Origin of the sequence: Moryella indoligenes, from assembly GCF_030812885.1 — a bacterium.
Classification (GTDB): Bacteria; Bacillota; Clostridia; order Lachnospirales; family Lachnospiraceae; genus Moryella; species Moryella indoligenes.
In genome coordinates, this window is record NZ_JAUSTO010000014.1 from 1 (window position 1) to 52,526 (window position 52,526).

At 52.7% G+C, this 52,526-nt stretch carries 39 protein-coding genes; 6 read left to right on the forward strand and 33 right to left on the reverse strand.

The genetic code is table 11. From position 1 onward, the window contains the following. Nucleotides 1–103: 103 nt before the first annotated feature. Nucleotides 104–790, reverse strand: coding sequence for a GntR family transcriptional regulator (locus J2S20_RS09520; protein ID WP_307255202.1), 687 nt, complete (start codon nt 788–790; stop codon nt 104–106). A 230-nt stretch (nt 791–1,020) separates the two neighbouring features. Here J2S20_RS09520 and J2S20_RS09525 point away from each other — a divergent pair, with 230 nt between their 5' ends. From J2S20_RS09525 to J2S20_RS09535, 3 genes are all read left to right on the forward strand, one after another. Then, complete coding sequence (locus J2S20_RS09525; RefSeq protein ID WP_106611462.1) at nt 1,021–1,983, forward strand: bifunctional 4-hydroxy-2-oxoglutarate aldolase/2-dehydro-3-deoxy-phosphogluconate aldolase; 963 nt, start codon at nt 1,021–1,023, stop codon at nt 1,981–1,983. A gap of 176 nt (nt 1,984–2,159) precedes the next feature. Further along, entirely contained in the window at nt 2,160–3,152 is a 993-nt protein-coding gene (locus J2S20_RS09530) for a sugar kinase (protein WP_307255203.1), read from the forward strand. A 69-nt stretch (nt 3,153–3,221) separates the two neighbouring features. Next, a complete protein-coding gene (locus J2S20_RS09535; protein WP_307255204.1) occupies nt 3,222–5,984 on the forward strand; it encodes a translation factor GTPase family protein in 2,763 nt (920 codons plus the stop codon). A 121-nt stretch (nt 5,985–6,105) separates the two neighbouring features. On the opposite strand, the gene J2S20_RS09540 is transcribed toward J2S20_RS09535, so the two are convergent. The 21 genes from J2S20_RS09540 to J2S20_RS09640 all read right to left on the reverse strand — a co-directional run bounded on the left by J2S20_RS09540 (nt 6,106) and on the right by J2S20_RS09640 (nt 32,646). Then, nucleotides 6,106–8,478, reverse strand: a complete 2,373-nt coding sequence (locus J2S20_RS09540; RefSeq protein WP_307255224.1) for a xanthine dehydrogenase family protein molybdopterin-binding subunit — start codon at nt 8,476–8,478, stop codon at nt 6,106–6,108. A gap of 19 nt (nt 8,479–8,497) precedes the next feature. Beyond that, nucleotides 8,498–8,968: a (2Fe-2S)-binding protein gene (locus J2S20_RS09545; protein ID WP_106611459.1), complete on the reverse strand. Its 471-nt coding sequence runs from the start codon at nt 8,966–8,968 to the stop codon at nt 8,498–8,500. Next, nucleotides 8,965–9,855 (reverse strand): FAD binding domain-containing protein, encoded by an 891-nt coding sequence (locus J2S20_RS09550; protein ID WP_307255205.1) that lies wholly within the window; start codon nt 9,853–9,855, stop codon nt 8,965–8,967. The genes J2S20_RS09545 and J2S20_RS09550 overlap by 4 nt, the downstream gene beginning before the upstream one ends. 191 nt (nt 9,856–10,046) lie before the next feature. Next, on the reverse strand, nt 10,047–11,297 hold the full coding sequence (locus J2S20_RS09555; RefSeq protein WP_106611457.1) for a VgrG-related protein: 1,251 nt from the start codon (nt 11,295–11,297) through the stop codon (nt 10,047–10,049). 15 nt (nt 11,298–11,312) lie between these two features. After that, nucleotides 11,313–12,077 (reverse strand): hypothetical protein, encoded by a 765-nt coding sequence (locus J2S20_RS09560; protein ID WP_307255206.1) that lies wholly within the window; start codon nt 12,075–12,077, stop codon nt 11,313–11,315. A gap of 29 nt (nt 12,078–12,106) precedes the next feature. Further along, the gene (locus tag J2S20_RS09565) at nt 12,107–16,012 is read right to left on the reverse strand and encodes a hypothetical protein (RefSeq protein WP_307255207.1); all 3,906 of its coding nucleotides are present in this window, start codon (nt 16,010–16,012) and stop codon (nt 12,107–12,109) included. Nucleotides 16,013–16,083: 71 nt separating this feature from the next. Then, nucleotides 16,084–16,428 (reverse strand): Mbov_0395 family pilin-like conjugal transfer protein, encoded by a 345-nt coding sequence (locus J2S20_RS09570; protein WP_106611454.1) that lies wholly within the window; start codon nt 16,426–16,428, stop codon nt 16,084–16,086. A 29-nt stretch (nt 16,429–16,457) separates the two neighbouring features. Beyond that, nucleotides 16,458–17,705: a hypothetical protein gene (locus J2S20_RS09575; RefSeq protein WP_307255208.1), complete on the reverse strand. Its 1,248-nt coding sequence runs from the start codon at nt 17,703–17,705 to the stop codon at nt 16,458–16,460. Continuing rightward, complete coding sequence (locus tag J2S20_RS09580; RefSeq protein WP_307255209.1) at nt 17,705–17,989, reverse strand: hypothetical protein; 285 nt, start codon at nt 17,987–17,989, stop codon at nt 17,705–17,707. The genes J2S20_RS09575 and J2S20_RS09580 overlap by 1 nt, the downstream gene beginning before the upstream one ends. Further along, a complete protein-coding gene (locus tag J2S20_RS09585) occupies nt 17,986–18,762 on the reverse strand; it encodes a transporter substrate-binding domain-containing protein (RefSeq protein ID WP_307255210.1) in 777 nt (258 codons plus the stop codon). Before J2S20_RS09585 ends, J2S20_RS09580 begins: the two co-directional genes overlap by 4 nt. Before the next feature lie 10 nt (nt 18,763–18,772). Further along, nucleotides 18,773–21,493 carry a VirB4 family type IV secretion system protein gene (locus tag J2S20_RS09590; protein WP_307255211.1) on the reverse strand — a complete coding sequence of 907 codons (2,721 nt, stop codon included), beginning with the start codon at nt 21,491–21,493 and terminating at the stop codon, nt 18,773–18,775. Then, nucleotides 21,490–23,049, reverse strand: a complete 1,560-nt coding sequence (locus J2S20_RS09595; RefSeq protein WP_307255212.1) for an Mbov_0396 family ICE element transmembrane protein — start codon at nt 23,047–23,049, stop codon at nt 21,490–21,492. Before J2S20_RS09595 ends, J2S20_RS09590 begins: the two co-directional genes overlap by 4 nt. 11 nt (nt 23,050–23,060) lie before the next feature. Continuing rightward, the gene (locus J2S20_RS09600; RefSeq protein WP_307255213.1) at nt 23,061–24,218 is read right to left on the reverse strand and encodes an Mbov_0396 family ICE element transmembrane protein; all 1,158 of its coding nucleotides are present in this window, start codon (nt 24,216–24,218) and stop codon (nt 23,061–23,063) included. Nucleotides 24,219–24,243: 25 nt separating this feature from the next. After that, nucleotides 24,244–26,004, reverse strand: a complete 1,761-nt coding sequence (locus tag J2S20_RS09605; RefSeq protein ID WP_307255214.1) for a hypothetical protein — start codon at nt 26,002–26,004, stop codon at nt 24,244–24,246. Beyond that, nucleotides 25,994–28,090, reverse strand: a complete 2,097-nt coding sequence (locus J2S20_RS09610) for a type IV secretory system conjugative DNA transfer family protein (protein ID WP_307255215.1) — start codon at nt 28,088–28,090, stop codon at nt 25,994–25,996. The genes J2S20_RS09605 and J2S20_RS09610 overlap by 11 nt, the downstream gene beginning before the upstream one ends. Before the next feature lie 17 nt (nt 28,091–28,107). After that, nucleotides 28,108–28,992, reverse strand: coding sequence for a CPBP family intramembrane glutamic endopeptidase (locus J2S20_RS09615; RefSeq protein ID WP_307255216.1), 885 nt, complete (start codon nt 28,990–28,992; stop codon nt 28,108–28,110). A gap of 9 nt (nt 28,993–29,001) precedes the next feature. Next, nucleotides 29,002–29,286: an STAS domain-containing protein gene (locus tag J2S20_RS09620; RefSeq protein ID WP_170065346.1), complete on the reverse strand. Its 285-nt coding sequence runs from the start codon at nt 29,284–29,286 to the stop codon at nt 29,002–29,004. A gap of 206 nt (nt 29,287–29,492) precedes the next feature. Next, nucleotides 29,493–30,776, reverse strand: a complete 1,284-nt coding sequence (locus J2S20_RS09625) for a sensor histidine kinase (protein WP_307255217.1) — start codon at nt 30,774–30,776, stop codon at nt 29,493–29,495. Next, nucleotides 30,777–31,454 carry a hypothetical protein gene (locus tag J2S20_RS09630; protein ID WP_307255218.1) on the reverse strand — a complete coding sequence of 226 codons (678 nt, stop codon included), beginning with the start codon at nt 31,452–31,454 and terminating at the stop codon, nt 30,777–30,779. Further along, nucleotides 31,455–31,829 (reverse strand): ferritin family protein, encoded by a 375-nt coding sequence (locus tag J2S20_RS09635; RefSeq protein ID WP_106611443.1) that lies wholly within the window; start codon nt 31,827–31,829, stop codon nt 31,455–31,457. A gap of 16 nt (nt 31,830–31,845) precedes the next feature. After that, nucleotides 31,846–32,646, reverse strand: a complete 801-nt coding sequence (locus J2S20_RS09640) for a response regulator (RefSeq protein ID WP_106611442.1) — start codon at nt 32,644–32,646, stop codon at nt 31,846–31,848. Nucleotides 32,647–32,855: 209 nt separating this feature from the next. Here J2S20_RS09640 and J2S20_RS09645 point away from each other — a divergent pair, with 209 nt between their 5' ends. Together J2S20_RS09645 and J2S20_RS09650 are read left to right on the forward strand one after the other, a co-directional pair. Next, on the forward strand, nt 32,856–33,491 hold the full coding sequence (locus J2S20_RS09645; protein WP_106611441.1) for a hypothetical protein: 636 nt from the start codon (nt 32,856–32,858) through the stop codon (nt 33,489–33,491). A gap of 127 nt (nt 33,492–33,618) precedes the next feature. Beyond that, nucleotides 33,619–37,812: a hypothetical protein gene (locus J2S20_RS09650; protein ID WP_307255219.1), complete on the forward strand. Its 4,194-nt coding sequence runs from the start codon at nt 33,619–33,621 to the stop codon at nt 37,810–37,812. A 74-nt stretch (nt 37,813–37,886) separates the two neighbouring features. Here J2S20_RS09650 and J2S20_RS09655 read toward each other — a convergent pair whose 3' ends face one another. The 11 genes from J2S20_RS09655 to J2S20_RS09705 form a co-directional block, all read right to left on the reverse strand. Next, nucleotides 37,887–40,811, reverse strand: coding sequence for a putative Ig domain-containing protein (locus J2S20_RS09655; protein ID WP_307255220.1), 2,925 nt, complete (start codon nt 40,809–40,811; stop codon nt 37,887–37,889). 141 nt (nt 40,812–40,952) lie between these two features. Continuing rightward, nucleotides 40,953–41,348: a YSIRK-type signal peptide-containing protein gene (locus J2S20_RS09660; RefSeq protein WP_307255221.1), complete on the reverse strand. Its 396-nt coding sequence runs from the start codon at nt 41,346–41,348 to the stop codon at nt 40,953–40,955. 335 nt (nt 41,349–41,683) lie between these two features. Beyond that, nucleotides 41,684–42,826 (reverse strand): (R)-2-hydroxyglutaryl-CoA dehydratase subunit beta, encoded by a 1,143-nt coding sequence (gene hgdB, locus J2S20_RS09665; RefSeq protein WP_307255222.1) that lies wholly within the window; start codon nt 42,824–42,826, stop codon nt 41,684–41,686. Nucleotides 42,827–42,828: 2 nt separating this feature from the next. Beyond that, nucleotides 42,829–44,292 (reverse strand): (R)-2-hydroxyglutaryl-CoA dehydratase subunit alpha, encoded by a 1,464-nt coding sequence (gene hgdA, locus J2S20_RS09670; protein WP_106611437.1) that lies wholly within the window; start codon nt 44,290–44,292, stop codon nt 42,829–42,831. 96 nt (nt 44,293–44,388) lie between these two features. Further along, complete coding sequence (gene hgdC / locus J2S20_RS09675) at nt 44,389–45,180, reverse strand: (R)-2-hydroxyglutaryl-CoA dehydratase activase HgdC (RefSeq protein WP_106611436.1); 792 nt, start codon at nt 45,178–45,180, stop codon at nt 44,389–44,391. A gap of 107 nt (nt 45,181–45,287) precedes the next feature. Next, entirely contained in the window at nt 45,288–47,099 is a 1,812-nt protein-coding gene (locus tag J2S20_RS09680; protein WP_106611435.1) for an acyl-CoA carboxylase subunit beta, read from the reverse strand. 84 nt (nt 47,100–47,183) lie between these two features. Beyond that, nucleotides 47,184–47,978, reverse strand: a complete 795-nt coding sequence (gene gctB / locus J2S20_RS09685) for a glutaconate CoA-transferase subunit B (RefSeq protein WP_106611434.1) — start codon at nt 47,976–47,978, stop codon at nt 47,184–47,186. A gap of 16 nt (nt 47,979–47,994) precedes the next feature. Further along, the gene (gene gctA, locus J2S20_RS09690) at nt 47,995–49,026 is read right to left on the reverse strand and encodes a glutaconate CoA-transferase subunit A (RefSeq protein ID WP_106611433.1); all 1,032 of its coding nucleotides are present in this window, start codon (nt 49,024–49,026) and stop codon (nt 47,995–47,997) included. Between the two features lie 90 nt (nt 49,027–49,116). After that, on the reverse strand, nt 49,117–50,268 hold the full coding sequence (locus tag J2S20_RS09695; RefSeq protein ID WP_106611432.1) for a sodium ion-translocating decarboxylase subunit beta: 1,152 nt from the start codon (nt 50,266–50,268) through the stop codon (nt 49,117–49,119). Nucleotides 50,269–50,285: 17 nt separating this feature from the next. Continuing rightward, nucleotides 50,286–50,762: an acetyl-CoA carboxylase biotin carboxyl carrier protein gene (locus tag J2S20_RS09700; protein WP_307255223.1), complete on the reverse strand. Its 477-nt coding sequence runs from the start codon at nt 50,760–50,762 to the stop codon at nt 50,286–50,288. 28 nt (nt 50,763–50,790) lie between these two features. Further along, the gene (locus J2S20_RS09705) at nt 50,791–51,075 is read right to left on the reverse strand and encodes an OadG family protein (RefSeq protein ID WP_170065345.1); all 285 of its coding nucleotides are present in this window, start codon (nt 51,073–51,075) and stop codon (nt 50,791–50,793) included. 285 nt (nt 51,076–51,360) lie between these two features. Between J2S20_RS09705 and J2S20_RS09710 the strand changes: the two genes are divergently transcribed. Continuing rightward, nucleotides 51,361–52,251 carry an AraC family transcriptional regulator gene (locus J2S20_RS09710; RefSeq protein WP_106611429.1) on the forward strand — a complete coding sequence of 297 codons (891 nt, stop codon included), beginning with the start codon at nt 51,361–51,363 and terminating at the stop codon, nt 52,249–52,251. The last annotated feature ends 275 nt before the right edge of the window (nt 52,252–52,526 follow it).

Below are 52,526 nucleotides of genomic sequence, written 5' to 3' on the forward strand. Positions count from 1 at the left end.
GCCCTCATTCCTTCGGGCGCTTTTTTGCTCATCCCTGTTGCCCTGCGAGATAGGCTTGCAGTCCTCCGTGCAAGCACGGGGTCTGCGCCTGCCTCGCAGGAGCTTATGCACTGAAGTAGTCCGGGAATCTCTCGCGGACTTTATGCTCTGCCACACGGAAGCGGCTCAGGTGAAGCTGCATCAGCTCCCGCGCTCTGCCGGCATCTCCCGCGGCCACCGCCTCCACAATATCTTCATGGTCCTGAATCACATTTTTGATATTCACATCTTCCAGTGTCAGATTCCGCACACGGTCGAAATGGATCGACAGACTGCCTATCATTGTATAAACCTGCGGCTTTCTGGCAATCTCAAAAAGCTTCGCATGAAAGCTGTCATCCAGACTCAGAAAGCGCTCACTGGTCACTCCCATATTTTCGTAGCTCCGCTGCCGCGCTACATTTTCCCGCAATGCCGCGAGATCCTCCGGGCTGGCAAGCCCGCAGCAAAGCTCCGCCACCGCGCACTCCAGGACATTCCGCATGAAGCGGGCCTCCTCAACAAGCTCGTAGTCGATACGCGCGATCGCACTGCCCTTCTGTGGCCATATCTCCACAATCTTCACCTTGGAAAGCTCAATCAGCGCCTCCCGCACCGGAGTTCTGCTGAGCCCCAGCTGCGCTGCCAGCTCATTTTCACTGACCATGCTTCCCGGCTTCAGCTCCAGCCCGATAATATTTTCTCTCAGAGTTCTGAGAGCGTAGTCTCTCCCTGTCTCGCGTACATAGCGCTCCGGTATTGAAAGTGTCATTTCCTCTCCCGTCTGGTCTTTCCTATTGTTGTTTTCATTCTAACATTGCTGTTTTTTTCAGTCACTGGTATACAAGCACAAAAAACGGCTCTGCTTTTCAGCTATATTTTCTTATTTTTCTATCTTGCCTTCTAGTATACCAGTGCTAGAATAATGGTAAGCGCTTTCAATTCAATTGCTATTCTCAATTCAATCAAATGAAGTAAGGACTTAGGAAAAGGAGACTCCATATGAATGACATCATCAAACAGCTCTATCAGATCGGTATCGTACCTGTCGTCGCAATTGATGACCCGAAGAAAGCGGTTCCGCTCGCCAAGGCACTGGTAAAGGGCGGACTTCCAACAGCTGAAATTACCTTCCGCACTGCTGCGGCAGAGGAGGCGATCAGGGCAATTGTCGCCGAGGTTCCGGAAATGCTGGTCGGCGCAGGCACTGTGCTCACCAGAGAGCAGGCAGATCGCGCAATTGCTGCCGGTGCACGTTTTATCGTGAGCCCGGGATTTAATCCGGAAATCACAAAATATGTCCTCTCCAAGGGCGTCGCCATGTGTCCGGGTACCGCAACCGCCGGTGAGATGGAACAGGCAATGGCACTCGGTCTGGACGCGGTGAAATTCTTCCCCGCAGAGCAGAATGGCGGCGTGGAGAAGCTGAAAGCCCTGGCCGGCCCCTACAGAAATCTCATGTGGATGCCCACAGGCGGTGTCAACACCAAGAACATGCTGAACTACCTGAGCTTTGACCAGATCTTTGCCTGCGGCGGCACCTGGATGGTCAAGAAGGATATGATCGAAAATGAACAGTGGGACAAGATCACCGCAATCTGCCAGGACGCAGTAAAGACCATGCTCGACTTAAAAATCAAGCATCTCGGCATCAACTGTGAGAACGCCGAAGAGGCAGAGCGCACTGCAAAGCTCCTCTGCGCAGCCTTCGGCTTTGCCTGCAATGATACAGATGTCTCCATCTTTACCGATACCGCACTCGAAGTCATGAAGTTCAAGGGACGCGGAACGAACGGTCATGTGGCGATCGCCTGCAGCAATGTGGATCGCGCGGAGTATCACCTCGGACTTCAGGGTGTCAGCTTCGATGAATCCAGCAGAAAAACAGATGCCAAGGGTCGTACCACCTTCCTCTATCTTCAGGATGAAATCGGCGGCTTTGCCTTCCATCTGACCAGAAATTAATTTTCTGGGCTCACTTTCACCCGCATCGGAGCTCTCTCCGCTGCGGTTACCATTCCTCCACAGAAGGCAGGTCGAAAGACCTGCCTTCTGCATACCAACGCTCCCGCACATTTGCGGAGATGAAAGGAAGCTATATGAGACACGACTCCGAAAAAAGAGCTTTTGATCTGCTTACCATGGGCGAAATCATGCTGCGCCTCTCTCCTCCGCGGCACACACGTCTCTCAGACAGCGAAATTTTTGAAAAGCACGCCGGTGGGGCAGAACTGAACGTGGCAGCCGGCGTATCACAGCTCGGGCTTCGCAGCGCAATTCTGACCAAGCTGCCCGACACAGCACTCGGCTCCTATTTAAAAAACCGAATCCGCTTCATGGGCGTCTCCGATGACTACCTGATCTATGACCACAGCCCGGAAGCCCGGCTCGGCCTCTACTATTACGAGGGAGGCGCCTACCCCCGAAAGCCTTCTGTCATCTATGACAGACAAAACAGCTCTATCAATCGCCTCTCTGTCGAAGAGCTTCCGGAGGACATATGGACCGCAGCACGAATGTTTCATACCACAGGCATTACCCTGGCTCTCTCTCCTGCACTGCGGCGCATCACACTTGATGCTGTGCGGCGCTTTCATGCACATGGCACCTTCATCTCCTTCGATGTGAATTACCGCGCAAATCTCTGGTCTGAAGAAGAAGCCCGGGAAACCATACGCGAGATTCTGCCTCTGGTCGACGTTCTCTTTATCTCCGAGGAGACCAGCCGCCGCATGTTCCAAAAAACCGGTGAGCTGAAAGACATCATGAAATCCTTTGCGGAAGAATTTGATATCCGCATCATTGCCAGCACGCAGCGCACTGTCTACAGTCCTCGCGTTCATGACTTCAGCTCTGTCGTTTACGACGCTGCAGAGGCTCAATTCCACACAGAGTCCCCCTATCGCAATATTGATGTCATTGATCGCATCGGTTCAGGAGATGCTTTTGTTGCAGGAGCGCTCTTTGGTCTGATAAAATATAAAAGCGCAGAGAGAGCCATGCAATTCGGTAACGCGATCTCAAGCTTCAAGGACACCGTACCCGGCGATCTGATCAGCACCAGCTTTGATGAAATATCTTCCATCATTCGACAGCACCAGGGAAATGGCAGCAATTCTGAGATGAATCGTTGAGCATTTCTCGCATGCTGATATAGTTTGAGTCTCTTATCCGCGGCAAAAAACATAAAATCGGAGTCAGCCATGAATTCAGCACAGCCCACAGAAAAACGCCTTACCATTGGAATCCTCGCACACGTTGACGCAGGAAAAACAACCCTGTCTGAGGCGCTGCTCTACACAGCGGGAGCGCTACGAAAAGCGGGACGCGTCGATCACGGAGACGCCTTTCTGGACAACGACGAGCAGGAGCGCCGTCGCGGCATCACCATCTTTTCCAAGCAGGCTGTATTCCGACATGGGAACTGCCTCTTCACACTGCTCGACACGCCGGGTCACGTTGACTTTTCTGCCGAGACCGAGCGCACACTTCAGGTGCTGGATGCAGCCATACTGGTTATCAGCGCTCCGGACGGCGTGCAGAACCACACTCTGACCCTCTGGCGTCTCTTAAAGAGCTACCGCATCCCCGTAATTCTCTTCATCAACAAGATGGATCAGCCCGGCACGAATCGCACACGGGTGCTGGAACAGCTGAAGAATACGCTGAAGGCAGGTTTTCTGGATTTTGGCGCCCCTCTTGACAGCAGCGAGATGCAGGAGGAGCTGGCACTCCTTGATGAAGCGCTCATGGAGCGCTATCTGGAGCAGGGCACAGCTGTATCGGAGGCTGAGATCCGCCTGCTGATTCAGCGCAGGCAGCTCTTCCCCTGCTGGTTCGGCTCTGCACTGAAACTCATCGGTATCGAAGCTTTTTTAGATGGACTGAGCCGTTTTCTCACAGAGCCCGACCATCCGGCCAACTTCGGCGCGCGGGTGTTCAAGATATCTCATGACGAGCAGGGCGCGCGCCTCTGCTGGCTGAAAGTCACGGGCGGAACACTCCCGGTGAAGGCAAAAATCCCCGGCACGGAGGACAAGGCCGATCAGCTGCGCCTCTATTCCGGAAACCGCTTCACTTTACTCAGAGAGGCTCCCGCCGGCACTGTACTCGCCGTAACAGGGCTGAACAGCTTCCGCGCGGGGGATGGCCTCGGCTTCGAGCACGCCGCCACTCTCCCTCTCCTCTCTCCCGTTCTGAGCTACCGCATCGTCCTGCCGGAAGGCTGCGACAGCACGGAAATGCTGCCAAAATTCCGCTCGCTCGAGGAGGAGGAACCTGCACTCCATCTGCTCTGGGATGAGCACAGCCGGGAGATACGCCTTCAGCTCATGGGAGAGGTGCAGACGGAGATTCTGAAGACTCTCGTCGCGCGGCGCTATGGTATTTCCATTGACTTTGACGAGGCTGCAATCGCCTATCGCGAGACGATTGCAGCTCCTGTCGAGGGCGTGGGACACTTTGAGCCGCTCCGCCACTACGCGGAGGTGCATCTCCTCATGGAACCGGGAGAGCCCGGCAGCGGACTCAGCTTCCACAGCGCCGTCCGCACGGATCAGCTCGCACGAAACTGGCAGCAGCTCATACTCACACATCTTGAAGAGAAGGCGCATCCCGGCGTGCTGACCGGCTCAGCAATCACAGACATGAAGATCACGCTTGCCGCCGGAAGAGCACACGAAAAACACACGGAGGGTGGTGATTTCCGTCAGGCCACCTACCGCGCCGTGCGAAACGGACTGATGCACGCGGACAATGTTCTTCTTGAGCCGTGGTACAGCTTTACGCTTCGCGTTCCGCAGCAGGCTGTCGGAAGAGCTCTCTCTGATCTTGACCGCATGCAGGCAGAATTCTCGATCGGAGAGGGGGAGAATGCCACTGCCCAGGATTCCTCCATGGACAACACAGTCATCACGGGACGTCTTCCCGTGGCGGAGTGCCTGAACTACGCAGACACGCTCCGCGGCTATACCCGCGGACAGGGGCAGCTGGAGCTGCGCTTTCTCGGCTACTTTCCCTGCCACAATGCAGAGGAGGTCATCGCTGCAAAGGGCTACAGCCCGATGCAGGACAGTCAGAATCCCGCGGACTCCGTCTTCTGCTCGCACGGCGTCAGCAGCATTATTCCCTGGGATCAGGTGCGAAACTACATGCATCTCCCCTCCATACTCAAGACAGCGCCGGATCAGTCCTCCGGGGATGATGCTCCCGGCGCGCCAAAGTATCCCCAAACACAGGAGCATCGCGAGGATCGCTTTCTCTCCATTGAGGAAATCGATGCCATCATAGACCGTACCTTCTTCGCGAATCGCCGGAACAAAAATAAGCGCCTCCCTTACGGGAAGCGCCGCCGCTACGCAGAGCGCAGCCATTCAGACTATAAAGGGACGGCTCCCTCCACAGCGGCAGCAGACAGTCCGGCCAAGGGAGCCGCAACGCAGCCTGACCGCCAGAAAGCAGCTATAGCGCGGCAGGAATATCTCCTAGTCGACGGCTACAACATCATCTTTGCCTGGGAGGAGCTCGCCGCACTGGCCAGACAGAACATAGACAGCGCGCGTCTTGCACTGCTGGATATACTCTCGGACTATCAGGGCTATCGCGGGACAGAGCTCATCGTCGTTTTTGACGCCTATCGCGTTCAGGGACATCCGGAGGAAAGCATCGACTGGCTGAACCTGCATCTTGTCTACACAAAAACCGCGCAGACCGCCGACAACTATATTGAAAAATTTGCGCAGGCTCACGCCAGAAAAGACCGTGTGATCGTCGCGACCTCCGACGGCATGGAGCAGATTATTGTGCGCAGTGCAGGCAGCGAGCTGCTCTCTGCCGCAGAACTCCGGGAGGACATACTCCGGCTCCAGGAGCAGGGAGAGACACAGTATATGACCCGCTCCGAAGCACCAAAAAACCGTCCGATGGCAGAGACTCTGAATCAGCTGAGGAACGGAGGCACAGAGTGAGCACCATAACTTGCAGCAGCTGACAACACGCCGCATAGAAACAGTCTCAACATCGCAATATGATCGCTGTCGCGATTCGCACTGCGCCCTGCACGTAAGCGGCTCACATAGAAAAGAGAAGTTATACTCCGCTCTTCTCTGCCGCCCAAGCGACTGCCTCCGGCGTGATGGGCAGCTCTGTGAAACGTCCACCCACCGCGTTATGTACCGCATGCGCAATCGCCGAAAGCGGCGTGTTCAGCACCACCTCGCCGATCGACTTTGCGCCGAAGGGGCCAGTCTCCTCATAGCTCGATTCAAAGGCCACATTGATGTGACCAAAGTCCACTCTCGTCGGAATCTTGTACTCCATCAGGGAATTTTCACGCATGCGCCCGTTTCGGTCATAGCTCACATTTTCCATCAGCGCCATTCCTATGCCCTGCAGCAGTCCGCCCTCCGCCTGTACTCTTGCGAGGTTCTGGTTCAGCGGCGTCCCGCAGTCCACGCAGGCGTCAAACTCAAGGAGCTTCACCTCCCCGGTTTCCGGATCCACAGAGACCTCCGCCGCACCGGCCATAAAAGGCGGCGGCGAAATTGCAGAGCTGTTGGAAACCGTCACCTCAAGACTTTGATTATTAAAGAGCATACTCTCGGCGGCGAGTTCAAAAAGCGAGAGTTCTGTCCGCTCCGGCGTTTCATCGCGCGGCTTCGCCTTCTCGGGATCCAGATATACCCGCTTCCCGTCAAAGCTCAGCTCCTCCTTCAAAAGATGCAGTTTCATCGCGGCAAATTCGAGTATTTTCTCCCTGAGCTGCAGTGCACAGCGCTCCACTGCCTTTCCCGTGACATAAGCGGTGCTGGATGCATAAGAGCCCGAATCATAGGGCGAGCTGTCCGTATCCACTGCCGCCGTCACGATCTGATCCGGGGTACAGTCCAGGACCTCCGCTGCGATCTGTGCCATGGTGGTATCGCAGCCGGTTCCCATATCTGCCGCGCCGATGCGCAGGACATAAAAGCCCGACTCGTTCAGCTTCAGGGTTGCGCTGCCGACATCCACGCCTGCGATTCCGGAGCCCTGCATGGATATCCCCACTCCGACGGCGCGTATCGTTCCGTCCGGCATTCTGCGCATGGGGTATTTCTGCTCCCAGCCAATCATTTCCCGCACCCGGCTCAGGCAGCGATCCAGCGCACAGCTTGTCAGCACCATTTCCTTATCGTAGGCGGGCATGCGATCCCCCTCATGGACAATATTCATCTCCCTGAGACGAATCGGATCCATATCAAGGCGCTCTGCCAGCTCATTGACACAGGACTCCACGGCAAACTGTCCCTGCGGTGCACCGTAGCCGCGATAAGCTCCCGCCGACATTACATTCGTGTATACCACATCGAATGCAAAGCGATAGGCGTCAAGCTTCGCATAGAGCGGAATAGACTTATGCCCGGAGAGTCCCACAGTTGTCGGGCCGTGCTCTCCATAGGCACCTGTATTGGACAGCGTGTACAGATCGATCGCCCGTATTTTCCCTGTCCTGTCCGCACCGAGACGACAGTGTACTTCCATCTCGTGGCGGGGACTCGACGCAATCTGTGACTCCTCCCGGCTGAATATAATCATGCTCGGCTTCCCTGTCTTCCAGGTGACAAAGGCCGGATAGATCTCAGAAATAGCAGACTGCTTTGCCCCAAAGCCACCGCCGATTCGCGGCTTTGTGACGCGCACCATGGACTTCGGAATCCCGAGTGCATTCGCCACAATGCGGCGACAGTGAAATATGATCTGTGTCGAGCTTACTACGTTCAGGCGCCCCATCGGATCAAGTGTACAGAAGGTCCGGAAGGTCTCCATCATCGCCTGCTGACAGGCCTTTGTGTGGAAGGTCCGGTCAATCACAATATCGCAGTCCCTCAGTACCTGCTCCACATCTCCCTCGCCGCTGCTCTCGCTCGCGCAGAGATTGCGCTGGTTATCCGCTCCGCAGGGGATCTGGGCGACCCAGGTCTCCTCCGGGTGCACCAGCACGGGACTGTCCTTCGCTTCATGCGGATCAAAGACCGCCGGAAGTATATCATACTGCACCTTGATGAGCCGCAGCGCCCGGTTCACACAGCGCTCATCCGTTCCCGCCACGATCGCCACGGTATCTCCCGAAAAGCGAACGTGACGGTCTATAATCACGCGATCGCAGGGACTGAGCTCCGGATAGGTCTGTCCCGCGAGCGTGAAGCGCGGCATATCCTGGGGAACATCCTCCCAGGTATAGATCGCCTCTATCCCCGGAACCTTCCGCGCGAGCTCCGTATGGATCTCACGGACTATCGCATTGGCGTGCGGCGAGCGCAGGAGCTTCACCACAAGGCAATTTGCCGGTGCGATATCTTCCGTGTACACCGGCTGTCCGGTGACCAGCTGCATCGCATCCTTTTTCCGTATGGGGCGGCTGACAGACTGAAGCTCTCTGCCCTGTGCATCCGTGTAGCGCCTCGTCTCACAGAGCTTCTTCATCCCCGTCCTCTCTCCTCTCTCACTCATTTCGCCCTCCGTTCTGCTTCCACTGAAGAAAAGCGAGGATTCCACGGAGCTGCCCCTCATAGCCCGAACAGCGGCAGAGATTGCCCGCGAGATACTCGCGAATTTCTCTCTCCGACGGATATGGATTCTCGCGGAACAGAGCCAGTGCATTCATAATAAAGCCCGGATTACAAAAGCCACACTGCTCCGCTCCCTGATCTGCGATGAAGGCGCCAAACTCTGCGGCCTCCTCCTTCAGTCCCTCGAGTGTCGTGACGGCTCTCCCCTCTGCCCGCGCCGCGAGCACAGAACAGGAGAGCACCGGGCGTCCGTCGAGAAACACCGTACATAAGCCGCAGTTCGAGGTCTCACAGCCACGCTTCACGCTGAGCGCCCCCTCTGCCCGCACATAGTCGATCAGCAGAGTATCGGGACGCACGTCCCGGGAGACCGGCTTTCCGTTTAAATATATAGATACGATCATTCTGTGCCTCCCTGCCTCAGGGGAAGACCGGCCGCCTTCCGCAGCACCCGCCCGGTGAGCACCCTGACAAGCCGCTTCCTGTATGCTGCGCTTCCCCTCAGATTACTGCCTGTTGCGATCTGTTCAGAGACATAGAGGGAAAATGCCTCCGCCTCCGTTATGAAGCGCTCTGCCGCCTTACGATCCTCCGACAGCTGTTTGAGAGCGCTCGCTGTGAACTGTCCTTCTCCCGCCGTGAGAAGCACTGCGCGCTGCGGCCGCGCGCCAACTGCAAGTCGCAGAGACAGTCCCGCGGCTCTTCCATCATTACCCGCGCTCTCCTTTGCATCCTTAAGTACCGCAGCGACGTTCAGCACCGGAAAATCTGTCTTCGTATTCCGGACGCTGAGATATGCAAAGTGCCCCGCTCTCTTTGGCAGTATAATCTTCTCCAGTATATCCCGCTCCGCCTTTCTCTCAAGGAAATCGCAGAGCGTCATGCGTCCGCCCCGGTACAGCACGAGCTCCGCGCCGAGCGCCGTAAACACAGTGAGCACATCAGAAAAGCCGTAGCGCCCCCAGACGCTGCCGCCGACCGTCGCCAGATTCCGGAACTGCACACCGACGATCTGACACAGTGCGTCGCGCAGCATATTATCAAAGCAAGCATTCAGCTCCGCAGAGAGCTCCAGCTGCCGCAGCGTTACCATGCAGCCAATGTGGAATTCCTTCTCATACTCCTCAATTCTGTCGAGGCCGAGATCGGAGAGATCAATCGCGGTATCTACGCTCCCTCTTCCCATTTTCAGCCACATCATCCCGCCAATCACACGGTTCGCCTTTTTCTGATTCAGCGTCCAGGCCTCCTCAAGGCTGGTCGCTCTCCTGTAATTCTTTATCTCAAACATTGTCCCCTCCGGCAGCAGCCGAGCCAGATCCCGATTGTCATTACCCGTATCACTTTAGGGTATGCGCTGCAGTTTTGCAAGAGTAAGATACTGCTTTCCCGACACTTCCTGGCTAAAGTTGCAGAGGAGCCGTCCCTTATGCAAGGGATGGCTCCTCCGTACCGTAAATCCGGCTCCGTCATTTTGCAAGTTCAGAAGGGGCTTCCATGCCATTCGACTCCGCCCCCGTAGACGCACTCTGAACCGACATTGATCTCTGCCGAATAGAGCGCCATCGCCATCCTCGGCTCTGCATACAGGTACCTCGCTGTTGTACCCTTTCGCACAGAGCCCACTCTCTGTTCCGCAAGCTGTGTATTCCGCAATCTGTAGATTCCTTCAAGGAGCTCCGTGTCTGACAGAGACGGCTTCAGCTGAGAAACAAAAAGCTCCGCCTGAGGTCCGCAGTTGACATTGATCGACAGCAACGCCGCAGAGACGGCGATATTCCTGCTCTCCAGCGCAAATCCGGCGGCATTCAGACGTCTGCTGAAATCATCCCAATAGCACTGTCTTACAAATTCCAGCTGATCCTCGACTGCCTGATGATAGTTTTGGAACATTGCATGCTTAAATACATGGATAATGCCCTCATGGGAGATCAGCTCCGGATCTCCCCGTCGAAATGCCAGATATGCAGAAAAACCTCCCCACAGCTCCGGATGCTTTCTGCTGGCAAACTCCATAAAGGGAATCAGGTCGTAGCGGTAATCCATCTGACAAAGACCATAGGCACGTCCCCTGTCTCCCGTCACATTGTTCACGATATTCCTCCCGCCGGAGGTTTCGCCTGCAATTGTCAGCATGTAGAACTCAACCGGCATCCCGCCTGCATACTGACCGCACAATTCGCCTTTTTCTGAAGCCGCAGCTGTGGGCAGGAAGTGAAATACCCGGTTCGTGTGTACTTCTCTGCTGCGTTCCCGTCTGGCTTCATAAATCGCCTCTATCGCCCTTAGCTCTTTCCTGTCCTCCTCATCCTTCTTCTTTTTTTCCGCAGCGGTCAGTGCAGCTCCTGTGAAGACTCCCCCTTCTCCGAATGCCTCTGCCGTCCCTGCATAAACTCCGTTCCGATCCACCAGAAAGCCATCCGGCGTCACCCTGTCTCGGAGAAGCCGCCCTCTGCTGTCGAAATAATACCATCTGAGTGTATTGTCTTTCTGATCCTCAATCAGCTTCCAGCCGACACTCAGCTCTCGCTTTTCAAGGTAATAGCGGCTGCCTCTCTGATTGATCCATCCAGATTTCGGCATCCCCTCACGGTCAAAATAGTACACGGAGCCATCCTCTTTTTCCACAAAACCGTGAATTTCCCCCGCCATGCTGTTGACAGAACAGGAAACGGAAAAAAACAGACTGTGCAGAAAAATGCAGAACAGCGCCACCGTTTTTTTGAATTTCATTTTGCCTCTGGTTTCTTATCGTGCCTCTCTGATCAGATACTTTCCCGCTCCGTTTTCCGCCTGATAGAGTATTTCCGCATCTCCGATCCTTACCCACTTCCCGGGCTTCAGTCCATAGCTGTTATTCCCTTCCCAGCTGGAATAGACGGCATTCGTGACCTTCTCTCCCGCTCTGCTGATGACGTGCAGAAGCAGACGCATAATCTGATAGTCATATTCTGATGTTCCCGGCATCTGATTTACCTCGCCGATCCTGCGCACCGGGTCCCGACTCAAATGTGTTTTCAGAACGAGTGTATAGCCGCTGATATCCGGATTTTTCATGAGCATCAGCACCTCTCTCCTCCGGTCCTTCTTTCTGGTGGAAACCACCACGGCATCTTCATAAACTGCCAGCTCCCGTCTGTCTCTGATTCTTCTGAGCTCATCAGAAGCACTGTTCAGCTTATCCAGAAAGAGCTCAAAGTGATCGGCTCTTTCTGCCTCCAGGAAATAATTCTTTCCCTCAAGCCTTGCGCCAAGAATACTGACTTCATCCGTCCAGATCCCCTGATCGTCCAGATAGTAGCCCTCAGGGCTCAGGGCGTCCTGAAGTCTCACCCCTCCCTCCTCAAAATACCAGTTCCTCTGACTTTCCTGCTTCCATTCTCCCGCGAAGGCTGCTCCTGCCGGAAGCACTGCCAGCAGCAACAGCACCATGGCGGCAGTCAGCCCTCCTCCGCGTATTCTCTTATTTCCATGCCGCCTGTCCCGGCTGTTACTTTGTTCTTTCCTTTCCATAGCTCCTTCTGACCTTTTCCCTGTTTGCTTTACTCGCGTTCAGCTTCTCTCTCCTGAAACACACTCTTTTTCTGCGCTTCCTTCAGATCCTTTTCGTGAAACTCCTTTTCCAACTCGGCGGAAGGGTTCAAGAGCAGCAGTATCCTGTTCAGATTCTTATGAAAAAGTACCCGTTCTTCATCACTCACATCAATATAGCTGCGATCTGAGTTCTTCTTTGTCCCGCTTTGAATGGCGTACAGCTCTGCAAGCTCTGAAAGTATATCTCTGTAATAGCCGCTTCTTTGCAGCTCCCGTACAGATTCTCTCACGGCAGGACTTCCGTCTCCTACCGGCCGCAGCGCCTGTTTTTCCTGCTTTCCCTCTATCTCCTTAATCTTTTTTCTGCTCTTCTCCAGCGCTTCCTCCGAGTCCTCTGCATAGAGCTTCCTGCTTTCCGGTGCTTTCAGGCTGTACTCCTGAAAGCGTCTCCGCCGGTCGCCATGCATCTGCTCAAAAATACTTCTTCTCAGCATGAGCTCCACCAGAAGCCGCTCCAGCTCACGAACATTTCCGGCCTTATCCAGCCTTCCGTAAACTGTTCTCCAATAGCCTGCGTGCTCGGGCATAGCCGCCTCCGCCCGAATCACAGAATAAGCGCCTGTAAGCTGAAGAAACTCTTTCATGCCTCTTGCCTGTTCTGCCTCTTCCTTCCGCAAAAGGCGCAGCCTCCCAAGCGCCTGAGCAGAAATCGCAGCATCATGCCGGAGCCCCATTATATTCAATATTTTTTGCAGCTCCTCCTGTGCCTCCTCATCTGTCCCTTCAAACAGAATCCGTGCCGCCTCATCTCTCTGCTTTTCGGGGGCGCTTGCCTGATCCAGAGGTATGATTTTTTCTGTCACGTTTCCGCTTGTCTCATCCCGGAGGCTCTCAATCTGCGTCTTATAACGTCTCTCCCGCATCCCGTCGCGAAGAAACAGGAGATAATTCTCCGCAAGTTCCATATTGCGGATCTGCTCCATATTGTTCATATCAATTTCATAGCACTTTGCCCGGACGATATCCCGCTGGTCATAAGTGTATTTTTCATTGCGGTACCCCACCGCAATATATTTTCCCGGCGCTGCATGCTGCCCTCTCTGCTCAAAGCAGCGATAGTAGGTTCCGGGCAGCACGCGGTAGGATATTCCGGAGTCCATATTGCAGATGCTCAGACCGTCCCGCAGAGCAGAAACCAGCAGCTCATGGTCAGATATCAGCGTGAGGCTTTCTCCCGACAGCACGACCCTCTCCGTTGGTTTTTTCTCTTCCTTTCGGATACTCTGTATGCTGTAGCCGCTTCTTCTCGTCAACTCTTCCAGAGGGTAATATTTCGCCTGCTCCCTGTCTTTCTCCTGCCCTTGCCGCCCTCTGTAGAGCTTCAGCCCTTCATCTGTCAGAAGATAAATAATCTCTGTCGCCTGTGAGACCGGAGCACTGCTCCCGGAGAGCGCCGTCTCCTCTCTGCTCTGCAGCCTGGTGCCAAAATAAAGCATGCCGGCATCCACAGCTCTGCCCGGTATGGCCTGATCCTCAAGAATGAGCTTGCTTCCATTGTAGTAACGGATTTTGCTTCCGGCCGGTTCTGTGCTGTAATAAATCGCGCCAAATGCCGCAGAGGGTGACAGTGCTTCATTGCTTTTTACCGATTCCACCCAGTAAAAATATGTATTCTCCGGCCACTGCACCCGATATTTCGTAGGTACGGTCACCTTCTCCGTCACCACTGTCACCACATCCTCGGCATCCTCTTCCAGCTCATCCTCGGAAAGGCTGTCTTCCTCCTCCTGCTCTACCGTCCGTTGCATATTCGGAAACAGTCCCTCTGCATTGGTCGAAAACCCCTCAAAGCTGTAATCCGGCTGAAATGCCTCTTCTCCTCTGTAGCTGAAGCTTCTGCTGAACTCTCTTGTCTCCACAGGCACAAGCTTTGGTTCCAGCAGCTGAAAGCTCTCCGGCATCCCCTGCTTCCGTTCCGAGGAGCGCCAGACTCCCAGCATTCCGTCCGTGTAAATTTCCGCATAACGATTGAAATACTGCTTTGCACTGTCAACGCTTCTTTTATATCCGTACAGCAGAGGCACCGGATAGCCGCAGCGCTGGTACCATTCCTGTGTCAGCGGCGCTCCGTTCTCATCTGCCGCCCGCAGAGGATTTTCATTCTGAGACAGCTCAGGCTGCCATCTCCCCGGCTGTATCGGCGGAACATAGAGATATCCGGCTCCTGTCATACCGGGAGACGCTGCCTGAATCAGCTCCGTATCCCCTTTTCCCATCAGCGCCAGTGCTTTCTTGGCCGCTGAATATGCCACCTCCCGCTCTTCCCGGTCAATGCTGTAAATCAGGGACTTCGCCTGCCCGAAATCCCTGTAAAAGCTGTGATAGAGCTCATAGCTGTCCTCCCGGCTGCTCTCTCCGCCTTCCCGGAAAAAAGCGCCGATATCGTTTCGCCTCATAAACACAGGCTCTGTATCCAGCACCAGCTTCAGAATGTCCGTCGTGCTCTGCCGGTCCGCACCCTCGCTCTCACCGGGATATGTCAGCCGCAAATCACAGGCGTTGGTATAGCCGGCCAGCTGCAACGAAAATTCCGGATTTTCTGTCTGAAATATCCCATACTCATCCGGCACTTTCTGTGCCTTGATTCGATTCAGCTCTGTTTGCTCCACTGCCTGTTCTGCCTCTCTGTGATTTTGAAACTCGACATTATCCACGGACTGAAACAGCGCAAGCTGCTGTTTTTCATTTTGCAGCTCAGAGACAAACTGTACAGCCGGATGGCTCCCTCCGATATTGATATTGAACGCTGTAATAATCACATTCAGCGCCTTCGCCTCGGATGAAGCCGCATCCTCCTTTTCATCATCCCGGATACTGTCATATCTGGAAAATGCGTCCTTATCTCCTCCCTCAGCGGGCTGCAAATCTATTGTCACGCTGGCGTACAGATATCCAAGTCCATCCATAGCCACATCTGTCACTGCATAGCTGTAACTGTCCGGCTTTCCTCCCTCTCTGAGCACAATCCTTCCGATTTCCTGTGAAAGCACCTGTCCGTAATCATGTGAATAGCAGAGATTTCCGTCTGCGCGATATACATAGGCAATCATGCGGTGAAAGATCATATATTCCGCCGAATTTTCCAGCCGTCTGGCTATCAGAGTTGTCTCGCCCCCTCTGTCCTTCCCGATTCTCTCTATCAGGCTGCTGAATACCTTGTATCTCCGGGTTTCCGGATGGTAGGACATGAGCACTGTAACCTTGCTTTCGGCATGCTCCTGCCCCTCTCCCCCCTTTCCGGCGCTCTCTCCTCTCAGTACCTGCTCGCCGCTCAGGCTTTCTTCGACAGTGCGGCCTCCCTCATCCCCGGCAGGTTCTACCGCTGAGCTGTCCGCCTGTATCTTCTCTCTTCGCGGGATCGGCGCCTCCCCCTCTGCAGGAAGCTCCCCGGCTCCATCCGATACAAGTCCGGCTCCGGGCTTCCGGTCTCCTCTGTAACGCTTGGAATATGCATAGATAAACTCACCGCTCTCTGTGTGATCCAGCAGTTTAAACTGCAAAATATCTTCTATGCGAACTTCCGCCCCCCACTCCTCTCTTCGATCCGGCAGAATAAAAAAGGCATTCCTGCCTTCCGTATCATACTTTGCCATATCGCTGTAACGAATATTCCCCATGCCGTCAAATTTCGGATACAGTTTCGGAAGCTCCGGAACTGCCGGAGGCTGAAAGGCTTCCAGATGCACATTCCCCCGCAGAAAAGTATTGCCGCAGGCACTGGAAAACAGACTGACCATGGCAAGCATTACGCTCACTGCCGCCCTTCCCGCTCGAAGCTCCAATCTCCTTTTCACTGTCTGCACCACCTTTCCTGTCTCCCGCAAAACCTCATCGGCTATTTTGTCTCTGCACATCTCAGATGCTGTTTAACACTATGGGCTGCGGAGTTCTCTGCCGCAGCCCATAGCTGTGTTCTCTCTTTATCTTACTTGGAACCATTCGTAAGATTAGAAAAATTAGTGGATTTGACATAGCTGTCCATCCACTTGGTCAGCGGGTCAACCATCACCGAAATTGCCACAATCAGAACAAAGATCAGCACGAAGCCCACAATGGCGTTCTTTAATGCCTGCTTGGCCTTTTCTCTCTCCTGCGGCTCCTCCGCCTTTGCAAGCTTGGCCCCCAGAAAAATACAGTAAATCGTTCCGATTGATGCTACAATTGCAATCAGAGGTCCACGCATCATCAGCACCAGAGCTACGATCGGCTCTGCCGCACTCTTAAATACATTTGTTCCACCGGTCGCTGTCAGTAATACATTTGTCAACATATCTTTTCCTCCAATAAATAAAATGTGTATTATAAAACCCTCATGTGCCTTTTCCAGTAAACTGCAACCATTACGCAGCCTACCAGCAGCAGCAGCAGCGGAATTACAATCAATGCCGGGGTGAAAAGCTTCACCGTTTTCTGCATTAAAAACCGATATTCTCTTTGATTTCCGTAGCGGTCGCTCACCAGAAGCCGATAGCTTCCGTTCTGTGAGATGTTTCCGCCCGTAGCGACAACACGCTGATAATTCTTAAAAATATGTATTTCTGCATCTGTCTCCTCACAGCTGAAGTGCAGGTTTTTCCGGACTGTGCCGCTGTAAATATCCTCGGAAAAGTGCAGCTCCGGCGGTGTGGTGTCTCTCATGAATTCCACCGTGTACAGGTGCGGCGCCTCGCCCTCGGAAAGCGGAGACTTGAGAAACTCCACACGATATTCCCCGTCTCCGCGGAGCTCCTGCACCGTAGCGCCCGACAGCTCCTGCCTCTCGCCATTCAGCGTACAGCTGTGAAATATAAAACCAAGAGGGGCGCTGATGCTGTCATATTGTACTGCTTTGTCTCTTTGGAAAAGGCGAAATACAATATCCTCTTTATAGCTCTCCTCTCCCTCGAATCCAAGCTCATTGCTCCGCACGCCGATCTCATAGCTGCCATATTCCCGGAAGACCATGCTTTCCTCCGGCACTGTCAGTTCTCCGTCTCTGCGGGCAGAATACAGATTGACTCCCTGGCCGAGGATCAGCCTGATCTGGTTCGAGCTCCACCCGCCCACGGGAACCGATGTGTCAAAATACCTTCCTGAGCGGAAGCTGTAACGATACATTCCGCGTTCCGGAAGATATTCCGGAATCATCTCCGGGTTTTCCACCAGCCGGATCTCCGCCCGGCCCCCCGCTCCTATGTCTGCATAGTTGTTTTCAATCTGAAAGCGATAGATGCCGAAATCTTCCGGTGTACCCTGCGTCTCCCTGAAGACCCTCAGCTCATAGACTCCGTTTTCCGTAATGGCCATGCCGTTCTGAAAGACCGCCGCCTCTCCATCCCTGTAGAGCTGTGCTTGCAGCCCCTGATCCAGAGTGATGACACCGACGGACATGGTCTCTCCATTTTTTCCATTTGCGCTGAAGCCGCCAATGCCCGGAATCTCAAAACGATATCCGTTTCCCACATCCTCCGCCACCTCTGTACTCGGCAGCACAGCCGCGCATACCGGAAGCTGTATGACTGCACAGAGCAGCATGGACGAAAGAAACAGTCCGCACAATCGACGCATCACAGGCTGCGATGCGGTGTCTGCATCGCTTTTTCACGTTTCTTCATCTGCGTTCTCATACGAACCGAAGTGTGCTCGCGGCTTTTCCCCGAAACAGCCAGTTCCTGACGCTCCAGCTCTTTAAGGCTGATTTTTCTTCGGTACACGTTTTTCACCTCGCGCACTTTCTGCTCCGCCGCTTCCGGGACAAATCCTTTCTGCTCCCGTCTTTCCCGTTCCGCTCGAAGCTCCTTCATCTCCCGCTCCCACAGTGCCCTGTTCTTCGGACTGTCAAAATATCTCATGTTCCATCCCCCGTCGGCCGTGCCTGCCAATCCAGATAATGCTCGATGGTTTCGTTCAATTTCATCCCCAGAACCTCATTTCCCTTGTTCAGCACATATACATAGCCCTCCTTGGGTGTATTCAGGATCTCCTGTACCTGTACCTCATATTTTCCATTCCGCAGCATTTCCAGCGCTTCACGCTCTGTGAGTATCCCCGCACGGATCAGATTTTCTCCAAGATCTCCCGGCATGCGCTGAATATCCTCATATTCCTTTATCATCAGCCGATCCTGGAACGCAATTTCTGCCAGTCGCTTCACCTGTCCGGAAACGCCGACGCTCTGCCCCTCCAATCCCGCAAGATTGTCAATATAGCAGTACCTGGGAAGCAGCAGAAAGTAGCCGCCCTTTCCGTAGTTTCTCGTGGAGATGTAGCGCTCTGCACGCTCTGCTTCCTCCGAAAATCTGCCCGCCGCGAAATCAATCTTCTTCTCATCGAGGAATTTGAGCAGCATTTCCTGATCCTCTGCCTCTACAAATCGCAACTCAAGCTCCAAGTCATCTGCCAGCTTTCTCGCAATTTCCGCCTCTATCCCCGAAAATCCTCCATCCTTTTTCTCCGCAAAGCGATCGCCCCCGTCAATAATCCCCACAGTCAGAACACCTGATGTGACCTGTGCAGGAAGCTCCGCTTTTTCTTCCCCTTTGCTCCCCCGTGTACAGCCTGCAAGCCAGAACAAAGCAAGCCCCACTGTGAGAGCCGCCGCCACTCCTCTGAATGCTTTTTTCATCTGCCTCCTCCTACATGGTAAACAGCTCTTCAATGCCGTTCCCTGCCTGTATTTCCACATTGCTTCGCTCTGTAGGTGTGGTAATTACAAACGCCTTCCCCCGCCCTGCATTCACGATATCCTCCTGCTCCGACTCATTGATCGCGCCGGCATTTTCGTAGAGCTTCACCAAATCCTGCATGTCGTTCGGCGCCAGAGCAAAGATGAAGGAGTACTGAGACGCGTTGATGATTGCCGTCGACTTCCGCGCAAGCTCCTCTGTTCCTACAAAGTCTTTAATATTCTGCGTGATTACCACCTGCATGCCGTTATATTTTCGGATGCGCTTTGCCAGCTGAAACATGAAATCAAGCGCTATGGGATATTTCTGATCTATGAATACATGCGCCTCATCAATCACAATGACTATTTTTCTGCTCGCATGATACCGGATATTATAATCGCGGTTCTTGATGATCTCGTTATCCAGCCATTTCAGCACCAGAAGCATCTGGGCATTGGCAATGGTATTATTTTTATTCGCAAGCAGCGACTGAAAATCAAACACCACAAAATTCTCCTTTGTGGAGATGCTGGCTTTTCCATTCCAGAGCGTGCTGTCTCTTCCTCCGCTGGCAAATTTTGATATATAATTCAGCAGTATCCGCAGATTGTTCTTGCTGTATTCTCCGCTTGTCAGCTGAAAGTCATTCAGAATCTTGTCATATAAATCATCAAAGGTTGGGTAATCTTCCGGCAGCAGAACCGACAGATCTGCATCGTTGTCTATTCCTTTCTCCTCATACATGCGAATGGTGATATTATTCAGATATTCCAGCGCATCCGGGCTGATCCCGGGAAGGATCTGTTTGTAAAATTCTTCTAAAAACTGCAAATGTGTCGTGAAGCTGTTCATCTTCGCAGCCTTCTCTCCCAGCTCAGCATCCTTCTCATCATCCGAGAGCCCGGTAATGATATGGAACGGATTCAGTCTTCCCTGCTTTGCGGAACCGACATCTATCACCTTTCCGTTCAGCTCTTTTGCCATTCTGCTGTACTCATTCTCCGGATCCAGAATAAAGATCCTTGAATTTTCTGCCGCGAGCTGTGCCAGTATGCTCTTGGTGGCATAGGATTTTCCGGAACCGGATTTTCCTATAATGACAGTGTTACTGTTGACTCTCTCTTTGTCACGCTGGAAGAAATTTATAAACACCGGCACGCCGCCGGAATGTCCGATAAAAATTCCGCCTTCATCATAAAGGCTCTTATAGACATATGGAAATGCCGCCGCCACAGACCCGGAATGAATGCCCCGCTGGTATCTCTGAAACGCATCGTAGCCGGAGAGCTGTGCGGAGCTGTAGCCCTCAAACTGTTGCAGCAGAAGATCCGTTACCTTGAAACCTCCCTCCGACATCTCTCTCCGGATAGTCTTTTTAAAGGGTGAGCGATACTTCAGCCTTCCGCCTGCCCTGGCCATCTGCTCCGAGTACTCATAGTCGTTAACCTGCACGAAGGTGTTGACATTGAACAGCACTTCATTCTCCCCCTGTAAAAGTGAGAGCACCTCTGACAGGGTATCCACATGTGTATCCAGCTCCATCATCCGGGAGGTTTTCCCTGTATTGCTCCGCTGTTCCCTGAGCTCATCAATCGAGCGGTCGATCTGCCGAATCGCCTTGTAGCGTTCCACCGGCGTCATCTTTACGACGACCTTGGTTCCCAGGCGGTTCATGAAGCCTGCGCCCCAGGCATTGCCCACCAGAAGCGGATAGTCTCTGACACGCAGCGTGTGTGTGATCAGATCATCGTATTTTACAGTTCTGGACCTCATCTCTATCCGTTTCGGAAGAATCCAGTCCAGATATTCCTCCGGTGTCAGGCTCTCTGCCTCACGCTCATCAAAGCCGCTGCCATAGTTATATCTCAGGAAAACCACGAGTTCCTTCTCCTTGAGGAGCCTGCTCTGCATCCCGTTCGCCTCAAACATGGAAATGGCGGTAAGCGCCTGCTCCCGGATCAGATCCCGATCCTTATCAATGAACATGAGATAATGCATGGGGCGGTATATCTTTTCCTTGAAATTCATGGCATTGATCTGAGCGATCCGGTCATTTACGATGCCCACCCGGACGGTCAGCTCCTCCTCGGAAATCATCCCGTTCAGATAAGCCTCCTTCAGCTCCTCCGCCTTCTGACGCTCGGCAGCTACAAGCTCATCATAAATAAACGGTCGATCCAGCTTGACAAGGTCGATAGTCTCCCCCATTGCAGCCATGCGGAGAATGGCTCCCAGACAGCGATCAATCAGCGCATTCTGCCTGGCCTCGCTGAAAAACCGAAATTCTACAGAGGGGATCTGAATTACGGTCGCATAATACTGTGTGCCGTATTCAATATAAATGTCCCGGATGCCGGTAAAGGGCGTGATGTTCTCGATGGTAAAGGCAGCGGTCTTTTTCCTGTCTCCGCTCTCCCCTGCGCCGTCCCGCTTCTTAAACACCTTCTGCCTGCCAAGATATTTCAGAACATAATAGAGCATCAGATAGCCCTTATCATCCTCGATCGGCATAATGAGCAGCACCGTAATCAGAGAAATAATCAACGCCGGTACAAAGGCAAAGGGGATATTGGAAACCAGAAAGGAGATGCTGAGCCCGAAGCCCATCGCTCCTACCAGAACATCCGGCAGCTCTATTCCCTTGAAAAGCTCCATTCTTACTTTGGTTCGTTTTGGTATGATTCTCATACGGAATTTCTCCGCTCCTTTGCTGTACTGCTGCGGGGTTCTCCCGCAGATCTTTCGCCGATATGGCCTCCGCGCACTCTCCCGTCAAATCTTCCGCCGCTGCTGCCACTCACCGCAGGACCTCCGTCAAAGCGCTGCCCTGTCTGCATTCCATGCTCTGCCGTGTGTGTGTCTGTCTGCCGCGCCGCTGTGCTCTGCTTCTTCCCGGAGTATCCGCGAAAAGCCGAACCCGCCGCCCGCATCGCGCTTCTTCCGACATAAGCGCCCGCACCGCTCAGCATGCTTTGTGTCACCATACCGGTTTCCATCTCCCGCATGCCTGCCGCCTGGCTCATGAGACTGGTCATCGTCGAGCCGGCCTTCAGGATGGCAAAGGCTCCCCCGGCAATAAAAAGCAGCTTAATCAGATAATCTCCCTCCGCGGAGGTCTTTCCGAAAATCACGTTCCCGCTCATGACATAGGGGCATAGAATCAGGTATATCTGCATGGCAATGACCATACCGTAGCCCGAAAAAATCTTTCCCACAAACAGATCCTGCCAGCCTCTTAGCTTTTCTCCGTCGTCCAGAGGCATCATGGCGACAAAAAACGGAGACACAATAAACAGCAGCAGGACTTCAAAGATTCTTGTCATAAATTTGCACAATGCTACCCCAAGGACAATGACAAAGAACAGGCCCATTCCATAACCGATCAGATAATCAATTTTTGACAGCTTGAAGTATGGCTCCACATCACTCTTTTTTGTCGGATCCAGCAGCCCGCGGTAAAACTTTCCTCTGTTCCCGCTGAGAATGCTGATTGCCTCCGCACTGCTGTCTTCTTTATTCAGATCGGATAAATTTCTGTCCGGAGTGCCCGGCTTTGCCGCGTCCAATGAGCTTATGACAAACAGAATATTGGAAATCCGGATATCCGCCTTCTCATTTCCGCCGATCTCCTGTATTACGCTGTACTGATTTGCCACCTTGACTGCATTCAGCACCGCTCCGCCAAGCAACAGGACGAACAGGCAGCTGAACTGAATCAGCAAAAAGCGGAATACCGCCTCAGCCGTAGATTTCATAACTCTGGAAACATTCCTGTGCCGCTCTCCGTCCATATCCACACTTGCCCTTGCCACAGCAAGCACGGAGAGTGTCAGGCAGAGAAAAATGCTGAAAATAAGAATAATCAGAAATGCCTTCTGCACCGCAGGCTGTCGGAACAGCGCCATAAGGAGCGTGGCTCTGTAACTCCCGCCATTTGCCTGCTGTACCGTTACCTCCTTCACGCCGCTGAAAAAATCAAAGGCATTCTGCATGGAATTGATCAGCACCAGAAGATCCGCAAAAATGGAGTAAAGGACGCCGCTCAAAACCTCGAGAATCAGTTTGATGGTTCCTTCGATAATCGGCCACAGCACAGCCTGCAGCAGCGGCCCCAGTACATTGTTGAAGATCCAGCTCAGCACAGTTTCCAGCAAACCCGAAATAAAATTCAGAACCGGGGAGAGTATTTTATCAAATATCCAGTTGAAAATCGCAGAAAAAAGTCCCATGTATGCGTATTCCATGTCTCATCCCCCTATCTTCCCAGATTTGCCAGACGCCATCTTGCTCTCCGCAGTGTATTGGTAATAAAGCCCCCGCCCTGCGTCATCGCCTCCGCCTCCGGTGCGAACAGCTGCAGCATCAGAGTTCTGGAGCGGTACACCGCCCAGGCTCCCCCCAGAATGATAAACAGCCTGAGGCAGACATCCATGAGCTGATTTCCCGTGTCAAAGCGTATCGCATTTCCGCTTACAATCATCGGAACCACCATGAGATACAGCTCCATCACGATCATAGGTCCGTAGGCTGAAAGGAAAGTGCCTACAAACAGCTCCTTCCAGCGCCGGAATTTCTGCCCCTCGTCCAGAGGAATAAAGGCCACAAAAAACGGGCTGATCAGATACAGAAACAGAATAACAAACAGCCTCTGAATGAACTGGATGATACAGATCAGAAAAATCAGCGCCATGAGTATGCTGCTCACAAAGGCAAAGGTGAAATTGATATTTTTTATATTAAAACTGCTTCTCAGCAGCTCAATATTCTCATAATGCTGTCCCGCAGAAAACATACGAACTGCCTCTGCATTATTCGCCGCCGGCTCTGCCACTGTAATGAACAGCGAGTCTGAGACTGCCTGACCGGTATTTCTGCCGAACGCAAGGTCTATAACCGACGGAACATACTTGACGGTCTGAAGAATAAATACCAGCGTAAACGGAATAATCATAAAGGTGAAGCTTGCCTTCATACTCCGGCGCAGCACCTCACTGATGGGATGCTTGTTCTCCATCACCATATCATGCATGGAGCGAACAACCATAACAATGGTTGTCAGAAGACAGACCACCACACAGATCATAGTAAGCAGCAGGAAAAAATACTGTATGCTTCCGAGCTCCAGAAACACCTCCAGCAGATTTCTTTCTCTTGAGACATCCGGCACAGCTCTGAGTTTGACTGTGCTGTAGCCGGAAAAGATGTCAAATATCTGCTGAAGGAAATAAACAAGCTTCAGGAGAATCACCCACGCTCTGATCAGAAAATTTGAAAACGCCTCACTGATCAGTTTGCCCAGCGTGGCAATCAAAATATGTGCTACATCTCTCAGGACGGGAGCCAGCACTGTATCGAATACTTTTGACAGCATGTCCGTCAGCACTGACAGGAATGAAAGCTCTGCAAATTCCATTTTTCCCCCTCCTCTCTTCTCTGATTTATCGCACCTTTACGTTCTTGTTGATATTCCGGAAGAAAAACACAGCCGCCCCGACCAGAGCAAGGCACAGCAGAATGGCGATCACCGCAGCCGTATTGACCTGATATCGGATAACAAAGCTGTACTCGCTGCTGTTTCCCGCCACATCCTTCACGAGAATCCGGTAGCTCCCGGCTCCGTTGACCTCCTGGATCAGGCTGTCCTCTTTGACCAATCTCCCGCCCCGGTAGAGCTGTACCAGCGCCGTATCCTCCGAAAGATACTCGATCTGTGCAAGATTGGCTGACAGATGTACCCTGAAACGCGGAGCTATGCGATCCAGCTTCAACTGGACGGAGCTGCTTCCCGCCGGCCCTTCCAGCTGCAGCTGATATATTCCGTCATTCTTGAGGTATATGCTTCTCCCCTCATTCAGCAGAAGGCTGTCATCCACATCCTTCCCGTCATGACGCAGCAGCCGCACTTTATGGTGCTCCGGAAGATTGATAAAACCCAGATCCGAGACTGCTTCCGCGTCCAAAATCCGGAAGGAGAAAACCGGCCGCTGCTTTTCATAGGCCATTTTGAACTTTACCGACTCGCTCTCGGGGTAGAGCTGATAGCTTCCCGGCTGCTCAATGTATTCTCCCGGAGAAAAATGCTCCACCGGGACACCGTTTCTGCGCAGCGTAAAGCTCAGTGTCTCGTTCTCCGCGATCATGACCGGTTGATTGGTCAGTCCCCCGTCCGGAATATCCGAAAGGAAGCTGTCTCCGGAGCGCAGAGTATGTTTATAAAAGCCCGTTTCGGGATCGTATGTCGTGCTTTCCTTTCCGCTTTCCGGCTTCTTTCCGGCCGTTTCACTGCTGATGAGAGCGGAAAGTCTGTCCTCATTGATCGTTCCGTCATCAGACATGATCCCGTCTTTGATCTCCAGCGCTCCGGAATTTCTCAGTTCCTGTTCCAGTGCATCGCCCTCTCCGGAGACCGGAGCATATCCGGCAGCAGCGCCACTTCCTGCTCCCGCTACGCTCTCTGCGCTTCCTCTTATCTCTGCGCCCCCGGAAGATACCTTTCCGCTCCCTCCCGCCGTGTTCTCATAATCCGGATTCAGTGAGCGGGCAATCTCTGCAAGCTGCCTCTCCTCCCCTGAATCTCCGGATCCGGCCGGAGCTGCCGCAGGCTTTTCCTGAATCCGGAAGCGAAAGCTCCCCTCAAACAGCTTCTGCGCCGAAAACGGCAGGGATTCATTCTCTGCAACAACAAGGGTCAGCAGGTAGCTTCCCCGTTCCGCAAAGGCCTGCCCCCGCTCAAAAGGATACGGCGCCCCGTCTCTGCTTGCCGACACACTGATCTGCTCCGGAATTTCAAAACGTACCGGTTTGTCCGTCCATGTCCCGTTGGCAATATTGCTGTAGAAAAACGCTTTTTCTCCGAGCCCTTCCTCATACAGACGATAATCCTCATGATAGGTCTCCGTGATCCGGACATCCTCTACCACCGGCCCCTGAAACGTATCCTCCGCGGCGCCTCCCGCCCCCGGTCCTGTAGCGTCGGAGACGTCCTGTCCGCTCTTTCCATTTTTCTGCTCTGTCGATCGCCGGCTTCCGCTGCCGTAAATGTTCTCCGGCACAAGACTCCTCGCCTTCTGTCCCGTGCTCTCATTGATTCTCCGGATCACCGAGCCTTCCGAGGCATGCACCTGCTGTACAGCAAGTAACGGCAGCAGCGCCGCAGCCAGAAAAAGCCCCCGCACCTTTTTACGCGTATTATTGTTCATCTCTGCTTTCCACTTTTTCCATATCTTTTCCCTCAGCGCTCTGATCTTCCGCAGCGCCGCGTTCCTCTCCATTCGGATGCAGTGCTTCCTCAGTTTCCTCAGCTTCCCCGAGGTCCTTCTGCTCCAGCACCAGATAATTTCTTTCATCCAAATTGTACAGAACCTCTGCGCCGTAAAAATAATTGTTCCTGACCTTTTCCTCGCTCATCTGTCCGGTCTGATACAGCGGGCACTTGTAAGAGGGTGTGAATTTGGTCCTCAGCGGCGGGTTCCCAAAGGTCACGACAATCGCATTGCCCGAGTTCTTCTGATTGTTCAGCTTCATCAGCTCTGAAGAATAAATCAGCGGACGGGTCTGCAGCGAACTGGATACATTCATCGCGCCGGTTCTGTCCACTGTAGAGGAAGAAACACTTCGGGTCTCCACAGTCATATTTCCGCAGAGCTTTGAAAACTCGTCACAAGTTCCAATGTCATTGGAGCCGATAAACATCTTCAGACCGCAGTTTCCCTTAATGATATTCGCCACTGTGGGGCCGTATACATTGTCAAGCTGTGCAAAGGACTGCACCACCATCTGAAACCATATCTTCCTGCTGCGTCCCACCGTAATCATCTTGTCAAACTTTTCAATTTTGGGCATATTGCCGAACTCATCCAGCAGAAAATACACATTCCGCGGCAGTGACAGATCCTCTCTCGCGGACGCCACCTTAATCAGCGCCTTGTAGATTGAGAGAATAAACACGCCGGCCAGCACATGTCGTGTGTCTTTTTCATCCGGAATTTTCAAAAACAAGGCTGTGGGTTCTTCCGCAAACCGCTCCGGCTGGATATCCGTCGCCGAAGTCATGGCGCAGATTCCTTCATCGTTGAACATCGACAGTTTATCAAACGCGATTGACATATAGGAGGACAATGTCTGCTCCGCGGCAGAGAGCACCTGTCTGGAAAGTCCCACTGCCTTGGAGGTTTTTTCTCTCCCCTTAAAGAAATCTTTCAGGGCTGCAAACTCATCCTCCGAATTACTGATGGCCTTATTGAGATTGTAAAAGCAGAATTTATCTTTGGTCATTTCCAGCTCCGGCGTCTCGCTGTCCTCCAGCATAGCCAGAAGCGTTGCCAGAATAATAGATCTGGCGCCTCTTTCCCAGACCGGATCATTCTGTGATTCAATCGGGCAGATTACCGATACCAGATCATTCAGATCCTCATAGACGCCGTCGTAAATACGCTGCCGCTCACTGTGAATCTCCTGAATCAGCTGACGGCGATCGCTGTAAGCCCTCCCTTTATACTCGTACCAGCACTCTTCGTAGCTCTCCGGCTCATTGCAAAGCTCCAGCCCACCCGCGTGCTCAATGCTGTCTGTCCTCTCATAGATTTCATCTCCGGTATGGAAATATTCCTGGTAGCGATCATAGATATCTCCCAGCGGATTCCAGCGGAACGAGCTGTAGGGATCGCGGAGATCCAGCACCATACACTGATATCCCCGCTCCTTCAGCATGGCCGAATGAAGCTGAAACAGCTCGCCCTTAGGATCAGTACAGATCATTGAGGAGCCGGCTCTCGTGTGCCCCAGAATCTGAATCGTCGGATTGATAAAGGTTGTGGTTTTTCCTGAGCCCGTAGCACCGATAATAATGCCATGTGCCGGCTTCATCAGGTTCAGCTCAAGCTCTCTCCGCTTCTGGTTGTAAACGGCATACAAAGGTATTCCGTCCTGCTTCTCCTTCTCCAACCTTGAAAACAGCTTTCTCGGAAAGTTTTCATCCCGTTCCTCATCCTCCATGAAGCGGGCATTCTCAAGCGCTCCCTCTATACGCTGCGCTCCGCTCTTTCGATAGCTGTCCTTCAGCACATTCTTTGTGCGCCGTCCGATGCCTCCAATATGGAAAATATGATACAGAAGCGCCATGAGTATGGTCTCCACCGTCCCGTAGAGCAGCGTCGTGCCTGAAAAGAGCCTTTCCATTCCGCTTTCCGGGGAAAAGCCCTCCGGTGTAAATCCTCCCAGAAGGAATCCGGTCAGCCCCCCGATCAGACAGATCGAAACAGCGGCTCCCGCTATATATACCGTCATTTTTTTCAGAATATTTTTCATTTGCGCTTCCCTCTGAAATTTTTGATTCCCCATCGAATCGCTGCGCGGCCAAGCTCCGGAACACTCCTCTCAAAATATCCGGAAAGCAGCCAAAGCATTCCTCCTGCCGTCAAAAACAGCAGCGCGAGAAGTACCGCCGTGTCCATCCGTCCTCTCATTTCCGGATTGGCTCTGTAAAGAACCGCCAGAACTGCAGAGGGCAGGTTGAACCCAATGTGAAGAAAAATCCCATACAGAATATTGTCCTCCCGGATAGAAAGCACGGCCAGCAGAAGTCCTGCCGGAAACGCATACAGCACCCATATCGGATTCACATGACAGATTGCAAAAAGGATGGCACTTCCAAAAACCGCTCTTCGCAGACCGAAACGCCTCAGCATGGTGTTCAGCATGTAGCCGCGAAAGACAACTTCCTCCAGCAGCGGCGACAGGAGTGATACCGTAATCACGGAAAACAGAAGATCCGGTCCCTCCAGCAGCCCCGCAACACTCTCCCGGTAGCCTGCGGTCCCGGCTCCTCCCAGTGTGATGAGGGCGGAAACAAACAGCGACAGAGCCCCCCCAAAGAGAACAAACAAAGCCGCTCTTCCCGCCCTAAAGCTCTCGGGAAATAACGTTGCATCCTCACAGAAGCTCTCTCCTCTGCGGGAAGATCTCCAATACAGAAGAAACAGAGAGCACGCCATCCCCGCTGCGGTATAGAAATTCCCTCCATACCGGAAAAACTCCGCCCGGCTCATTTCCCCATGAAACAGCAGATAACCCAGCGCCATACACAGCGACGGCATGCAGATATAAAGCAGGAGCGGCGATACCGCTTTGCCCATCCCGGCCAGTATCATCCATGCCTTCTGTTCTCCTGTCATTCCGGAAAATTCCATGTTCTCTCCTTATTCAATATTGAGGACCCCTGAAAAGCCCGTCACATCAAAAATCTCTTCTACAGATTGCGCCACATGTCTCAAGACCATGCGTCCGCTCCTCTGCTTCATGCTCTTCTGTGCGGACAGGAGAAATCTGAGTCCTGCCGAGCTGATATATCTGGTCTCCTCCATATCAATGATCAGCAGCTTAGGCATCTTATCCAGCAGCGTTTTCAAGGCCTGCTCTGCCTCTGAAGCCCCGGCATCATCCATTCTTATCGCAGTTCTGTAAATCGTATTATTTCCTGTCATGGCACTCCTTTCCGCCTGTTTCTCTTCCGAATATATTCCCCGAAGAAATCTCATCCTGCAATCTCTCCGCATGAATCTTCCTCCCAATATCCCAAATACAGAGGGATTCTACATAAATCATAGACACAAAAGAGACACACAAAAAACGCCGGACGGGTATCCATCCGGCATTTTCCGCTCATTCCTGCGGCTGCTCCGCAGCGCATTCAGTTCAGCATAACTTCCATCATCTTCGGGATTCTGATCCTTGCCACCGTGCCTCCGCCTTCTCTGTTTTCGATTTCCAGGCTTCCATGCACCATGAGCTCCAGGCGCTCTCTTACATTGCTGATCCCGATATGACTCCTTCCGATCTCCTGCACCTCATCCGCATGATACCCGATCCCGTCATCAATCACCTCCACCTGATAATAGGCGTCATGCTCTGTGCTCCGAATGATTACGCTCCCGCCGTCCGGCGCCTGCCCAACGCCGTAGCGCACAGCATTCTCCACCAGCGGCTGCACAGTAAGCGGCGGCAGTCTGAAATCCAGAGTTTCCAGATCGTAGATAATTTCCAATTCATCCTCATAGCGCAGCTTCTCCAAAAACAGATAATTTCGGATGTGCGTGAGCTCCCGTTCAAAGGGAACATTGTCCTCCACACCGATCGAATCCAGATTTCCTCTCAGATAGTCGGAAAATTCTGCGATCGCCTGCTGTGCCAGACCGGCATTCTTTTCACAGAGATAATAAATCGCATTCAGCGCATTATAAAGAAAGTGCGGCTGAATCTGGCTCAGCATAATGGCAACCCTGCTTCTTACCAGTTTTTCTTCTTTGAGCTTCAACTCTATATTCTGTTCGATATGAAGAATCGTATACATTACAATGACTGAAAGTGTAACCGCGAGATAAACGAAAGGGATGCCCAAAGGAGGCAGCATCTCCCGAAGCATCAGAGAGATGACAACACTGAATATGTAGCTGATAAACGCAATTCCATCACGCTTTCCCAGCTCCTCGAAAAACAATACAATCAGAATACAGTCATAACTCACAAGACTCAGTGCAATGACCTGCGACACCCCAAAAAACGGCCCCCGAAAATAATCTCCGTCAACGATGGTATATGCAGCTCCTGTCCAGAAGGAGCTGACCCACATCAAGCCTCCCGCCAGAGCAACAGCGAAGCCCAGATGACCCAGCCACATGGATATCTGTTTTTTTTCCCGGATATTGAGAACCAGATAATAATGAAAAATAGCAAGCAAATTATAGGCAAAGCACGTAGACACAAGAAAAAAGACCTCTGAAAGCAGCCCCATTTTTCCTGATGGAGAGAGCAGATAAGAAACTGCATCCGCCACCAGAAGCATAAACAGGGCAAACAGAAGGATATTCAGTACTATTCGTTTTGGTGTCGCCTTTGAAATAAAATGACTCTCAATCAGCAGAACCAGTATAATCAGTGCTGCAAAAGCCTCCAGCATGCCGTGTGTATAATTCATCTACCATTTCCCTGCTGTCTTTCCACCCTTTGTTTTGTTCCTCAGCGTACTTCTCAGCTCCTGCACCCCTCCGGCAGGATTTTCTCTGCCGCCCACCTTTTCCATCAGCCCTCTGAAGGAAATCTTCCTTTTGCTTTCTTTCAGTGGAAGCAGCTCTGACGGGCGAAAGCAGAGCTCCTGCCGGCTCCGTTCCCTGTAAAATGTAATCTCCGGCTCTCTCCCGCTCTGGCCGGAAAAGGCCTCCGCCAGCTCTCCCTCCGAAAGGTTCCTGACCACATGACAAATCATCTCAAGACAATTTACAGTGCTCACCTCCGGCATATGATATTTCTGCTTGTAGCTCACACCATCTATTTTGAGATTCTCAACCACATCACTCACCAGTCCCGGAAGCTCTGCAATATCTCTGTCTCCATCATAGAAGAGTCTGGCAAACTGATGCTGATACTGCTCCTTCATCGTGCGTTTTTCCTGTCTTCCGCTTTCCTGATACCAGAAATTGCTGTCTCTCTTCTCCGGCTTTCCCGGCATATATTCCATCTGTGCGAGAAAGCGCTTCCTGTCCAGAGGGCTGATTTTCCCGTGCAGCGCCCTGTCGAGATATTCCTGCACATCATAGCCCGGATCCCGAAAAGCGCCTCTGATCCGGTCGGCGTACATGATCTTTCGTTCTCTCATTTATTTTCCCGCCTTTTTCTCTGCAGCATGAAGTGCCTTGCAGGCTCCGATTTCTCTGAGCTCCTTTGTCCGGTGCTCGCACTGCAGCTTTTTCAAAAGCTCTGCAAAACTGATGCGTTTTCTGAAGCCGTCCTCCCAGGGCGGAGAGGTGCGAGTCTTCTCTCTCCCCTCTCGGCCTTCTACAAAGGCCCTCCACGATGTCTTCAGAAACTCCTCCACCCCTGCCAGCAGTTCCTTATCGGACGCAGCCGATGCATTTTTACAGTTCGGGTTCATACCGCAGGCTACCAGCATGCGAAATATTTCCTGCCGCCTCTCCTCTGTCAGATCCGGGTTGAGAAGTTCCTGATACAGCAGATTCACATCATAAATCATAAGTTCTCCGTGTCCTTTATAATTCTCCCATGCGTCTCTGATAATCATCCATGAGAGCCGCATTTGTAAATTCTGTCCAGCTGTACTGCGTCATGTACTCTCCATAGTACTCGTCCCTGTTCCCATCCAGCCACCTGTAGTAGTCGCAGTTCACCTCATCTCTGCGAATTCCCATCTTGCCCCATGCACGGGTAATCAGCTCTCCCTCTCCGATTCCTTCCAACACAGAGCAGAGATCGGCCCGAAGATTTTTCAAATACGAAATTCTCTTCTCGGAATTGCACTCATCCTCCCACAGGACTGCCATCAGCTCACTGTTGCTGCACATCGCCCCGTTTCGATCAACCAGATAAGCCAGCAGTTCTTTGGTTTTATTGTACTTAAACTTAAGCGGCGTTCCGTCAAAGAAGACTTCAAAGTTCCCGAAGCATTGCAGCTGCAGCAGATGTTTTTCCTCTCTGATCGGAAATCTGAGGTTGTCTATCTCATTCTTGATTTTCTCCGGCGTGACCGGCTTCATGACATAGCCGCTGGCGTGAATCGCAAAGGCGTCACAGGTATACTGACTGAATCCGCTTGCAAAAATGAGGTTGATGTCGCCGAACTTCTTCTTGATTTCCTGCGCGAGATCAATCCCGTTCATTTTCTTCATTTCCACATCCAAAAACACCACCTCCGGAGTCTCCGTCCGGATCGCCTCAAGAAGCTCCTTTACTTTTCTAAACCCCCGTACTTCCGCCTGCGGAACAGCTTTCCTGATTCCACTGATCAGCGCCTCCAGAGCAAGCCTTTCATCATCAATTGCAAAAATCAGCATACAGACTCTCCATTCCTTTTCTGCCCATTGCGTTTAGTTCTATCATATCAATAGACACAAAATAGTTACAGGCTTTTCTTTCCGTGTGTCCTTTCTGTGTCTCTTTCCCTGCTATCTTTCTCTATACCTGGCTGTCTTTGTCTATGCCTATCCGTATGTGCCTGCACTTTCAGGCACATGATCCTCACGTTCTGAAAGGAGCCTCTTTTATGGATACTCAGATCATAGCTCATACCTATGGAACATTGTTAAATTTTATGCCGGATCTCAGAGACTGTCCGCCGGTCATTCTCTGCGCAGGACTGCTTCTCTCAATGGCATGCTGCCTCGAGGGATATCATCTCCAGAAGTTGTTGGTCTGTATCATCTCTTTTTCTCTGGGCTATTCTCTCGCAGTCGAACAGCTGCCTCTGTTCTTTGATCTGCGTCCGGATTACCTGCTTCCGGCCTCTCTCGCTGTCGCGATCTGTCTGGCCGCGCTCGCATGGAAAATCTATCTGTCCGGCATTTTTTTCGCCGTTTTTCAGCTTTCACGAACCATACTGCCAAATATATTCAGTCATGAACTTCATGCGCCGCTTGTATCCCTCGCGGCTTCTCTGATCTGTGCCAGGCTTGCCGTAAAGCTGAACCGAACTATCATGATCGCGATTACCGCTGTCATCGGCGGATTCGCCATGGTACATTTTTTTCTTCGTCTTCTCCCCGTTTTCCCTTTTGCTCTGCACTTTCCTCCCTCCGGAAGCCCGGTCTACCTCTACGCCAGGATTTTTCTCTCTGCCGCAGGAGCGGCCGTTCAGCTGCTGACTCCGGAAAGAGCCGGCGCTGTCGTACATTCCTGCTGATGAATCCGAAGCCTCCGGCTTCTTCCACTCTCACAATGTCACTTTTGTGTCCATTTACGTAGTAAACTGCAAAAACCGACAGAAAAAATGAATATATCAAGCTGAAGCACAGAAAGGAGTACACAGCATGCCATATAATATAACAGGCGACAGCATTACAGAAGGAACCTATGAAGGCGGGCTTCTTGTCAATCAGAACATAAAACAGACCATTGAAGCGGGAAGCGCCGGAAACTTCTTTCATTTTACTCCCGTTGAAGGGTCAGACAGCTACACCATGACACCGCGTATGCCGGAGTACGGAAGCCTTTCTCAAGACGGAGTGGTATTCCGGATGCGTGTCAATAACAATCGCCTGGTGAAGGGAATTGCAAATCAGTTCCTTTCCGACGATGGCAGCCTGGATTATGCAAAGGGCTTTGCCTTTCTGAATGAGCTGGACGCCCGCCTCGGACTCTCTGAAGCTCCCGTCAGTCTGGAAGCTCTGCGAAGCGGAGTTGATGCCCGCATGCATGGGCTTGACTGGCTTGCCACGACACTCCGGATCCCCGCGACAGAACGCGGCGATTTCCGCAACTTTGCAGAAGCCATGTTTTTTAATCATGAGGAAAGCCGCATTGCCCCTTACATGGGAGGGAATTTCTCACTGATATGGGGCGGCTATATAGCGGCAGGACTGGCTCTCGGCGATGAGTCTCTTCGTGTGCAGCTCTCTGCGGACACGGGAATGCGCGAAAGACTTCAGCTGAATCTGCGCGAACAGGAAAAAGCCTCCGCCGAGCTTCTCCGCTATGCGCACATGGACCCTGAAGCTGAAATGGCTCTGATCTGCCCTACGGAATGCAGCGGAAGCCTTCACAGCAACCGCCTGATCTGGGACTATGCAAACAATGCCGACATTCTTATGGGGAAGGCGGGAAAAAGCGTGCCGCCGACATCCTACAGCGTCAATCTCGAAGCGCGGGATCAGGAAAACCGGAGCCGGTTGGAGACAGAAGTAAGCGATGCGCGCAGCCGGCTGGACAACTGGGTGTTTCAGCATGCGCAGGATGGTGATTCCTCTCAGAACCGGCAGCTTTCCGCTCTCTCTGACGCTGTGGCAGATGCCCAGAAGGCCGTTCAGCATTTCGACGACACTCTCGGGGAGCGCAAATGGGATCAGCACGTAGCAACACAGATCGGAAGCTTCACCGCTGCAAACGGAAAGACTTACCAGCTGACACTGGAAGCATTCGCTCCGGAAGCGGATTCCTTTATGCATCATCCGGGCATGACAGATGCCGTTTCCATCGGGATTTTTGAGAATGAGGAGAACTTCCGGAAACACTATTTTAAAAATGCCCATATTCCGGCAGACGGCATCACGGAGGACTTCTGCCTGAGAAAACAAAAAGCGAAAGAAGAACAGATTCTTCAGCTGGAGAAGAACAGTCTCTTTAACGAAATCTATCAGCCGCTCCGGGATTTTTCTCCCTATGCTGAGCGCGCTTATCTTGGACTGAAGGAAGACTATCATAAATTTTCCATCGGGGAAGAGTGGGAAAACAATCGAAACCAGCGCGGTTATAAGCCTGTCATGGGAAGCCGGGGATATACTACCAACGAGCTGGAATATGAATTCAAGAACGATCTGCGCAATGCAATCATGCTTGAGAGCCGTATTCCCGACGCACACCGTGATAACTACCGCACTTTGGTCAATACCCTGGATCAGATCATGGAGCGAGCGGAAGCCTATGGAAAAGCAAAGCTGAATTTTAACGGTGTCTCTTCTCTCATTCAGGCGGAGCATGGCTCAGAGGAGCTCCTAAACCGCTCCTATCTCTATACCGGCGAGCTGGAAGAAAAGGATATAGACCTTCGCCTGGCCCGTACAGCCGCAAGAAGTATTCTCACCTCTGCGCTGAACGGAGGCGAGCAGGTAAACCATATCAACAATGAAGAAAAGGAAGCTCTGACAAACTTTCTTTCCGGAAGCGGTGCCAGCTTCGAGTCCCTCGTCGATATGGCGAAAACATTGAACGGAAAGCTCCTGCCCATCAATCAGGTCCGCATGGACATACAGGCTCCGGAGGATCAGATTGCAAATGATTTCATAGCTGCTGCACATGCTTCTGATATGAGCCTGCGGGCAAGGGAGTTCGCTGTTCATAATTTTGATGCGGCCTTCTCCACCGTCTTCCCGAAATCCATGCTGAAGACGGACGATCACCGGATATTTGATGATATCTATATCAATGGCGAAAGTGCCGGAGAGCGTTTCCGCCGCAGTCATATGCAGTATCTCTCTTCTGAAGACAAGAAGATTGAGATTATGAAGCATATTACGGACAATAAAAGAGTTGATTTCGCTGTGCGGGATGAGAAGAACCTGTCTGCAGGCGCTGCGGCCTCCGGGGCAGAGTCCCTGTATGCTGACCACGGTCTCCGCTTCGTCCCCGTGAATGTGTCGTCCGACATTCCTCTGCTTGCCTCCCGCTTCCTCCGGAAAGCGCCTGCTCCGGAAATGGATCCCGCAGCACAGCTTCGCAGTGCATCGCAGCTTGAAGCTCCTGCATCTCTCTCCGGCGCAGCTCTGTATCACCACGCCCCCCTGTCGGCGGATCCGGCGCTCATGCGAGCCTCCGGCGCTTCCGCCGATCACCTGCTGATAACAGAACAGCAGAAAAATCTTCTCTCCTCGGCCAATCCGCTCCTCGGCTTCCAGCCTCAGACGATGGAAGATGGAGAGACCCGCTACCGGGCACAGCTCCGTATGCCGGAATACGTCTACTCCGCTGAAGGGCAGCAGATCAGCTTTCGGCAGAACTACAACTATCTGCTTCGCGGTATGAGTCAGATGCTTCTGAATGGACACGGAGAGGTGACGCCTGCGACAGCAGAACGTGCCGGCCTCTTTGCGCAGCAGGCACAGCTGATGTTTTCGGAGTCCCGGGATCCCAGAAACCCCGCCGCAGCTCCTGATGAGGTGGCGGCTTACCGTGACCAGTGGCTCGCAGATCAGCTGAACATCCCGGGCAATGCACGGGTCTCCTTCGGGCAGTTCCAGAAAGAATTCTTCCTTCCCGGAAGCTCCGATGCGCTGCTCGGTAATTCATTCCTGCATTCCTTTGCAGAATTTTCCGAGCGAATCGCCGGCAGTCAGGAGCTGGAAAAACAGATTGGAAGCAGCGTCATGAAGTCTGTACACACCGAACTTACGCAGACCTCCGAGCTGCTGCGCTCTCTCGCTGCAATCGACCCGGTGGAGTCCAGAAGAGCGTTTCTCCCTCTTTCTGAGGGCGCAGGCTTTCTGAATAAGATCCAAAGTCTGAGTGCTTACCCCCATCCGGAGATTAAAGCAGATCTGCTCTCCGCCGGAAACCAGGGGCAAGCTCCCGGTGCCTATGCCGCAGCGACTCTGGAAAACCGACTGATTACAGTGGAACTCCCCCGCAGCAGAGCTTCCGACTACCTGAACAATGCTCCGTTTTCCGATGAACTGCAATTCGGCGTCTATGGAAGCAGAAAGGACTTCACCCGTTATCAGGAAGCTATGCAGAATACAGAAGGCCGTATGACCGGAAATGAATATACCCTGTATAATGCCGGAATGGAGGCTTCCGCAAGAGCTGCCAATCTTCTTGCAGCACCCTGCCCAGATGCTCCGGTACTTTCCGGAAGTATCAGCAACGGCCTTTATCAGACTCTGGCACAGAATATCATTCAGACACCGGAGGAAAAAGCAAATACCGCCATGTGGGCACTTGAAGAGCTGACCGGCGCAAAAATTCTCGGAAACAGTGCGCCGGATCTCTCCCTTGTACGTTCTGCTCTATCCCGCGTTTGCCTGAATGGCGTTCCCTTCAGCCGGAATACTGAGAATGGTCTGAATCCCGAGAACCTGCAGTCCTCCCTGGTCGACTTTACCGACCGACTCACGGACTACCTGAATATACAGAATCATTCCGCGGATCACCTGAGTGTCCTGTCAGACGGAAAGCTGGAAAGCGTATGCTACAATCCGCCTGAGCCCACCGCTCCCAGAACCAGCGTACACTTCTTCAGCAGCGGAAAGCGGAAAATGGCCCACCAGCTGGAGGTGCAGGACTACGAAGAGGCTCAGCTGCTCTCCCGGCAGTGGGAGGAACGAAATACCCTGCGCAGAGAAGAATGCCGGAAGCTCGGGAAAGCGCAGCCGGCAGAAAAAAACCGCATCTGCTTTGAGGAGCTTCAAGAGCGGAACAGCTCCTTCAAAGCTGCACCGCACAAAAAGCCTGTGGACAGAACCAGCCATCGGATGCCCTCTGTCCATGACAGGAGCCGCACAAATTCACTGTGATTTCACTGTAATAAGCGAGAGAGGGGGGCTGATGCCCCCCTCTCTCGCTTCTCAAATATTCATTGCTCTTTCTGTTACTGCTTATTTCTCTTAATCCTAAACAACAGCAGGAGGCTGCTTACAATCCCCGCCAGCAGCGCATATAAAGCGCGGGTCGCACTCTCTCCTGTCTTCGGTAAGGACCTTCCGGATCTCTCCTGCTTGGCAAGAATCGGCTCTACACCGTGATTTGACGCTGTGCTGTCCGGCACGGGCTGCTCCTCCGCCTTCACTTCCGGAATGTTCTGCTGCGGAATAACAGGCAGCGGCATATACCTCTTGCTGGCATGCTTTCCGGTTACAGTTCCGCCTCCACCGTTTCCTGAACCGCCTCGCCTTCCGGCATTGGAATCTGTAGCCTTATCCTTTTCTTGGGCATTGGAATCTGTGGCCTTATCCTTTTCTTGGGCATTGGAATTTGTGGCTTTGTCCTTTATCTCACCTTCGCCATCTGCATTTTTCCGGACTTTCAGCACGATTCTCCTATGAATAGAACCATTGCCGTTGGTCACTGTCACAGGGATGACAAACGTTTTTTCTTTCTCCTCCTTTTCCCAGTCCCCTTCATCAATCTCCACCGTTCCACTTATCGTTCCCGCCGCTTTATCATAGCTGAGTCCGAGTGGAAGGTCTTCTACCTCTACTTTTGCCGCCGGATCCGAAGCGGTAATCTTAATTTTCCGAATCGGCTGATTCTCCTTGACGCTCTGATTCCCGTTCGTAATGGTAACATCCGGCATCTCAGGAATATCGGGGCGAGACTCTGCATCCTTGGGGTCGGAGCCTTTTGCCTTCTCCTCCTCATCACTGATTCCGTCCCCGTCGTCATCGTCATCGTCGATGTCCGCTATTCCGTCCCCGTCCGTGTCCCTCAGCACCTCTACCGGCACCTTCACGGTCTCACTCTGGCCGTTCGCCTCTACCTTCACGGGGATCTCCACCGTCTGCTTCTCATAGTTTGCGCCTCCCTTGTCGTCGCTCCATGTAAGACCATTCGGTGTTCCCGTCAGCTTCCCCTCTCCGTCCACATTCAGACCCTTCGTCTCGGTTCCGCTGATCGTCGCATTCGGCAGGTTCGGTTTCACAACGGTCTGGTTCGCCTTCACAGGCTTCCCCTCCGTCGCCTTCTCCGCTTCCTTCACCTCGCTCTTCAAGGTGTCCGCTTTCTTCGGCGTCGTATCCCGTTCGTCCGGGATTCCGTCCCCGTCGTCATCGTCATCGGCGATGTCCGGGGTTCCGTCCCCGTCCGTGTCCCTCAGCACCTCTACCGGCACCTTCACGGTCTCACTCTGGCCGTTCGCCTCTACCTTCACGGGGATCTCCACCGTCTGCTTCTCATAGTTTGCGCCTCCCTTGTCGTCGCTCCATGTAAGACCATTCGGTGTTCCCGTCAGCTTCCCCTCTCCGTCCACATTCAGACCCTTCGTCTCGGTTCCGCTGATCGTCGCATTCGGCAGGTTCGGTTTCACAACGGTCTGGTTCGCCTTCACAGGCTTCCCCTCCGTCGCCTTCTCCGCTTCCTTCACCTCGACTGTCAGTTCTATATTCTCTACTGTGAACGGCGTACCTATTGCGCTGTGCCTTCCGGTGGCATCGAACGCCACCAGCACATATCTCGTGTGGTCCTCCAGTGTATTCTTCGGAATTGTCAGAGAAGTATTCGCCGCCCCGGCCTTGAACTCCTCCACCGCCATTTGCACCTTTGCATCCGTCACGCCCTGGAGCTCCTCCGGCGCGAAGGAGCCGACACCGCCGGCTTCCGTCGGCTCAATGTATTTCCTGACGCCGATTCTGATCTCTGTCTCGGCACTCGTGATATCAATTTTCTGATCCTCTGCATCGTCGAACTCTGGTGTCAGCGAGGTGTCCTTTCCAAGAGAGATATTCAGGGTGCTGTCCTGCTTATTGTCCAGCTTGTTTTCCTTGATGTCGGCCGTCTCAGGCGCCTGCACCAGAAAGTCCTTTGCGTCCTTCGGATCCGTCTTGTCCGTCAGAAACTCGTCGCCGTCGCTTCTACCGTCTCCATCGCTGTCATAGTTCTTCGGATTCGTCCCAATATGCAGCTCAGTGAAATCAAAAAGGCCGTCTCCGTCAGAATCGTTCACTTGCAGGTAGGAGTTGGTATAAGAATCCTTCAGCACTTTAGGCTCCGCACCATTATCTACCGTTGTCTTTGTCAGCCCGCCCGTCTGACCGATATTGCCATCCGGATAGTCTCCGACCATCCACGAGGCAAAATTCAGCTGAGTGTTATTTTCCTGAATATACTTGTTAATCGCCTTCGCAAACTCATTTTCCTTGACAGAATTCTTCAATTTATACTGAATCGTGTAGCTTCTGGACTGTCCCGTGTCTCCTGCGAAGACAAGATCTCCCAGTGTTTTTCTTGCGCTGTTCAGATCTTCGAGAGCTGCCCTCTTATCCCCGTTTCCGCTTGTATCCACATCGGTGATGCTGATGGACGGCGTTTTTGAGCTGTCAATCAGACCGTGATCTGCCTCGCTGACTACAAGACTGATCGGCTCCTTGGTGAAATCTCCAACTTCATTTGATACGCCAAGCTTTATCGAGCTGAGATCAATGTACGGAAGCAGCGCTTCCGGAATCTGTTCCCTGATATAGACTACCCACGATAGATTAGCTGATACAAACTGCATGTCCGGTTTAAATGTATGTACAGACCTAATCGTATTGTGATAACTATCGAAGCTTACATTCTGAGTCACTCTGCCGGATGTAAAATTTTCCCCTCCTCCAGTCCAGTATGCCGTACTGCCATTGTTCAGCATATTCTGCTTCAGAATATATCCGGAGGACAGACTCTCCTCTGCCATAATATTCTGATTTGTGATCCAGGCGGAAGAGAAGTTCAGCCGCTTATCCGCGAATCCCAGGGAGTCCAGTGTCTTTCCGTCCTTCAGCGTGATCTTAATATCTGTATTGGTGACAGCACCGATCACTGCATAGCGGAATGGGTTTGGGTTAACGATCCCTATCTTCCAGAGTAAGCCCGGCTTAATCTTCTCTCCATCAATGTACTCTACCTTCGTAAAGCTGTTATTACCAACCGTGATATCGGCAATCTGCTCATAGAACTCCGGCTAAGAGAACCAGAGCAGAAAATGGCCGGCCAGCGGATAGGTCACATTGGTTCCCCATCCCGCTCCAAAATCGGACCACTTACTGTGTGTCAGAATGATATTCCCCTGCGCATCCACTTCCTTGTACTCCGTGCCGGCGTAGCGCAGATTGCTCGCCCCAATCCCTGAGACGTTGATCGGCAGATCAGCATCCACGCTTCTCGTCTGTATACCCCTCCCCGTATTCAGAGGCGCATATATCCCTGCTACAACGGTCACAGGCTGCCCCAGAAACAGAAGAAATCCCAGCATACAGGACACCAGCCCGATCGACAGCTTGCGCAGATTGTACAGAGGCCGCCTCATTTCTCCTCTTTTCTTTCTCTCCTCAATCAATTTTTTCCACTGTTCTTTCATATCTCTTTTTCTCTCCTTTTTCCGAATGCTTTCAGCTCTTGTCACAGCTTTCACGGCGAAATGCGGCAAAGCTCATTTCTCCGGAATCCTCTCTGTGCTTCCTGTCCGATCGCCGGATTTTACTTATAAAATCGTAAAGTATACTAATATATAGTATAGACTTCCCTGTGATAAAAGCAATTCTTTCGTTGAATTTATAGGGTTTCTCTATTTTTTGCAAAAAAATTCCAGAAATCGCTGCGTTTATTATAGCCCCTTTCTTCTTTCCGAAAAAAGCCGATATGCAAACGGACGCCGCAAGCAGCGGCGCCCGTTGAAAGAAAAAAGATGTTTATTTACAGAGAAAGCACATCCGCGAAGGCCTGAATCGCAGTGCGGGCCTGTCCGAAATCGCGCATCTGCTGGTCAATGCCGAGCTTAATATGCGGGATCCCTGCATTGTCCAGAGCCTTCTTGAGATAGGGGTATTCCATCTCCTCCGGGTCACAGAACTGCTGCATGAAGAGCACCAGTCCCTGCGCACCGCTGTTCTTCACGAGGTCAGCGACGTATTCACCGCGGCGGTTCTCCGAGGACTTCGGGTCATAGAGCAGAACATCGTGGTCGATGTTTGCATACTGCACCGCGAGATCGCGCATCGGATTCTCTGTCTCCGGTGCATCGGTCTTAAAGGAGCGGCTCTCGTGTGCCACATCATCCGCTGCAATGGCAATATGATTCTCCTCAAATGCCGCAAGAAGCTTCGGGTTGTCGCAGATGATGCCGCTGGTCACAACCTTGGTTCCCTTCCAATCACATACCGGGAGCTTTTCGAGCTCTGCATTCAGCGCCTCAAGCTTCTCAGTGTACTCGTCCTTTGCCATGAACCATGCAGACTTCAGGACATACATTCTCTTGGTCGGTGTAATCACGTCGCAGTGATCGCTGGCGAGCTTCACAAATGCGCGGCGCGCTCTGCGGCTGCGGTTATAGAGCTTAATGGTTCTCTGTAGATCCTCCGGAGTGATCGCCTTGGAGGCGATCTTCTCCAGCTGCTTCTTCACATCATGATACTGATCCATCGTGAACTGCAGACCCCAGTCAGCAAAGCGGTTCTGCGGATGCGCGAGGAAGATCACCGGAAGCTTATCGCCCATCGCGACGCGGATGTTCTGAGACATCGGGCGAAGCGTGTCACAGATCGTGGGGGTGATAACGCCGTCCAGATCCTTCATGGTGCCATCCAGCAGCATTTCCAGCGCGAGCTGAGCAATGGTGCAGTAGAAGGTCGCGCAGTACTCCTTGGCGCGGCTGATAGTCTTCGTATTGCTGCCCCAGATTCCCATCGGAACCATGCCTGCTGCATAAACCAGCTCCTCCGGTGCATAGTACGGAAGAACACCGATTACCTTTTTGCCTGCTGCCTTGTATTTTTCGAGCTGAGCCTTCGGATTAGCGGAGACTTCAGCGAATTCCTTCAATAAAGCTTCGATACTCATTCTTACGCCTCCTTCGCTTTGTCGTTCGCTTCCATTGCTTCCATCAGACCCTGTACTCTGGTCTCATACTGTGCGGCGTTAAAGTTACGCGGATCCGCCTGATCGCCGTCAAAGCCGGCGCAGGGCACACCGAGATCCTTGGTGAAGCGTCTCTGCATTTCCGCCATGTAACCGGACCACGGCTTGCAGGAGCGGTTGTAGTGAACCAGTACGCCATCGACCTTGTTGTCGCGGCAGATTCCCTCTCTCCATGCAACACCCTGCTCAATACATACAGAGTTCGGAGCCTTGTAGTAGGCGCGTGCCATCTCGTCCAGACCATCATAAACAAAGCCGAATGCCGGAGCGTAGACGACTGCGGTGACATTAATTCCGTTGTCCTTCAGTGGCTTGAACAGTGCCGGAAGCTTCGGCCAGCACGGAATACCCTCGAACATGATGCGCTTTTTCTCCGGGAACGGCAGCGTGGAGGTACCATCCTTGACATTCTGCTCAAGATCCTGCGCGAGCAGCTCAAAGGCCTCGGCAGTCTCGACACGGCCACGCGCGGTCACGACATCTGCCATGTGGTTGAAGAGATCAAAGCCGGACATCGGAGCGGGCTTGTACTGGAGATAATCACAGACCTTCAGCCACGCCTTTGCCGTTCTGTTTGCATTTGCACATGCCTGATTGAATTTCTCCTCATCAAATTTCTTGCCGGAGATCTGCTCAAGCTGCTTGATTGCCTCGTCAAACTGCGCTCTCACATAGCGGACCTTACTGTCATCGACATCGACATCATTGTTATAGGGGATATCGATCATGATGAGCGGAATATTGTGAATGCGGGCGATGTTCTCATACCACTTTGTCATGCAGTTGCAGATATTATTGCAGCAGAGAACGAAGTCGGGCATCGGCATGAGGTTCTGGCGAATCGGCTTTAGAGCCGCGAGCTTCTGCTCCTTCTCCGGGCCGTCCGGCAGTGCCTCGATGTCGTTGATATTGACCAGCTCCTCATATGGAGTCTGCGTCTTCGGATCCTTCTTCGGCTTGCCAGTTGCCTCGTCAATAACGGGCTTGCCGTCAGCGTCCTTTAAGGGCTTGCCGGACGCCGGGTTGATGATGTACTCACCGGTTGCCGGGTCGAACTTTCTGCCGACTCTGTAGCCGGCTGCATAGGCAAGACTGATACGGGTGTAGCCACAGATATCATTGTCATAGCCGAGATCCTCGGCTGCCTGACAGAGCATCTCACCATTACGGTTTGCCGCAATTCCTGCCGCCTGGTTCTCCGGATATACGACGTGCAGGCCAAAGGCCTCCGCAAGCTCGCAGGGGAACTTGGAAGAGGACCAGCCCACCGGCTCTCCGCGCTTCTTTGCTTCTCTTGCCTCAGCGTAGACATCATCAACGACCTTGCGCAGTGCAATCACGCCCGGGCTTGTTTTCTTCTTTGCCGGTTTCTTTACTTCTTCTGCCATAATCAATCGCCTCCAAATCTGCGGCACAGCATGGCTTACGCTGTCCCGCAAGCTGAGCCCCGCCCAGAGGGAAGGGGCTCAAAAACGAAAAGTTACTTATCTGGCGTGCTTTAACGCTCCCTGATATGCAAACAGGGCTGCGCCGAGCGCTCCGTTATACTGGGTCAGCGGAGAGGTAAATATCTCCACACCAAGCTGCTCCTCGAGCGCCAGCACCACACCGTGGTTCTGGGCCACGCCTCCGGTCATAACTACCTGCGGAACCGCACCGACACGATGCACCAGTCCCGCCACACGCCCCGCGATGGAGCGGTGAATACCAGCGATGATATCCCGCTTATCTGAGCCGAGCGCAAGCTGACTGATCACCTCGCTCTCCGCAAAAACGGTGCAGGTGGAGCTGATTCCGACCTTCTTGGTGGATTCTGCCGACAGACGCTCCAGATCGCTCACCTCTACCTCAAGCACGCGGGCCATCACGTCGAGAAAGCGTCCGGTTCCGGCGGCACACTTGTCATTCATCTGGAAATTGACCATTGCGCCGTTCTCGATCTTTAAGACCTTCACATCCTGTCCGCCGATGTCGATAACCGTGTGAACCTTCGGAAAGAGGAAATACGCACCGCGCGCATGACATGAGAGCTCACTCATCTGCTTGTCTGCAATCCCCTCCAGGGAATTGCGTCCATAGCCTGTCGCGAGTGTATAGCTCATATCCTCGCGCTTCATCCCTGCGGTCTTTAAGACCTCCTCAATGGCGCGCTTCGGTCCGCTTGTCCCGGTACCAACACTGACCAGTGACTTTGCAATAATCTCCTTGCCGTCCTCCAGAATGACACACTTGGAGGCGGTGGAGCCTACATCAATACCTAAACTGTAAATAGCCATGTACTACTGCTCTCCTGTCGCTGTCCCCTCCGGACAGCTTTTTCACTGCGCGGCCTGTAGAATGTCCGGCCGCGCAGCTGTAATTTCAAATCTGAAGCCTGTTCCGCTTACGCCTTGACAGCGTTCTTTGCACTCTGTCCATTTGCGTTATAGTCCTTGATGATTCTCGGAAGAAGCATCTGATGGAACGGGCAGATTGACTTCGGGTTCTGATATGCTGCATCCGTAAAGGCCACAACATAGTTTCTGAGCTTCGGCATATCGACAATCTCATCGACCAGGCCTGCCTTTGCGCAGTACTGCGGCGTAGAGGTGTCGATATAGTGCTGAATCAGCTTGTTCATCTTGTCGATGGTACCCTGCAGATCCTTGCCGCCATCCTGATCCTTCACAAGGCGGCGGCTGTACATAGCGCCGGCAGCAGTCTTACCATACATCACGTTGATCTCTGTCGCAGCGGTTCCGATAGAGAATACGTTATTGTCATTTGCCTGCGGACCGCCGAGAACATAGTGCGCAGCAGCAGTTCCCTTTCTGAGTGTGATCTCAAGCATCGGGATCTTGCTGGACTGGATGGAATAAATCAGGCTCTGGCCAAGTCCGAGCAGCTCTGCCTTCTCCGCCTCATTGTCGACATCGATGCCCGTCGTATCCTGAACCCATACCATCGGCAGACGATCTCGGCCGCAGAGGGTCACAAACTCATTCATCTTGATCAGGCCCTGGCGATAGAGCTTTCCGCCCATGCCCATGGCGCCCTTTCCTCTGTACTCCGGATAGTCCGGGTAACCCTGCATCGCGAGCACACCCTGACGGTTTGCGACAACACCGACCACAAGACCATTGACCTTTGCAAGACCGGTGATCATCTCCGGGCCGTAGTCCTTCTTGTACTCCATGAACTCACCGCCGTCAAAGAGCGCCTTGAGAACATTGTACATATCGTAGGTACGGCGGGTATTTCTCGGAACGATATCGTAAAGCGCGTCACCTTCGATTGCCGGTGCCTTCGGAACATCGACACGGAAGAACTCCGGATTGAAGGCCGGGACATAGTCCATATACTTCTTGATGGCATCCAGAACACCGAACTCCTCTGCGTAGACCTCGCGGAAGAAACCGGTGACATTGTAGTGGATGGAGACAGATCCCGGCGGATCGTTCTTCATCTTTCTGGTCGCGTCGATCATGCCCTCTGCACCCTCAAGATCCACGTAGGGCTTGGAGTCCATACCGCCGACAATACCTGCGCCGCCGACAGCCATATTGCCCTTCTCATGTGCAATCAGGATGGTCGGAGAGATGGAGTGATAGCCGCCGCCTGCAGGGTTGGTTCCGTAAATTCCCACGATAACCGGAACGCCCATCTGGTTCAGCTCAGAATTGCGATAGAAGGGGGTACCGCCGCCGCGTCTGTTCGGATAAACCTTCTCCTGCTCATCCAGCTTAACGCCGGAGCAGTTTAAGATGTATACCAGCGGGATGCCCAGCATCTTTGCGGTGTCGGAGCCGCGGAGAAGGTTATCCGCCTGCCCCGGAACCCACGCGCCTGCCATCTTTTTATTGTCGGAAGCAATAATCACAGCCCACTTGCCATTGATGCGTCCGAGACCCTTGATCACGCCCGTGCTGACGATGCCAATTCTCTCCTCCGCATTGTCCTGCGGATTATAGATCGTATTCAGCGGGCAGAAGCTCCCCGGATCAACCAGCTGGTTGATTCTCTCCAGCGCAGTATACTGTCCCTTCGCATGAATCTTATCATCTGCGGTTCCGGCAGCAAGCATGGTCTCCGCCTGCTTGTGAATCGCACTCTCAATCTCTTTCAGTTCTGCAGCATTCTCTGCGTTCGGCTTGGCTGCCGGCGCATTGAGCACGGGCATATTCTGAAAATATCCCGGCATGGAATAATTGTTCATGTTCGAATCTCCTCTTTAATCATTCAGCAAGTTACAGGGATTTGTCCGCCTCCGCCTGCGCACAGGCAGAGGCGCAAAGTATTCTTACTGCTTCGGAACCTTGATAAATGCCTGTCCGGGATCGATCTCCTCACGGATCATCCTGATGATCTCCGGGCTCGGTCCTTCGATGAGCTCTGCCTTGGACACATCGACATCAAAGCCGGTGTTCTCCTTGACCATCTCAGGGGTAGAGAAGGGATAGTAGTAAGCGAGGTACATTCTCTTCGTCTCTGCATCGAACTTCATGATACCGAGATCGGTCACGACCATCTGCGGGCCTCTGTTGCCCGGAAGTCCCGCTCTCTCACGTCCGCCGGGGCCATCCATCCAGCCCGGGCTGGTGATGTAGTCGATCTTGTCCATGAATCTTCTCTTCTGATGCTGCATCATGATGATGGTATTGCAGTAGGTCGCAATTCCGTTTGCACCGCCGGAACCCGTAAAGCGGGTCTTCGGGTTATTGTAATCGCCGATGCAGGTGGAGTTTACGTTTCCGTAGGGATCAATCTGCGCTCCGCCGATGAAAGCGATCAGTCTGTCCTCGTCGTGCAGCCACTCATTGGACTCAAACCCGACAAAGCGGATATTCGGCCACTGCACTGCGCAGTGTGCCATGAAGCGGAGATCTCCAACCGAACGCGGAACCTCTACCGGTGCGCAATCCATCAGTCCGCTCTCAACGATCGGATGGCAGGACGGGCAGACCGCGCGCTTCGCGAGGGAAGCACCGATCAGCGGAAGACCTGTGCCGACGATAACGATCTGGTTCTCCTTGATGTTCTTTGCAATGGCATATGCCTGCATTTCCTGCTTTGTATAATTCGTGTAATCAGCCATGTCTTTTTACCTCCCCTTATCGTTTTGCGTATCCGAGACCCGGAACGACCTTCAGCTTCGTGAGACGGGAACCGCCGATCTTATCCAGCAGCTCATCGTTGTCCTTGCAGCTGTAGACCCACTTCTCAAGATAATCCTTAAAAGTCTCCGGATTCACCGGTGCTGTGTAGGGAAGGCCCTTCTTTGCTGCCTTCTCAGCTTCCTTCGCGATCTGCTTCTCCGCGTCATCCTTATCCTGATACTTAGAAGCCTTGTCGTACTCCTTCATCGCAGCGTCATCGCAGTCATAGTAGTTGTAGCACTGAGACGGCCATGCACCAAACGGAACGTGGCAAACCGCACTCACACACTCACCGAAGACCTTGGTCAGAGTGGGATCACGGCGAATATACTCATCGCTCACAAGCTCCTCACAGGTCACGATCACCTTCTTTGCAGCGACAGCGACATCGACATCGTGGAACTCATCACCCTCAATGATGCAGGTTCCGTCCGGGGAAGCCTTCTGAACATGGATGATAGCCGTGTCGAGCTTCGGAGTCGGAACAGCGACTACCTTCTCTCCCGGGTTAAAGGGATTGTCCACATACGCAAACTTCAGATCATCAACCTTGTCCAGAGTCTTTCTGGTCTCCTCGGAAATACCCCAGAAATCAGTGAGACCGGATCCCTGCATCAGGCGGACCGGAAGGAAGGGAAGCCCCAGGGATGCCGCGTGAAGCTGAAGCATCAGGACATCCTGAGAATAGTCCTCGTAAGTCAGCTTGCCCGCCTCAATTGCAGCGCGGAAGCGACGGGAGACATTGGTATAGCCGGAGTTTGCGGTATAGCAGTTGATATATGCCTTAACGCGGCCCTCTCCGATCATCATATCCCAGTCACCGCCTGCAGGACCTGCCCACACGGTGAAATCTGTCTGACCCTGGCGAAGGATCTCGCCAACTGCGGCATAGGGCTTGCGATTGGTGGTAAATCCGCCGAAGCAGATGCTATCTCCGCTCTCGACATACTTTGCTACAGCATCATGTAAACTCATTACTTTGTTCATGGTAATATCCTCCTTTCTCAAAACACAAAAAACAGCTCTATTAATTTCATGCGTTTCTGAAACATACCCACTCTGAGGACTCTTTCACACTCAGTGCGCGAAGAAGGTCAGGAAGAAGCCCGCCGCAACTGCGGAACCAATGACACCCGCAACATTCGGACCCATGGCGTGCATCAGCAGGAAGTTGGTGCGGTCGGTCTTGGCGCCCACAGTCTGTACAACACGTGCTGCCATCGGAACTGCGGACACACCGGCAGAACCGATAAGCGGATTGATCTTTCCGCCCGTCACGATGCAGAGCAGCTTTCCAAGCAGCAGTCCGCCGACCGTGGAGAAGCAGAATGCAGCGAGACCCATGACAACAATCGCCAGTGTCTGTGCGCGCAGGAATATCTCTCCTCTTGCAGTTGCGCCGACAGAGAGGCCAAGAAAAATCGTGCAGATATTGCAGAGTGCGTTCTGAGACACATCAGAAAGTCTCTCAACCACACCGGACTCACGGAAGAGGTTTCCGAGCATCAGCATGCAGAGCAGCGGGGCTACATCCGGAAGCAACAGCGATACAAGGCAGGCAACCAGCACCGGGAAGATGATCTTCTCCGTCTTTGAGACCTTGCGGAGCTGCTTCATCTTGATTCTGCGCTCTTTGTCAGTTGTCAGTGCATGCATGATCGGCGGCTGAATCAGCGGAATCAGCGCCATGTAGCTGTACGCCGCAACTGCAATCGGTGCAACCAGCTCCGGTGCGAGATTGTTTGCAACATAGATTGCCGTCGGGCCGTCAGCACCGCCGATGATACCGATTGCTGCTGCCTGCTGCGGCGTGAAGAGGCCAGTCGCATTTGCAAAGATAAAAGCACAGTAAATACCGAGCTGCGCAGCCGCTCCGAGCAGCAGTGAGATCGGATTCGCAATCAGCGGGCCGAAGTCTGTCATCGCGCCGACTGCGAGGAACATCATGCAGGGGAAGAAGCTCGACTTGACTCCCATGTACATGACACCCAGAATTCCGGCCTCATACCAGTGATCTATCTCGTAGAAATACTGGAATGTACCGGAATGCGGCAGGTTTGACATAAAGATACCGAAGGAAATCGGCAGAAGCAAAAGCGGTTCAAACTGCTTCACGATCGCCAGATACATGAGGACGAACGAAATGACAAGCATGACAAGCTGCTGCCATGTCATCGTCGCGTATCCGGAGCCGGAGAGCAGCCCTTCAACGATTTCAATAAGATTCACAGCGTTTCCTCCTTACCTTAGTTCAGGGTACCCATGACCTGATCCGTGTCCACAGTATCACCGGTCTTAACGCTGATGGATGCAACCGTGCCGTCTACCGGAGCCACAATATCATTCTCCATCTTCATGGCCTCGATCACGAACATGGTCTGTCCTGCAGATACCTTATCACCGACATTTACCTTGACGCCGAGCACAGAACCGGGCATCGGGCAGGTAACCGGGGTTCCGCCTGCAGGTGCCGGAGCTGCTGCAGCTGCGGGAGCGGGTGCCGGGGCAGGAGCTGCTGCCTTCGGGGCCGGTGCCGGGGCAGGAGCTGCTGCCTTCGGGGCCGGAGCGGGTGCTGCAACCGGTGCCGGAGCGGGTGCCGTCACAGGCTGAACCGGGGTGGAGACACCGGAAGCAATCTCTTCACGGGTAAGCATATGGAATGCGGACATCCGTTCCACTTCAACCTCGTATTTCTTGCCGTTCATGGTAACAACATACTTCATATCATTAGCCTCCTGTTTTGTCCTGGATTCATTTTATTTCTCTGATGCTTGTGACATTGATCTCTTCCGGAGCCGCGTGCAGTTCTTCACAGATCACAGCGAGAATTATGGAACAGATCTCATCGCTGATGCCCGGGGGTTCCGGCGCGGGTCTGGACGCGACCTTGCTTCCGGCGGCATTTCCGGATGCCATGATCTTGGAAAAAATCAGTACGACCAGAGCAAGGACAATCAGCGTACTCATCACTACGCATAGTCCCATCACTGAAAGAAGTACGCTTTCAGGTACCGCCATGGATGTGCTTGTCCACATACCTATCCACCTCCTTTTCATTATGACTACATTCTAACATAATCCACACAGGATTCTTCCTATTTATTGCCACAAACCTTGCATAAGTTGTGATCAGCTGACAATAATACTGAAAAAACTGATTTTTTTAGCGCCCATTGCCGCCAGAACATACAGAAGTCCGCAGATTCATCCGCTTCTGGCATTTGATCTTTTGTACAAGTGTGCTAGAATACTGCCAAGGAGTATAATTGGGAGATAGTACCGCACAGCGAATCGCGCTCCCCCACGAAAGGCAAAATACACATGGAATCGCGAGATTACATTATCCAATACAAGCAGGACGACAAATGGCGCATGCATCGCCTGCACTACCACGAAGGCGTGGAGCTCATGCTGGTCCTGAGCGATGGCGGAGACTTCTTTATGGACCGAAAAATGTATCCGCTGCGGAAAAATACGCTCTTTATTCTGAATGCAAACACCCTTCATCGGGACGAAAACGGCGCAGATGGCTCTATCTTTCGCCGCTATGTGCTGCACATTCTCCCTTCCCTTCTGGAGCAGCTTTCCACACCGCAGACAGACTTCACAGAAGCTCTGAAAAACGCCGGTGCCTGTATTCGTCTCTCAGATGAGGACACCACAAAGCTCTCCCGCCTTTTTGAGAAACTCCGCATCAGCATGCCTCCCGCCTTCGGCACGGACATACTGGAGCGCATCACGCTGTATGAGATTCTGCTGCTGGTATGCAGCCGCATCCGCTCCACCAAAAAAGAACACGGTGCCTCCAATCAGGAATATGATCGCGTACAGCCGGTGCTGGAATATCTGCGCCGCAACTGCACAGATCACATCTCCCTCGATGATCTGGCCGATCACTTCATGCTGAGCAAGCACTATCTCTGCCACATCTTCAAGAGAGGAACGGGGTTCAGCGTTATGGAATATGTGATCCAGCTGCGCATCATCACCGCACAGCGTCTGCTTCGCCAGGGAGCAAATGTCCAGGAGGCCAGCGAGAAGTCCGGCTTTCAGACCTACTCACATTTCATCCGTACCTTCAATACCTATGTCGGCGTCTCTCCCAAAAAATACGCAAAGCTCTACCGCCAGGGAGATCGCTACGCAGCAAATTCCGAGATGAGCGGTAACAAGCGCCCGCGCGCGCGCCGCGGCGAGGCTGCACAGCTATAAAAAAGCTACCAAACCTATGTACTATCTCTCCGCACATCAAATCAGTAAGCCTATGTGCGGAGAATTAATACCATAGCAGGTAACTTTTTTGATATTTTTTTAATTATCCCTAAAAACTATATAAACATTTATATATGCTCAAAAACTATAGGTCTTTCTGATCAGCAGTTCCATCTATGGGCTGAGTTGTAATCTGAGGCGCCAGTTTGTAAGGCGAGATGCTTGTTTGTAAATTGAAAACTGCATATTTGAAAGCGAAACGCCAGTTTTGTATG

Coding starts and splice junctions, on each gene's coding strand:
- J2S20_RS09520 (WP_307255202.1), bottom strand. CDS start 790: ATGACACTTTCAATACCGGAGCGCTATGTACGCGAGACAGGGAGAGAC.
- J2S20_RS09525 (WP_106611462.1), top strand. CDS start 1,021: ATGAATGACATCATCAAACAGCTCTATCAGATCGGTATCGTACCTGTC.
- J2S20_RS09530 (WP_307255203.1), top strand. CDS start 2,160: ATGGGCGAAATCATGCTGCGCCTCTCTCCTCCGCGGCACACACGTCTC.
- J2S20_RS09535 (WP_307255204.1), top strand. CDS start 3,222: ATGAATTCAGCACAGCCCACAGAAAAACGCCTTACCATTGGAATCCTC.
- J2S20_RS09540 (WP_307255224.1), bottom strand. CDS start 8,478: ATGAAGAAGCTCTGTGAGACGAGGCGCTACACGGATGCACAGGGCAGA.
- J2S20_RS09545 (WP_106611459.1), bottom strand. CDS start 8,968: ATGATCGTATCTATATATTTAAACGGAAAGCCGGTCTCCCGGGACGTG.
- J2S20_RS09550 (WP_307255205.1), bottom strand. CDS start 9,855: ATGTTTGAGATAAAGAATTACAGGAGAGCGACCAGCCTTGAGGAGGCC.
- J2S20_RS09555 (WP_106611457.1), bottom strand. CDS start 11,297: ATGAAATTCAAAAAAACGGTGGCGCTGTTCTGCATTTTTCTGCACAGT.
- J2S20_RS09560 (WP_307255206.1), bottom strand. CDS start 12,077: ATGGAAAGGAAAGAACAAAGTAACAGCCGGGACAGGCGGCATGGAAAT.
- J2S20_RS09565 (WP_307255207.1), bottom strand. CDS start 16,012: ATGTGCAGAGACAAAATAGCCGATGAGGTTTTGCGGGAGACAGGAAAG.
- J2S20_RS09570 (WP_106611454.1), bottom strand. CDS start 16,428: ATGTTGACAAATGTATTACTGACAGCGACCGGTGGAACAAATGTATTT.
- J2S20_RS09575 (WP_307255208.1), bottom strand. CDS start 17,705: ATGCGTCGATTGTGCGGACTGTTTCTTTCGTCCATGCTGCTCTGTGCA.
- J2S20_RS09580 (WP_307255209.1), bottom strand. CDS start 17,989: ATGAGATATTTTGACAGTCCGAAGAACAGGGCACTGTGGGAGCGGGAG.
- J2S20_RS09585 (WP_307255210.1), bottom strand. CDS start 18,762: ATGAAAAAAGCATTCAGAGGAGTGGCGGCGGCTCTCACAGTGGGGCTT.
- J2S20_RS09590 (WP_307255211.1), bottom strand. CDS start 21,493: ATGAGAATCATACCAAAACGAACCAAAGTAAGAATGGAGCTTTTCAAG.
- J2S20_RS09595 (WP_307255212.1), bottom strand. CDS start 23,049: ATGGAATACGCATACATGGGACTTTTTTCTGCGATTTTCAACTGGATA.
- J2S20_RS09600 (WP_307255213.1), bottom strand. CDS start 24,218: ATGGAATTTGCAGAGCTTTCATTCCTGTCAGTGCTGACGGACATGCTG.
- J2S20_RS09605 (WP_307255214.1), bottom strand. CDS start 26,004: ATGAACAATAATACGCGTAAAAAGGTGCGGGGGCTTTTTCTGGCTGCG.
- J2S20_RS09610 (WP_307255215.1), bottom strand. CDS start 28,090: ATGACGGTATATATAGCGGGAGCCGCTGTTTCGATCTGTCTGATCGGG.
- J2S20_RS09615 (WP_307255216.1), bottom strand. CDS start 28,992: ATGGAATTTTCCGGAATGACAGGAGAACAGAAGGCATGGATGATACTG.
- J2S20_RS09620 (WP_170065346.1), bottom strand. CDS start 29,286: ATGACAGGAAATAATACGATTTACAGAACTGCGATAAGAATGGATGAT.
- J2S20_RS09625 (WP_307255217.1), bottom strand. CDS start 30,776: ATGAATTATACACACGGCATGCTGGAGGCTTTTGCAGCACTGATTATA.
- J2S20_RS09630 (WP_307255218.1), bottom strand. CDS start 31,454: ATGAGAGAACGAAAGATCATGTACGCCGACCGGATCAGAGGCGCTTTT.
- J2S20_RS09635 (WP_106611443.1), bottom strand. CDS start 31,829: ATGATTTATGATGTGAATCTGCTGTATCAGGAACTTCTCAACCCGGAT.
- J2S20_RS09640 (WP_106611442.1), bottom strand. CDS start 32,646: ATGCTGATTTTTGCAATTGATGATGAAAGGCTTGCTCTGGAGGCGCTG.
- J2S20_RS09645 (WP_106611441.1), top strand. CDS start 32,856: ATGGATACTCAGATCATAGCTCATACCTATGGAACATTGTTAAATTTT.
- J2S20_RS09650 (WP_307255219.1), top strand. CDS start 33,619: ATGCCATATAATATAACAGGCGACAGCATTACAGAAGGAACCTATGAA.
- J2S20_RS09660 (WP_307255221.1), bottom strand. CDS start 41,348: ATGAAAGAACAGTGGAAAAAATTGATTGAGGAGAGAAAGAAAAGAGGA.
- hgdB (WP_307255222.1), bottom strand. CDS start 42,826: ATGAGTATCGAAGCTTTATTGAAGGAATTCGCTGAAGTCTCCGCTAAT.
- hgdA (WP_106611437.1), bottom strand. CDS start 44,292: ATGGCAGAAGAAGTAAAGAAACCGGCAAAGAAGAAAACAAGCCCGGGC.
- hgdC (WP_106611436.1), bottom strand. CDS start 45,180: ATGGCTATTTACAGTTTAGGTATTGATGTAGGCTCCACCGCCTCCAAG.
- J2S20_RS09680 (WP_106611435.1), bottom strand. CDS start 47,099: ATGAACAATTATTCCATGCCGGGATATTTTCAGAATATGCCCGTGCTC.
- gctB (WP_106611434.1), bottom strand. CDS start 47,978: ATGGCTGATTACACGAATTATACAAAGCAGGAAATGCAGGCATATGCC.
- gctA (WP_106611433.1), bottom strand. CDS start 49,026: ATGAACAAAGTAATGAGTTTACATGATGCTGTAGCAAAGTATGTCGAG.
- J2S20_RS09700 (WP_307255223.1), bottom strand. CDS start 50,762: ATGAAGTATGTTGTTACCATGAACGGCAAGAAATACGAGGTTGAAGTG.
- J2S20_RS09705 (WP_170065345.1), bottom strand. CDS start 51,075: ATGTGGACAAGCACATCCATGGCGGTACCTGAAAGCGTACTTCTTTCA.
- J2S20_RS09710 (WP_106611429.1), top strand. CDS start 51,361: ATGGAATCGCGAGATTACATTATCCAATACAAGCAGGACGACAAATGG.